The 57,671-nt window shown below is 42.3% G+C and carries 46 protein-coding genes, 1 tRNA gene and 1 pseudogene (1 of these 48 running past the window's edge); 23 read left to right on the forward strand and 25 right to left on the reverse strand.

From position 1 onward, the window contains the following. Positions 1-496: 496 nt before the first annotated feature. From HRT96_RS11345 to rpsU, 6 genes are all read right to left on the reverse strand, one after another. On the reverse strand, positions 497-877 hold the full coding sequence (locus HRT96_RS11345; protein WP_293156465.1) for a DUF6697 family protein: 381 nt from the start codon (positions 875-877) through the stop codon (positions 497-499). A gap of 316 nt (positions 878-1,193) precedes the next feature. Next, positions 1,194-2,435: an integrase domain-containing protein gene (locus tag HRT96_RS11350; protein ID WP_293156468.1), complete on the reverse strand. Its 1,242-nt coding sequence runs from the start codon at positions 2,433-2,435 to the stop codon at positions 1,194-1,196. Positions 2,436-2,608: 173 nt separating this feature from the next. Then, positions 2,609-2,685, reverse strand: a tRNA-Ile gene (locus HRT96_RS11355). Between the two features lie 113 nt (positions 2,686-2,798). Beyond that, entirely contained in the window at positions 2,799-4,628 is a 1,830-nt protein-coding gene (gene rpoD, locus HRT96_RS11360) for an RNA polymerase sigma factor RpoD (protein ID WP_293156471.1), read from the reverse strand. Positions 4,629-4,878: 250 nt separating this feature from the next. Beyond that, positions 4,879-6,615, reverse strand: coding sequence for a DNA primase (gene dnaG, locus HRT96_RS11365; protein ID WP_293156474.1), 1,737 nt, complete (start codon positions 6,613-6,615; stop codon positions 4,879-4,881). 271 nt (positions 6,616-6,886) lie between these two features. Next, positions 6,887-7,102, reverse strand: a complete 216-nt coding sequence (gene rpsU, locus HRT96_RS11370) for a 30S ribosomal protein S21 (protein WP_006032380.1) — start codon at positions 7,100-7,102, stop codon at positions 6,887-6,889. Between the two features lie 193 nt (positions 7,103-7,295). On the opposite strand from rpsU, the gene tsaD reads away from it, so the two are divergent. The 5 genes from tsaD to HRT96_RS11395 all read left to right on the forward strand — a co-directional run bounded on the left by tsaD (position 7,296) and on the right by HRT96_RS11395 (position 12,317). After that, a complete protein-coding gene (gene tsaD / locus HRT96_RS11375; RefSeq protein ID WP_293156477.1) occupies positions 7,296-8,339 on the forward strand; it encodes a tRNA (adenosine(37)-N6)-threonylcarbamoyltransferase complex transferase subunit TsaD in 1,044 nt (347 codons plus the stop codon). Positions 8,340-8,521: 182 nt separating this feature from the next. Next, on the forward strand, positions 8,522-9,013 hold the full coding sequence (locus HRT96_RS11380) for an LPP20 family lipoprotein (protein ID WP_293156480.1): 492 nt from the start codon (positions 8,522-8,524) through the stop codon (positions 9,011-9,013). A 57-nt stretch (positions 9,014-9,070) separates the two neighbouring features. Continuing rightward, positions 9,071-9,673 carry a penicillin-binding protein activator LpoB gene (locus HRT96_RS11385; protein ID WP_293156483.1) on the forward strand — a complete coding sequence of 201 codons (603 nt, stop codon included), beginning with the start codon at positions 9,071-9,073 and terminating at the stop codon, positions 9,671-9,673. A 9-nt stretch (positions 9,674-9,682) separates the two neighbouring features. Further along, positions 9,683-11,242: a hypothetical protein gene (locus HRT96_RS11390; protein ID WP_293156485.1), complete on the forward strand. Its 1,560-nt coding sequence runs from the start codon at positions 9,683-9,685 to the stop codon at positions 11,240-11,242. A gap of 76 nt (positions 11,243-11,318) precedes the next feature. After that, positions 11,319-12,317 (forward strand): LPP20 family lipoprotein, encoded by a 999-nt coding sequence (locus HRT96_RS11395; RefSeq protein WP_293156487.1) that lies wholly within the window; start codon positions 11,319-11,321, stop codon positions 12,315-12,317. A 144-nt stretch (positions 12,318-12,461) separates the two neighbouring features. Here HRT96_RS11395 and fis read toward each other — a convergent pair whose 3' ends face one another. The 3 genes from fis to prmA form a co-directional block, all read right to left on the reverse strand. After that, a complete protein-coding gene (fis, locus tag HRT96_RS11400; RefSeq protein WP_006032374.1) occupies positions 12,462-12,761 on the reverse strand; it encodes a DNA-binding transcriptional regulator Fis in 300 nt (99 codons plus the stop codon). A gap of 15 nt (positions 12,762-12,776) precedes the next feature. Then, entirely contained in the window at positions 12,777-13,742 is a 966-nt protein-coding gene (gene dusB, locus HRT96_RS11405; protein ID WP_293145542.1) for a tRNA dihydrouridine synthase DusB, read from the reverse strand. A gap of 325 nt (positions 13,743-14,067) precedes the next feature. Further along, positions 14,068-14,949, reverse strand: a complete 882-nt coding sequence (prmA, locus tag HRT96_RS11410) for a 50S ribosomal protein L11 methyltransferase (RefSeq protein WP_006032372.1) — start codon at positions 14,947-14,949, stop codon at positions 14,068-14,070. A gap of 406 nt (positions 14,950-15,355) precedes the next feature. Here prmA and HRT96_RS11415 point away from each other — a divergent pair, with 406 nt between their 5' ends. From HRT96_RS11415 to HRT96_RS11435, 5 genes are all read left to right on the forward strand, one after another. After that, complete coding sequence (locus HRT96_RS11415) at positions 15,356-16,702, forward strand: TolC family protein (protein ID WP_293156489.1); 1,347 nt, start codon at positions 15,356-15,358, stop codon at positions 16,700-16,702. Then, a complete protein-coding gene (locus HRT96_RS11420) occupies positions 16,703-17,701 on the forward strand; it encodes an efflux RND transporter periplasmic adaptor subunit (RefSeq protein WP_293156491.1) in 999 nt (332 codons plus the stop codon). 9 nt (positions 17,702-17,710) lie between these two features. After that, a complete protein-coding gene (locus tag HRT96_RS11425) occupies positions 17,711-18,919 on the forward strand; it encodes an ABC transporter permease (RefSeq protein WP_293156493.1) in 1,209 nt (402 codons plus the stop codon). Further along, positions 18,912-20,093, forward strand: a complete 1,182-nt coding sequence (locus tag HRT96_RS11430; RefSeq protein WP_293156495.1) for an ABC transporter permease — start codon at positions 18,912-18,914, stop codon at positions 20,091-20,093. Before HRT96_RS11425 ends, HRT96_RS11430 begins: the two co-directional genes overlap by 8 nt. Before the next feature lie 77 nt (positions 20,094-20,170). Beyond that, positions 20,171-20,680 (forward strand): aminoacyl-tRNA deacylase, encoded by a 510-nt coding sequence (locus HRT96_RS11435; RefSeq protein ID WP_293129801.1) that lies wholly within the window; start codon positions 20,171-20,173, stop codon positions 20,678-20,680. A 140-nt stretch (positions 20,681-20,820) separates the two neighbouring features. On the opposite strand, the gene HRT96_RS11440 is transcribed toward HRT96_RS11435, so the two are convergent. From HRT96_RS11440 to HRT96_RS11460, 5 genes are all read right to left on the reverse strand, one after another. Then, positions 20,821-21,654, reverse strand: a complete 834-nt coding sequence (locus HRT96_RS11440; protein ID WP_293156497.1) for a mechanosensitive ion channel domain-containing protein — start codon at positions 21,652-21,654, stop codon at positions 20,821-20,823. A 195-nt stretch (positions 21,655-21,849) separates the two neighbouring features. Beyond that, complete coding sequence (gene phnR, locus HRT96_RS11445; RefSeq protein ID WP_293156499.1) at positions 21,850-22,554, reverse strand: phosphonate utilization transcriptional regulator PhnR; 705 nt, start codon at positions 22,552-22,554, stop codon at positions 21,850-21,852. Positions 22,555-22,651: 97 nt separating this feature from the next. After that, positions 22,652-24,373: a putative 2-aminoethylphosphonate ABC transporter permease subunit gene (locus HRT96_RS11450; protein ID WP_293156501.1), complete on the reverse strand. Its 1,722-nt coding sequence runs from the start codon at positions 24,371-24,373 to the stop codon at positions 22,652-22,654. A 1-nt stretch (position 24,374) separates the two neighbouring features. Further along, entirely contained in the window at positions 24,375-25,478 is a 1,104-nt protein-coding gene (locus HRT96_RS11455; protein WP_293156503.1) for a putative 2-aminoethylphosphonate ABC transporter ATP-binding protein, read from the reverse strand. A gap of 241 nt (positions 25,479-25,719) precedes the next feature. Further along, the gene (locus HRT96_RS11460; RefSeq protein WP_293156505.1) at positions 25,720-26,727 is read right to left on the reverse strand and encodes a putative 2-aminoethylphosphonate ABC transporter substrate-binding protein; all 1,008 of its coding nucleotides are present in this window, start codon (positions 26,725-26,727) and stop codon (positions 25,720-25,722) included. Positions 26,728-26,997: 270 nt separating this feature from the next. Here HRT96_RS11460 and phnW point away from each other — a divergent pair, with 270 nt between their 5' ends. From phnW to HRT96_RS11475, 3 genes are all read left to right on the forward strand, one after another. Beyond that, on the forward strand, positions 26,998-28,104 hold the full coding sequence (gene phnW / locus HRT96_RS11465) for a 2-aminoethylphosphonate--pyruvate transaminase (protein WP_293156507.1): 1,107 nt from the start codon (positions 26,998-27,000) through the stop codon (positions 28,102-28,104). Positions 28,105-28,267: 163 nt separating this feature from the next. Continuing rightward, positions 28,268-29,110: a phosphonoacetaldehyde hydrolase gene (gene phnX / locus HRT96_RS11470; protein WP_293156509.1), complete on the forward strand. Its 843-nt coding sequence runs from the start codon at positions 28,268-28,270 to the stop codon at positions 29,108-29,110. Next, complete coding sequence (locus HRT96_RS11475) at positions 29,110-30,564, forward strand: FAD-dependent oxidoreductase (protein WP_293156511.1); 1,455 nt, start codon at positions 29,110-29,112, stop codon at positions 30,562-30,564. The genes phnX and HRT96_RS11475 overlap by 1 nt, the downstream gene beginning before the upstream one ends. Positions 30,565-30,673: 109 nt before the next feature. Here the strand turns inward: HRT96_RS11475 and accC are convergent, their stop codons facing one another. The 4 genes from accC to acs all read right to left on the reverse strand — a co-directional run bounded on the left by accC (position 30,674) and on the right by acs (position 35,367). Continuing rightward, positions 30,674-32,032 (reverse strand): acetyl-CoA carboxylase biotin carboxylase subunit, encoded by a 1,359-nt coding sequence (accC, locus tag HRT96_RS11480; protein ID WP_293129825.1) that lies wholly within the window; start codon positions 32,030-32,032, stop codon positions 30,674-30,676. A gap of 14 nt (positions 32,033-32,046) precedes the next feature. Continuing rightward, entirely contained in the window at positions 32,047-32,493 is a 447-nt protein-coding gene (gene accB / locus HRT96_RS11485; RefSeq protein ID WP_293156686.1) for an acetyl-CoA carboxylase biotin carboxyl carrier protein, read from the reverse strand. 13 nt (positions 32,494-32,506) lie between these two features. Next, positions 32,507-32,965, reverse strand: coding sequence for a type II 3-dehydroquinate dehydratase (gene aroQ, locus HRT96_RS11490; protein ID WP_293156513.1), 459 nt, complete (start codon positions 32,963-32,965; stop codon positions 32,507-32,509). A 455-nt stretch (positions 32,966-33,420) separates the two neighbouring features. Next, a complete protein-coding gene (gene acs / locus HRT96_RS11495) occupies positions 33,421-35,367 on the reverse strand; it encodes an acetate--CoA ligase (RefSeq protein ID WP_293156515.1) in 1,947 nt (648 codons plus the stop codon). A 294-nt stretch (positions 35,368-35,661) separates the two neighbouring features. Between acs and HRT96_RS11500 the strand changes: the two genes are divergently transcribed. Continuing rightward, the gene (locus HRT96_RS11500) at positions 35,662-36,816 is read left to right on the forward strand and encodes a 3-phenylpropionate MFS transporter (protein ID WP_293156517.1); all 1,155 of its coding nucleotides are present in this window, start codon (positions 35,662-35,664) and stop codon (positions 36,814-36,816) included. A gap of 68 nt (positions 36,817-36,884) precedes the next feature. Here the strand turns inward: HRT96_RS11500 and HRT96_RS11505 are convergent, their stop codons facing one another. Beyond that, on the reverse strand, positions 36,885-37,334 hold the full coding sequence (locus HRT96_RS11505; RefSeq protein WP_293156519.1) for a protein-disulfide reductase DsbD domain-containing protein: 450 nt from the start codon (positions 37,332-37,334) through the stop codon (positions 36,885-36,887). A 276-nt stretch (positions 37,335-37,610) separates the two neighbouring features. Here HRT96_RS11505 and HRT96_RS11510 point away from each other — a divergent pair, with 276 nt between their 5' ends. Further along, complete coding sequence (locus tag HRT96_RS11510) at positions 37,611-38,147, forward strand: FxsA family protein (RefSeq protein WP_293156521.1); 537 nt, start codon at positions 37,611-37,613, stop codon at positions 38,145-38,147. A gap of 212 nt (positions 38,148-38,359) precedes the next feature. Next, a complete protein-coding gene (gene cobA / locus HRT96_RS11515; RefSeq protein WP_293156523.1) occupies positions 38,360-39,163 on the forward strand; it encodes a uroporphyrinogen-III C-methyltransferase in 804 nt (267 codons plus the stop codon). Between the two features lie 73 nt (positions 39,164-39,236). On the opposite strand, the gene HRT96_RS11520 is transcribed toward cobA, so the two are convergent. Then, positions 39,237-39,851 carry a TetR/AcrR family transcriptional regulator gene (locus HRT96_RS11520; RefSeq protein WP_293156525.1) on the reverse strand — a complete coding sequence of 205 codons (615 nt, stop codon included), beginning with the start codon at positions 39,849-39,851 and terminating at the stop codon, positions 39,237-39,239. Positions 39,852-40,040: 189 nt separating this feature from the next. Here HRT96_RS11520 and HRT96_RS11525 point away from each other — a divergent pair, with 189 nt between their 5' ends. After that, positions 40,041-41,243, forward strand: a complete 1,203-nt coding sequence (locus HRT96_RS11525; RefSeq protein WP_293156527.1) for an efflux RND transporter periplasmic adaptor subunit — start codon at positions 40,041-40,043, stop codon at positions 41,241-41,243. Continuing rightward, a complete protein-coding gene (locus HRT96_RS11530) occupies positions 41,240-44,335 on the forward strand; it encodes an efflux RND transporter permease subunit (RefSeq protein ID WP_293156528.1) in 3,096 nt (1,031 codons plus the stop codon). The genes HRT96_RS11525 and HRT96_RS11530 overlap by 4 nt, the downstream gene beginning before the upstream one ends. A 124-nt stretch (positions 44,336-44,459) precedes the next feature. On the opposite strand, the gene aspA is transcribed toward HRT96_RS11530, so the two are convergent. Continuing rightward, positions 44,460-45,911: an aspartate ammonia-lyase gene (gene aspA / locus HRT96_RS11535; RefSeq protein WP_293156530.1), complete on the reverse strand. Its 1,452-nt coding sequence runs from the start codon at positions 45,909-45,911 to the stop codon at positions 44,460-44,462. Positions 45,912-46,193: 282 nt separating this feature from the next. Continuing rightward, positions 46,194-47,570 carry an MATE family efflux transporter gene (locus HRT96_RS11540; protein ID WP_293156532.1) on the reverse strand — a complete coding sequence of 459 codons (1,377 nt, stop codon included), beginning with the start codon at positions 47,568-47,570 and terminating at the stop codon, positions 46,194-46,196. Between the two features lie 301 nt (positions 47,571-47,871). Here HRT96_RS11540 and HRT96_RS11545 point away from each other — a divergent pair, with 301 nt between their 5' ends. The 3 genes from HRT96_RS11545 (at position 47,872) to HRT96_RS11555 (ending at position 50,417) form a co-directional block, all read left to right on the forward strand. After that, on the forward strand, positions 47,872-48,162 hold the full coding sequence (locus HRT96_RS11545) for a co-chaperone GroES (protein ID WP_067041845.1): 291 nt from the start codon (positions 47,872-47,874) through the stop codon (positions 48,160-48,162). Between the two features lie 65 nt (positions 48,163-48,227). Beyond that, positions 48,228-49,865 carry a chaperonin GroEL gene (groL, locus tag HRT96_RS11550; protein WP_293156537.1) on the forward strand — a complete coding sequence of 546 codons (1,638 nt, stop codon included), beginning with the start codon at positions 48,228-48,230 and terminating at the stop codon, positions 49,863-49,865. A 222-nt stretch (positions 49,866-50,087) separates the two neighbouring features. Then, the gene (locus tag HRT96_RS11555) at positions 50,088-50,417 is read left to right on the forward strand and encodes a VF530 family DNA-binding protein (protein WP_006032543.1); all 330 of its coding nucleotides are present in this window, start codon (positions 50,088-50,090) and stop codon (positions 50,415-50,417) included. 120 nt (positions 50,418-50,537) lie between these two features. Here HRT96_RS11555 and HRT96_RS11560 read toward each other — a convergent pair. The 3 genes and pseudogenes from HRT96_RS11560 to zigA form a co-directional block, all read right to left on the reverse strand. Beyond that, positions 50,538-50,660, reverse strand: a pseudogene (locus HRT96_RS11560) (IS30 family transposase); the annotation flags it as partial. A gap of 667 nt (positions 50,661-51,327) precedes the next feature. Next, entirely contained in the window at positions 51,328-52,038 is a 711-nt protein-coding gene (locus HRT96_RS11565) for a DUF1826 domain-containing protein (protein ID WP_293156540.1), read from the reverse strand. Further along, positions 52,035-53,240, reverse strand: coding sequence for a zinc metallochaperone GTPase ZigA (gene zigA / locus HRT96_RS11570; RefSeq protein ID WP_293156542.1), 1,206 nt, complete (start codon positions 53,238-53,240; stop codon positions 52,035-52,037). Before zigA ends, HRT96_RS11565 begins: the two co-directional genes overlap by 4 nt. Before the next feature lie 474 nt (positions 53,241-53,714). On the opposite strand from zigA, the gene HRT96_RS11575 reads away from it, so the two are divergent. Both HRT96_RS11575 and HRT96_RS11580 read left to right on the forward strand, forming a co-directional pair. After that, a complete protein-coding gene (locus HRT96_RS11575; protein WP_293156545.1) occupies positions 53,715-56,579 on the forward strand; it encodes a hypothetical protein in 2,865 nt (954 codons plus the stop codon). Between the two features lie 46 nt (positions 56,580-56,625). Next, a protein-coding gene (locus tag HRT96_RS11580) for a DUF637 domain-containing protein (RefSeq protein ID WP_293156548.1) crosses the window boundary here: on the forward strand, positions 56,626-57,671 show its 5' end (the start). The gene runs 2,941 nt beyond the window's last position; 1,046 of the gene's 3,987 nt are visible here — the first part of the coding sequence; the start codon lies at positions 56,626-56,628; its stop codon lies beyond the right edge, outside the window.

The raw sequence follows: 57,671 nt of genomic DNA on the forward strand, positions 1-57,671 counted from the left end.
CCTGAAAGAAACACAAGTATTTAGATTTTGATAAAAAGGGGATGATCAAACCTCTAGCTGATTTGATCAACAACGCCATGTGAAAGTATAATGCCATCATACGAAGAAAAACTAAATATCATCTTTAACTATTTGAATTAAATGCAACCTATACAACAACAGGAATCATAGAGGCTAAATTTTTTAACTTATGATTTTAAATCTAGCTTAGCTGCATAGTGGGGTACTTTGTGTTATTAGTCTAAGATCGTTTTGGTAATGAGATCAGATGCATAATAAAGGGGGAGTAAGGAAAATCTCAATGTTGACTTGCTAATGGTTCTTTGTACTACCCATAATACCAGTTTGGGTAGTTGCCAAGCCTTATGCCGTCTGGCGATAGATAAAATAACTCAGCTGAACTTCCCTTTTTACAGTTTTGATACGTAAAAGGTAGTTGGAAAAAGTAGCTTAGAGCTTATCCTTCAAAGGACTATGGTATTTTTAAAATACTTTCTTATTCAACTTCTTGTAAATCAAACACATAAGAAAGTTCGCCATATCGACCTGATTTTGATTCAGCTTGATCTAAAACGCTCTGTTCATTAGTACCACCTAAACAGCTATATTGACCAATGTATTTGTAAAGCCTTGATGATTCATTAGGTTTGATGAATACAGGGAATACGTTATCTGGTTGGGATATAAGTAACTCCGCTTTGGTTGTCACTTTACCGGCATTCCCTGCTTGAACTTGACTAGGACAATCAGGGTTAAGTTCACGATTAAAGCAACCAGCTAGAATGCGTTTATTTTTTTGAGGCAAATATGTTTGTATTTCACCTCCGACCAATTCTTGTATCTCTTTTCTAGCGTAGCTTTTAGTTTTATCAAACATATTATCTCCATAGTTACATAATGGCTTCTTTTTCAAGTCTTACAATCAAATGATCCGTTCTCGATTCTATGGGCACTTTACATGCATGAGAAAATATTAGTCAAATAACAAATTGAAGAAGTGAGAGTTCGTGATCGCTTGAATTAGTTTGGATTGTTATGATAGCCGTAAAGACGGCTTATTGTCGATTGGTTTTTTGCTAAGAAAAATACGAATTATCTATTTTAATTTTGTAGTTTTATTTAAAATATCAAGTGCAGCTAGTGTTAGATATATACTAGTGTAACTAGCTGACACTTTATTTTGATAACAGGCATCAACTTACCAACTGCAATCCTTTTTGCCCTGCCACTGATAAATTCCCTTTTGCTGCTTCAACAATATGGTTACTCCACCAGTTCATTAGTTTTTTTCTACGTTCTATGTATTCAGAGCGGTTATAAGCACGTCTTACTTCATTCTTGTCTATATGAGCTAATGCAGCTTCAATAACGTCAGGATCAAAGCCCTGTTCGTTTAGCGTTGTACTGGCTAATGCACGTAAACCATGTGAAACCAATTCCCCCGCAAAGCCCATACGCTTTAAAGCCATGTTAGCTGTTTGGCTATTTGAGTGCTTTCTTGGATCTCGGTGGCTAGGGAAAACGAATTCTCGATGCTGGCTAATCGGTTTCATTACTTCTAATATCGCATACGTTTCCTTAGTAAGAGGGATCGTGTGTGGTTTTTTCATTTTCATTCGTTCAGCAGGAATTATCCACGTACCTTTATCAAGGTCTATGTCATCCCATCTAGCCGTGGCAGACTCTATGGGGCGTGTCATGGTATGCAGTTGCCATTCAATGAGGCAACGTGTAGTTCGAGTTATGTTAGCGCTGTAAAGTCGTTGCATAAGCTCTGGTAAACGATCTGGCTCAATGGTTGCCATGTGTTGTTTTTTGGCTGCTGGGAATAGCTTAGTAATATCTGAAAGGTAATTAACTTCAATGTGACCGGACGCAACTGCAAGCCTCATGACCTCATTAATGATACGGCATAAACGTTTTACTGTTTCAAAATTACCTTTGGCTTTTACTGGTTCAAGAATACGAATTACAGGCATTGGTTTAATATGTTGAATCGGTGTATTGCCTAGAGAGGGGATGATATGTTTTTGTAATGACTGATAAGCTTTTTCGGCAGTTTCAGGCTCCACTGCTTGTTGTTTCAAAACAAACCATTTTAGAGCAAAGACTCCAAATGTATTTTCTAGGTCATCTCTATCTTTTTGTTGAGCTTCGTCTTTATGCGTTTTGGGATCAATATTATTTGCTAAGAGCTTTTTAGCATCTGCTCTTCGTTTTCTAGCATCGGCAAGAGATACATCCGGATATTTACCAAAACTAATATTTGTTCTTTTTTTGCTAATAGGATGGGAATATTTCAAGATCCACAGTTTTGAACCCGTAGTTTTAACCCTTAGTTGTAATCCGTCACCATCAGATAGGGTGTAATCTTTATCTCGAGGTTTAGACAGTTTAACTTCTGTATTCGTTAAAGGAGCAACTTTTTTAGCCATGATGTACCACCGGAATTTACACAGAATAGTGTTGGTACATGGAATGGTACATTAAAACGTGGATGTTAGAAAATGGCTATGGACGCTAATGGATTGAGCTGTGACGTAAATCATTGATTTCATTTTCTTCAGATGAAAAAAAAGACGTCCGAGGACGTCTTCAATCAAAAATTTGGTGGGCCCTCCCAGACTTGAACTGGGGACCTGCCGATTATGAGTCGGATGCTCTAACCAACTGAGCTAAGGGCCCTGATCTTTCAAACGTTCTTACGACGCTTTAAGATGCAGAAAGTATATAAGCATACTTTCTGCATGTCTAGGTTATATTCAATAACTTAGACAAGGAACCTGCTAACTGCTCAATTATTCGTCTAAGAAGCTACGTAGCTGTTCGCTGCGGCTAGGATGACGTAATTTACGTAATGCCTTCGCTTCAATTTGACGGATACGCTCACGCGTTACATCGAACTGTTTACCCACTTCTTCAAGTGTGTGGTCAGTATTCATATCGATACCAAAACGCATACGCAGCACTTTCGCTTCACGGGCGGTTAGGCCAGCTAGTACGTCGTCTGTCGCGCCTTTAAGGCTATCTTTTGTAGCAGCGTCAACGGGTAAAGAAAGCGTGGTATCTTCAATGAAATCGCCTAAGTGAGAATCTTCATCATCACCGATAGGTGTTTCCATTGAGATTGGCTCTTTAGCAATCTTCAATACTTTACGAATACGATCTTCTGGCATCATCATGCGCTCAGCCAATTCTTCTGGCGTTGCTTCACGGCCCATCTCTTGCAGCATTTGACGCGAAATACGATTCAGTTTATTGATTGTTTCAATCATATGCACTGGAATACGGATTGTACGTGCTTGGTCAGCAATAGAACGGGTGATCGCCTGACGGATCCACCATGTAGCGTAAGTCGAGAATTTGTAACCACGACGGTATTCAAACTTATCTACGGCTTTCATCAGACCGATGTTACCTTCCTGGATTAAATCAAGGAACTGTAGACCACGGTTGGTGTATTTTTTGGCAATCGAAATTACCAGACGTAAATTCGCTTCAACCATTTCTTTTTTCGCACGGCGGGCTTTCGCTTCACCAATACTCATACGACGGTTGATGTTTTTGATCTGTGAGATAGTCAGACCAGTGGTATTTTCGACTAACTTTAATTTGTTGATACAACGGCGTACGTCAAAGTCGATACGCTGTAATGCTTGCGCATAAGGTGCCGCAGATTGTTGTGCTTTTTCGAACCAAGTAAAGTCAGTCTCGTTGCCAGCAAATGCTTCGACGAAAGCGGCTTTTGGCATTTTGCATTGTTCAACACACATCTTGATCACAAGACGTTCTTGCACACGTACGTGATCCATCATGTGACGCATGCTATTAACGATGCGATCAAACTGTTTTGGGACCAGACGGAAAGTACGGAATACTTCACTTAACATTTCAACGTGTAGGCGTGTTTTCGGGTGTTCTAAGCCGTGGTCTTTAATGCCTTTGAGTAATGCTGCGTGATGTTTGCGTAGTTCGGCAAATTTTTCAGCTGCTTCTTCAGGATCCGGGCCTTTGTTGCCTTCTTCCTCTTCTTCGTCATCATCAGTATTACCAGCTTCATTTTGTTTCTTGGTAACTTCAGAACCGATATGTGTTGCTGTTGGTGCTACATCGTCTGCATTTGGATCGATGAAACCCGTGATGATGTCACTTAAGCGTGATTCTTCAGCCAGAAATTTGTCATATTCAGCTAATAACGAATTAATTGCTTCTGGGTATTCTGCTACGGCAGTTTGTACCGCATAGATACCTTCTTCAATACGTTTAGCAATGACGATCTCGCCTTCACGAGTCAATAGCTCAACGGTACCCATCTCACGCATGTACATGCGCACTGGATCGGTAGTTCGGCCGATCTCAGATTCTACTGAAGCAAGCGCTGCGGCTGCAGCTTCGGCGGCATCATCATCAGGTGCTGATGTATTTTCTGCCATCAACAGGTCATCTGCATCAGGTGCTGTTTCTAGCACTTGAATACCCATGTCATTGATCATTTGAATAATATCTTCAACCTGATCTGAATCCACGATATCTTGTGGTAAATGATCATTTACTTCTGCATAAGTTAGGTAACCTTGTTCTTTACCTTTAGCGACAAGAAGTTTTAATTGTGATTGAGGGGATTCCATAGAATACTTCCACTCCGGTGACGTGGTTCAAAGATACAGACGCAAAAGCACTGCGCAAACAAAGCAGTATAGTGCTAAACGGTGCTTTTTTCTACTTATTGGTGTAATTATTGTGGTTAAAATGCGCATTAATACAACGGTTATCTCGTTATACTAAGCGAAAGCTTTCAACTCAGTGTTCTGAGACGATTTAGTTCGGCTCTTTTTGTTAGTACTGTAAATGGGGTTTAATGGATCACATTTCAAGCCATTATGATGATTTTAATTCATCTAAAATACTTTTATACTCCAAAAGCTCAGATTTAGTTAAACCACCTTGGGCTGATTTTAATTGTAGTTCACCGAAACGTTGTTCGATGACTTGGGTTGAAAGAACAAATAAAGTATCGAAAAATTCGGCTTCAATGGCGTCATCTGCGCCATGATCCCAAACTGCCAGCTTTATCAGTGCTTTCTGCTCTGGTGTATCGCGCCAATATTCTAATAATTGTGCGGTACTTATTTGATCGCTACTATTTGTTTGTGCTAACAATTTTAATAAGATATTAATGCCAGGCAATTTTAATTGCGGCAAATCATCGAATATCGGTAGGTTAAAACCAATGTGCGGATTTTGCAATAATAATCCAATAGCACGACGTATTGGCGTTATTTGGATTGCTTTTTTGGTTGGTTTCGCTGTTGCAATGCTGGTAAACAGTTTATTTAGCTTAGCTTCATCCCAGCCTAAAAATCGAGCCAACTTCTTTAATACGATACCACGATAGAAACCGTCCGGCATTTTTTCAATCAGGGGTTTGACTTGGCTAGCCAATTTACTGCGTCCTGCGTCGGTCAGGGTGTCGATATTTTGGCTTAAGCGACTAAATAAAAAGTCCGGTAAGGTCTGGGCCTCTTTAAACAGTTGCTCCAGTGCATCTTTACCTTGGTGGCGGACTAATGAATCTGGGTCTTCGCCGTCAGGTAAAAATACAAAGTTGAGTTCTTTACCATCACGCAACTGCGGCAGGGCGTTTTCGAGTGCGCGCCATGCCGCATCACGCCCAGCTTTATCACCGTCGTAACAACAGATCACTTGACTGGTATTGCGGAATAAGGTCTGCATCTGATCGCCAGACGTTGAGGTACCCAATGACGCCACAGCATAATCAATGCCAAACTGCGCCAAGGCCACTACGTCCATATACCCTTCAACCACCACAATTTGTGGGATCTCTTTATACGCTTGGCGTACTTCGTATAATCCATAAAGCTCTTTGCCTTTATGGAAGATCGGCGTTTCGGGTGAGTTCAGGTATTTGGGTTTTTCATCACCCAGTACTCGACCACCATAACCAATGACGCGGCCACGTTTATCACGGATCGGGAACATCACCCGTTCACGAAAACGATCGTAACGACGTGATTGACCTTCATTCTCAATTAATACACCGGTGGTGAGCAATTGATCTTCGGTGTGTTTGTCACGGCCAAAACGTTTTAATACGTTGTCCCAACCGGGGGCAGCATAACCAATGGCGTATTTTTTAATGACCTCGGCAGACAATCCGCGCTGCTTTAAATAATCATTAACGACGCGTTTGTTTGGGTGTTCTTTTAGCTGGTACTGATAGAAGCGCGTGACACTTTCTAATAGCTCGTAATAATCTTTACGTTCAGGCGCCGTTGGCCCCTGTGTACCGCCTTCTTCTCTGGGTACTTCCATACCGTAAAAACTGGCCAGATCTTCAATGGCTTCGACAAACTCAAGGTTGTCGTATTCCATTAAGAAACCGATGGCGTTACCGTGCGCACCACAGCCAAAGCAGTGGTAGAACTGTTTATCTTGGCTGACTGTAAAAGAAGGGCTTTTCTCATTATGGAACGGGCAGCAAGCCTGGTAGTTTTTCCCTGCTTTTTTCAGCTTGACGCGTTTTTCGACGATATCCACGATATCAGCTCGACCTATCAAGCCATCGATAAAGTCGCGAGGTATTCTACCGGCCATATGTACCTAACTAATGAGTATGAAGATGATTGCTAATTGCAATGACAGTAACAATTACAGAAAATACGTGACTCATTATGGTGAATAAATCAGTTATGTACTGGTATCGTTATAAGACTAGGGTAATAAATTGTATGAGTTTTGAAAAGCAAACAAGCCGTGACTCTAGGAGTTCACGGCTTGTTAATAGGCGTTATCTTTAGCAGGTTAAGTCAAAGACTTGTTCTGAGGGATAAGCCTAAAATGCATACAGTAGTTATACTAATAGATCTTAGTATAGACGTACGCGACGTGCATTTTCACGAGACAATTTCTTAGCTAGACGCTTAGATGCTGCTGCTTTAGCACGTTTACGAACTGTAGTAGGTTTTTCGTAATGCTCACGACGACGTACTTCAGACAAGATACCTGCTTTTTCGCAAGAGCGTTTGAAACGACGTAGTGCAACGTCAAACGGTTCGTTTTCACGTACTTTAATTACTGGCATGTTTGCTTCCAACTTATAGGTTTAATGGTTCCAAGTTATCTGGAACCTAAAATATTTTTATAGAAATTCTACAAAAATGGTGCCGAATTGTACTCTAGAACACGATTAAATGTAAAGCGCAATAATTTGGCGCTGGAGAAATAAGTATAGCGCAGGTACTATTGGGCTGTCATACATAAGGTGAATGAATAAAATGCGCGTAATAGGAATAGAAACATCATGTGATGAGACCGGCATTGCAATTTATTGTGATGAACAAGGGCTAATGGCTCATCAACTTTATAGCCAAGTAAAACTGCATGCCGATTATGGCGGTGTAGTACCGGAATTAGCGTCACGTGACCATGTGCGTAAAATTATTCCACTGATTAAAGCGGCGCTGGCCGAAGCGGGCTGTACGAAAGATGATATCGACGGCATTGCCTATACCACAGGGCCGGGATTGGTTGGTGCACTTATGGTGGGAGCTACAGTTGGCCGTAGTATCGCTTATGCGTGGGATATTCCGGCATTAGGTATTAACCATATGGAAGGTCATATGTTAGCGCCAATGCTGGAAGAGCATACCCCTGACTTTCCGTTCTTAGCGATGCTGGTGTCGGGTGGTCATACGCAAATTGTCCGTGTTGACGGTATTGGTCAGTATGAATTGCTGGGCGAATCGGTCGATGACGCTGCGGGCGAAGCATTTGATAAAACCGCCAAATTATTGGGTTTAGATTATCCAGGTGGACCTCGTTTATCGGCATTGGCTGATAAAGGGGTCGCAGGGCGTTATCGGTTCCCGCGTCCCATGACGGACCGCCCCGGTTTAGATTTTAGTTTCTCAGGGCTAAAAACATTTGCGGCGAATACCATTGCCAAAGAAAAGAAATTAGCAGAAGAAGCGGGTGCCGATGGCGTTGATGAGCAAACCCGTGCAGATATTGCATTTGCATTCCAAGACGCTGTCGTTGATACCATTTCAATTAAGCTAAAACGAGCAATCAAAGCAACCGGCATTAAACGGCTGGTGGTTGCTGGTGGTGTCAGTGCTAATAAATACTTACGCATTAAATTAGCCGAGATGATGGAGCAGCAACACGGTGAAGTTTTCTATCCGCGTATTGAGTTTTGTACTGACAATGGCGCGATGATCGCGTATGCCGGTTTACAACGTTTACGTCACGGTGGTGATGACAGCTTAGAGATCATTGCACGTCCGCGTTGGCCATTAGATCAAATGGATGCGATATAAGTCATAACTATTTGATGTTTTAGTTGTCATAGTTACTTAAATGGGTAAATTTGATGAACATAAACCAGACTATCGGTAGTTAGTCTGGTTTTTTTATAACTGCGAATGGATGACGCGAGTTGATTTGGTTTTATACTATTTAAAATTATAATATCTAAACACTTTTTAGGGATAAGTTAATCATGAAAATAGCAGCGTTAAAAATGACCGTGGCCGCCGGCATAATGGCTTTATTATCAGCGTGTTCAAGTCAAACTAACATTGAAAGTAACCTTGATATTAGTGGTGCACCAGATTGGGTGAATATCGGTACGCAAACTGTCGATGATGATTCTGGGCGTTTATTACACGGTGTGGGCATGTCAAATGGCATTGCTGACCAATCCTTACAAAAATCTGTCGCTGATAACCGTGCACGTGCCGAAGTTGCGCGTATCCTAGCGATATCGGTTGATGTAATGCAGGCGGATTATACCGCGGCGGCCAATGGTGAGATCAGCGCCAATGTGGAACGTGAAATTAAAGCGAAAACAAAATTAGCACTCAATGGCGTAAAAATTATTGGTCGTTGGAAAAATCCAGATAATGGCGATATTTATGCCTTTGCTGAATTAGACCTGGCTGATCTGGACGCGGCAATCAAGCGTGCGACTGCATTAACGCCAAAGCAGTAATGCTATTATTTAGGCATTCATGAATTGAAGTAGTTAAATTTAGGAAGGAAACTGTCAATGAATAAGTTGTTTAAATTAGTATTGGGTTCGATCTTAGTATCGACGTTATTAGCTGGCTGTAGTACCTCGGTAGAGCGTATTGATGCGGGCCAAACTGTCGATTTAAGTGGTGCGTGGAACGACACTGATTCACAAATGGTGGCGCAGGAAATGATCAGTGATGTGTTAGCACGTCCTTGGTATAGCAATTTCACTGCCAAAACCGGTAAAGCACCGGCTGTTATTATCGGTACTGTACGTAACTTAAGTCATGAACACATTAATACCAAAACCTTTGTTAACGAAATGGAACGCGAACTGATTAATAGCGGTCGTGTCGAGTTTGTGGCATCCAGTGATGAACGTAACGAGATCCGTGAAGAACGTATTGATCAAGACTTAAATTCAACGGAATCAACGCGTAATGCGGCTGGTCAAGAGCAAGGCGCAGACTTTATTTTGAAAGGTCAGATCAATACCATTATTGATACTGCGGATAGCGAGCAAGTACGTTATTACCAAGTTGATTTAAGCCTCATCAGCCTAGCGGATAACCGCAAGGTATGGGTTGGCCAGAAGAAACTGAAGAAACTCGTGTCTAACGGTAAACTACGTTATTAATAGGTCGTGATGAAAGCTGTATTAACATTGTTACGTTCGCGTCGTTATCTCATCATTATTATTGGGTTTAGTTTATTGCAAGGTTGTTCATTGCAGCAGCATCAGCTTAATGATTTGGCTCAAACATTAGATAACGGTAATGCCAGTCAAGTATTGACCGAAGTTGCGCAACGGGACTACCCAGAGCGCGATCTGGCGCAATACAAACTGACACTCGGGTTATTACGTGCTGTGAATGGTGATTTTGCGGGTGGTATTAATGAATTGCAGGCGGCGAAAACGGAAATTAATCAACTGCAAGCGCTAAGTATTAGCGAAAACATTGGTGCGATCACGGTCAATGAAACCTTACGCAGTTATACCAGCACGGCCAGTGAACGGATGTTATTACAGCAATTATTGATCTTATCTTACTTGATGGAAGATGATCTGGATGGGGCGCGGGTTGAAGTATTGCAAATGCAAGAGTTAGCCAAAAGCTTACCGAATAGCGGACTGTCAGGATTAGTCGCAAGTAGTTATTATCTGGGGGGCTTGGTGTATGAATTCGGCGATGAAACAGATAATGCCATGATCAGTTATCGCCAAGCTTACCAAGTAATGCAAACCACTAAACTGTCGATCCCCCGTGTATTGCAAGACAGCTTATTGCTCGCGTCGAGACAGTTGGGACTCAGCTCGGAACATGATAAATATGTGACCGAATTTGATCATGACGTAACGGCGTTAGATAGCAATAAAAGTCAATTGGTTTTAGTTTATTGGGGCGGGGTGGTGTCAGCGAAGCAACAGCGTTACCTCAGTATTTATGAACCAAGTTTGGGTTATAATATTTCCTTAGCGTTACCCTATTATGCGCAAAACTATGTCAAACCGACGCCTTGGCGTTTTACTGTGTTAGGTAAAACCGCTGAAACTGAAATTTTTGACGATGTGAATGTATTGGCGCGTGCCGATCTCGATGCCGAATCAGCTGCGATCTATGCGGCGGCCTTAGCACGGGTTATTATCAAGCAAACCGCATTGCACGAAGTACAAAAAAAGGATGAGGGCGGATTAGCGACCTTGTTACTGAATATTACCACTATGCTCAGCGAAATGGCGGACGTGCGCAGTTGGAATATGTTACCGGCTAGTATTCAAGTGCAACGCTTAACACTTGACGCGGGTACTTATTATTTACTGCAGCCGAGTCTGACCCGAGGTTTATCGGTGACAGATATCGCGCCGATAACGTCTGTATTAGCCGCGCCAGAGTCAGTCGTACCAGCATTAGTGAATGCAACAGTAAGCCTCACCGATGAGCTCGCGAATAATGCGACTGAGTCTGATAACGGCTTGAGTTTACCGCAATCAAATGTCGCGATAGCGGATGCCGCATTGGCGAATGAACAATTAGATAATGCGGCCGATACGATGGGCACAGTGTCAATCGCGATGACCAATATTGGCAATGTGCCAACGGCGGTCACTGTGGATCCTAAACCCTTGTTATTAAAACCCGGGAAAACCGTGTTACTGTTTTATTCCAGTGCGGCTAAAAAAGCCTACCGCCCGTTATCACCTTAGTTATTCATGAGCGGCTTGCCCAATGATTTAATCTGGGCGAGTGCTTAAGTCACGGTTTGTTACAGGACACGACCATATGATCAAAAAATTATTTTCCACCAGTTTAATTTCTGTCGCAGCCATCTTGCTGAGTGCATGTAGCAGTATCCCAGAGCGTCCAACTTGGTTAGATGGCGCAGATGTTCACTATCCTGCCAATGTTTATTTGACCGCGTCTGGTCAAGCGAAAACCAGCAGTGTTGCCGATAATCGCGCATTGGCTAATTTAGCTAAAATTTTTGAAGTGTCGATTGCGGATGAAAGCATTGATTTTAGCGAAGCCAGTATCAGCCAAAGTAATGCCAGTGGCAGTACCATTCGTCAGGTTGAGAACAAACAAACCTTATCACGCTTTGTAAATACCCAAGCGCAGCAAGTACTGCAAGGCACCGGTATTGTCGAACGTTGGCAGGATCCGGTTTCGGGCCAGCAGTCGAGTCTGGCGGTGATGAAGAAAGCGCCTGCCGCGGCATTATTCATGCAATCAATACGCGCGGCAGATGAACAAACCAGCGCTGCAGTGAAGTATGCCGAGCAACAAGCGCCAAACCCACTGATTGCCCTTAGTGCATTAGAAAGTGCCCGTGAGCGTCAAATAACACGCTTAAATGATAATAATAACCTACGTGTGGTGACGGGGAATGATATCAATGTGGCATATTCGGTAGAAACCTTAACTCAGATGATCAAAACTCGCTTAGCGGCATTATCATTTGCGACGTCAGCAAGCGATGAGCAAGCGTTATTAGCTTTGCAAGGCGGAGCCGCTGAAGTGGGTGTACAGCTTAAAGATGATAGCCAATACAAATTAGTATTAACCTTAGAGAAAGGTGCTGTAGAACAACGTCAGGCGTGGTATTGGTTACGTGGCAACGTTGTGTTAACTGTGATGGATGGTCACAGTAGTATTGCCAATAAACGCTGGCCATTTAAGATCTCGGCGCAAAGCGAGCAATTATTAGAGCAGCGACTTGCGGTTAAGCTGAGCGCGGATCTGCCGGACTATGTCTACCAAGTATTAACCCCTAAAATGTAATTCAGTGCTTAGTGCTGAATCATTTTTGCGATAGGTACCCAAGTTACTTCAAAATGCTGCATCTTGAGGTAGCTTGGGTATAAAAAAAGCCAGTCCTGAAAAATCGGGACTGGCTTTTTATTACATTAGGTTTAGGCCAAACGCTTAGTTCATGCCGTAACGCTTTAGTTTCTTCCGAAGAGTACCACGGTTGATGCCCATCATCACAGCTGCACGGGTTTGGTTACCGCGAGTATACTGCATAATGATATCTAGCATTGGCGCTTCAACTTCTGCTAATACCAAGTCATAAAGATTTTCTACATCTTGGCCATTTAATTGTGCAAGATAATTTCGTAGTGCTTGTTGGACAGAATCACGTAATGGTTTCTGTACAATTTGCTCAGCTTGTTGCACGGTTGCAGAAGTTGTTAAGGCACTAGGAGCCAGATTTTGTTCAAACATATATTGCTCTTCTCGTTAGCTTAAATCATCAAAATATTTCATTAATGCAAAGTTTTGTTCCGCAGAACTGTCCAATGCATTAAAGCTTTTACGAAACTCAACACCATTAGTCTGGTGTTGTATGTACCAACCGACGTGTTTGCGCGCAAATCGAACGCCTTTAAACTCACCGTAAAACTGGTGTAGGTTTTCGACATGTTGCAAAATGACTCGGCGAACTTCATCAGCAGTTGGCACGGGTAATTTTTCACCTGTTTTAAGATAGTGATTTATTTCCCGAAAAATCCAAGGATTGCCTTGAGCTGGGCGTCCGATCATCAGACCGTCTACACCTGTGTACTCAAGTACCTGTTTAGCTTTTTCTGGGCTATCAATATCACCATTTGCGATCACAGGAATGCTAATGCTAGCTTTAATCGCTTTTATAGTGTCGTATTCTGCCGTGCCCTTGTACAGGCAAGCGCGAGTACGACCATGAACCGCGAGGGCTTGAATTCCAGCTTGCTCGGCGATTTCAGCTATCTGTATACCGTTGCGATTTTCAAGATCCCAACCGGTACGTATCTTTAGTGTTACTGGTACATCGACAGCGCTTATCACGGCATCTAAGATCAGCTTCACTTGAGCCGGATGTTGCATCAATGCAGAACCCGCCATTTTTTTATTTACTTTTTTCGCCGGGCAACCCATGTTGATATCAATGATCTGCGCACCATTTTTTACATTGTGCTGCGCGGCTGCTGCCATCAACGCTGGATCTGCGCCTGCTATCTGCACAGAACGGATCCCGGTTTCGCCAGCATGATCCATGCGCTGTTGCGATTTTTCTGAAGACCAAACTCGAGGGTTACTCGATAACATCTCTGACACGGCCATACCTACACCCAAATCACGACAAAGTTGACGGAAAGGACGGTCAGTAACACCAGCCATAGGAGCCAAGAATAATTGGTTATCCAGAAGATAAGGACCTATTTTCATCTGTGGTGGCTCATTTGCTCTAAGGCGGCGTATGTTACGCAGTTTTCACCCGAGTTAAAAGGTTAATAATTAGACTATTGAATATTTTTTTAGTTGAAATCATTAAATAATAAAAAAAACACCTCTAAATCAAATTATAACAACAGATAATCCAGCTAAATGGCTTATTATTCAATTTTCACTCAGGTTGAATTAAAATTTAAGATAGCTTGCATTTTAGCCTGATTAATTACTGATCGCACGTTTTTTACGTAATTACTGGTTAGTTTTTCTACACAAGCCTAGTTTTACATTTGCTTATGTAGATCACCCTGTATGGCAAATATTATTTAATTTGGCCGTTTAAGCGTGCCCATTCGTCACTCAGTGTTGGTTCATCCATGATGCAGTGTTGACGATAGATTTCGTTCAATTCTGCTGCTTGGTGATCCAAAATACCGGATAATGCTAGTTTACCACCTGGTTTTAAGAAGCTGATGATAAGCCCTGAGAGTTCACGCAATGGTGCCGCAAGAATATTGGCAACCACGATATCTGCTTTGATACCGTCGGGTTGATCGGCTGGTAAGTACAATTCGATTTGGTCAGCAACGCCATTACGCTCGGCGTTATCACGACTTGCTAAGATAGCTTGTGGGTCGATATCCACACCGATCACCCGCTTAGCTCCTAATTTAAGTGCCGCGATGGCGAGGATGCCAGAACCACAACCAAAGTCGACTACTGTTTTGCCGGTTAGGTCTTGGCCATCTAACCATTCTAGGCATAACGCGGTCGTCGGGTGGGTACCAGTACCAAATGCTAAACCGGGATCAAGCATCACGTTAACCGCATTTTCATCCGGTACTGGACGCCAGCTTGGGCAGATCCATAAACGTTCGCCAAATTGCATTGGGTGGAAGTTTTCCATCCATTCGCGTTCCCAGTCTTTATCTTCGAGTATTTCTAATTTGTAGCGAAAATCTGAACCTAGTACCTTGGTTTTGGCTAAGAAAGCTAAGATCGGCTGCATGTCTTTATCTGCATCAAACAGACCGGTTACATCAGTATCACCCCATAGCAGCGTTTCACCAGGCAGTGGTTCAAAGATAGGCGAATCTTGTGAGTCCATGAATGTGACAGCACTTGCTCCTGCGCCAGATAGCATGTTACCTATCTTCTCAGCTGTTTCTTCGTTAGCATTAATTTTTAATTGGATCCAAGGCATCGATTTTCTCTCCGTTATTTCGTGGGCGTAATTGTACGCATCTAAGCCATAAGACACCATCGCTATATGGTAATTAAATGAAAATATCCGCGTTTAATTGTGCGGAGCAGGGCCGAGGCACAGCATTAATCGGGGGTATTGCTGAGGACTGACTTAAATTAGGCTGATGCTGGCATAGTACTCGACAAATTTATGCGTTAGTATGCGTTTTTGGTTAACATTGTCGTCTTCTGCACGCTATTTGTAGAGTATATGCTCTATTCTTGACTGTTATAGTATCAACGTGATTATGTTTACAGTAATTTTAAAATATGCCCTTCGTGGTTTAATTACTTGATATTAATAGTTTAGTTGCTGAATTGATGTTAATCGGCTATGCCACAACAGCGTGATTTTAGGAATAAATATGAAAACAGTCTTTTATGGCATTATTACCGCCATTACATTGAGTTGTAATGTGCAAGCTGCGGCTATCGATTTTTCTGAAGCTTGGTATCAAGTGGCACAGAAAAATGATGCGCTACAGGCAAAGAAAGAACAAGTGAAATATGCACAAGCATTGCAGGATGCGGCGAAGTCGCTGTATTTACCCAATGTCGATATTACTGGTTCATATACCCATTTTGATAAGCCAATAGTAGCAGAACTGCCTGCAGTTGAACTTTTTGGTCAGTCATTTCAACTTCCAAATCTTCCATTAACCAATCAGAACTTTGCTCATTCTTCATTGAATGCGGTATTACCGATTTATACTGGTGGTCGCATTACCGCGGCGCAAGACATTCGCCAAGCACAAGTGGATGAAGCCCAAAGCAATTATAATTTAGCCACTCGGGCGACCTTTACTCAGTTAGTGCAGTACTATTTTGGGGTGGTGTTATCCGAACAAGTCTACCAAGTACGTCTTGGCGCTGTGGATGCATTAGCCACTCACCTTAATCATGCGGTGAAGTTTGAGCAACAAGGCCAGATAGCCAAAGTCGAGCGCCTGATGGCGCAAGTGTCGTTAGATAAAGCCCAAATAGAAGCACAGAAATCATTTCGTGATTTCGAGATTGCCAAGCTGGCGTTAACCAAGATGCTCAAGCAGCAAGAATCGGTATTACCGACTACGCCGTTGTTTGTGAATAACAGTGTCAACTCGGTTACGCCGTATCTAACTAAAACGTTAGCCGACCACCCCGGTATAGCCATCTTAAATGCCAAGCGAGAACAAGCGAAAGGCATGGTGGACATGGCCTCGGCCAAGCATTTACCCGAAGTGATGCTGTACGGTAATTATAACTTATATGCCGATGATTCTGCGACCGGTGAATTGCTACCAGAATGGATGGTTGGCGTCGGTATCCGTATTCCGCTCATGGATCGTTCTGGTACGTCACAAGAAGTGGTTGCCGCCAAAAGTTCGGTACGTCAGGTGAACTTATTGCAAATGCAAATGCAGCAAGATCTATCCATCTTGGTCGAAAAAACCTATGCGGAAATGGCCCAAGCATTAGAGGAATATAACTCGCTGGCATCGAGCCAAGCGTTATCAGCAGAAACCGTGGTACTGCGCCAAAAGGCGTTTAGCCAAGGCTTATCAACATCACTGGAAGTGGCAGATGCCCAATTGTATGCCACCAGTATTCGTGTTCAGCGTCTGTCTGCGAGCTATAACTATGTGAAATCACTTGCACAATTATTATCTGTTAGTGGCGATATCGATCGCTTTATGGACTATCTACAAATCAATGGTATCGAGGTTAAATAAATGAGTAATGTTAAAACAGGCATCATTGCAGTAGTCGCGTTGACGGTGATCGGCTGGCTGGCCGTTGAATTCAATCGTGCTTATGAGCCGAAGAATATATTGTTACAAGGTCAGATTGAAGCCGAGCAATATAATGTGTCTTCTAAGATCCCGGGACGTATTGCTTCGGTAGACGTGAAAAAAGGTGAACTAGTGAGCAAAGGACAATTAATTTTCTCACTGGCAAGCCCTGAATTAGACGCTAAATTAGCGCAGGCCAAAGCCGCTCGTGCCGCGGCCGGTGCAATGCGTGCACAAGCCGAAATCGGTGCCCGTGAACAGCAAATTATTGCGGCTAACGACCAATGGAAAAAAGCCCAAGCAGCGACGCAGTTGATGGAGATAACCTATCAGCGAGTGGATAACCTTTATAAAGACGGGGTATTGCCAGAGCAGAAGCGCGATGAAGTGTATACCAAGTGGCAAGCCGCTAGATATACGCAAAATTCGGCATACCAAGTTTATCAAATGGCGAAAGAGGGTGCGCGTAAAGAAACTAAACAAGCTGCTATTGAGCAAGAACGCATGGCGGAAGGTGTGGTGGCTGAAATGGAGTCTTATACCAAAGACACCAAGCAATATGCATTGCGCGATGGTGAAGTGGTACAGATCTTATTGAAAGAAGGTGAACTTGCACCGACCGGTTTTCCTGTGGTTAGTGTTGTTGATATTAACGATAGCTGGGCGGTATTTAATATTCGTGAAGACTTATTACCACGCTTGAAAAAAGGCACGTTATTAACGGCGCGTATTCCGGCATTGGGTGATGGGACGTATCAATATAAAGTGTCACATCTTGCGGTGATGGGAGACTATGCGACTTGGCGTTCGACCGACAATGCGAAAGGGTTTGATTTACGTACCTTTGAAATTGAAGCAAGACCCGTCAACCCGATTGCCGATCTACGAGTGGGTATGAGCGTATTAGTTGAGCTGGCGCCGTCAGCGACAACGCAGTAAGTTGGTTTGATGATGCGTTTATTCATTACCCAGATCAAGGCGGTTTGGCTGCGAGAAATCCAGCTAATATTGGCGTCAAAATGGCAATTATCACTGGTGACTTGGTTACCAATTATCTGCATGTTGCTGGTGTACGCTATTTTTTCGCAGGGGATCCCGCGTGATCTGGCGGTCGCTGTTGTTGATCAAGACCACAGCCGTTTATCACGTAGTTTGGTGCGTTATATTGATGCCAATCCAGCGTTAGCGGTGACCACGCAATTGACTAACCTTAGCGAAGGTAAAGCGTTAATGCAACGTGGTGAGGTGTATGGCGTGGTGTATATTCCGCGTGACTTTGAAAAGCACACTTACTTAGCGATGACGCCAGAAGTCACTACCTTCTACAATGCCCAGTATGTATTAATTGGTAAGCTGGTATCGTCGAATATGGTAAAAACTTTTGCCACGTTTACGGCGAAAATAGATGCGGTTAAAACCTTGGCCAGTGGGGGTAATTTGGCGGTTATTAAAGGTGCTGTTGCGCCAATTTCAACCCAGATTAACCCGTTATACAATGTTTCGACTAATTACATACCATTTTTAGTGACCGCCGCTGTCGCAGCGTTATGGCAAATTTTTATCCTCGTATCGGTGTTGTTAGCATTTGGGTTGGAATACAAAAATAATACTCAAAATAGCTGGTTTCAACGCGCAGATGGTGCTGTCGTCAGTGCTGTAATTGGTAAATTGCTGCCGTATACCTTGCTTTCTGTGGTGCATGGTTTGCTATTCTTGAGTTTCTTTTACGGTTACTTAAGTATGCCGATGCATGGTAACTGGGGTTATTTATTGTTAATTCTGGTCACCGGGGTATTAGCTGGTCAAGCGGTAGCATTATTTATTTTTACGTTGACGATGAATCTTACCCAGGCCATTAGCATGGGCGCCGCTTATTCCGCCCCTGCTTTTGCGTTTATGGGGGTGACATTTCCCGCCGAAAGTATGCCGCAATTAGCGTTAATATGGCGTTCGTTATTACCGATTACACATTATATGCAGTTGCAAATTGGCCAAGTTAATTATGGGCAAGACTTTATGACCTTGTTACCACAATTAACGTCACTAGGGTTATTTATATTGATGTTAGTGGTGGCGATATATCGAATCAAAAGCCATCGCGATAACGCGCTTGTGACTGACAACAACACGATATCAACGGGGCATGACGATGAATAAATTCTTGGCGCTAGTCGTACTCGAAATTAAAAGTATTTTTGCTGACCGTAGTATTTTATTGACCATGTTTGGTGGCATTATTATGTACTCGATCTTGTATCCACTGCCGTATTCTCAACAGGTAGCAAGAAACGTTGAAATTGTGGTGATTGATTATGATCGCAGTTCGATGAGCCGTGAGTTAATACGCATGGTCAATGCTACTCCTGATACCCATATTACTGGCCAAGTTAATTCGGTAAAGGAAGCTGAAGCGTTAATTGAGACAGGGGCGACTAAGGGTTTTTTGATTATTCCTGAACATTTCCGCCGTGATCTGTATATGGAGAAGGCCGTAACTTTATCGTTGGGCGGTGATGCCAGTTATTTTATGACTTATTCGACCATTGCATCGGGGATCCTTAAAGCGGGTGGCACTTTATCTGCGAAGATTAAAGTGGTGAGATTAACGGTTGATAAAGAGAATATGTTGTTAGCCAAGCAGCAGTGGCAACCGGCATCGTTAAACCTACAACCTGTGTTTAATCAACGGAACGGTTATTTGGATTATGTGGTCCCCGCGGTGTTTATTTTGATCTTGCAGCAAACATTATTAATTGTAAGCGGCATTTTATCCGGTGGCCAAAACGAACGTTCACGGGCGAAAGAGCAAGGTTATTGGTTAACCGCATCACCGACATTATTGTTACTGGCGCGTTGCTTTGTGTTCCTCAGTTTGTATCTGGTGTTTAGTTTGTATTACTTTGGCTTTGCATTGGATATGTACGGGGTTAATCGACTGGCGGCGGCGTGGGATATTATCAAACTATTAGTGCCGTTCTTACTGGCGGTTGTCTGCCTTGGCGTGGCGCTGGGGCAATTGTATAACCAAGCTGAAACCGCAACTCAGGTGATTTTATTTAGCTCAATGCCGGTATTGTTTAGCAGTGGTTTTATTTGGCCGATAAGTGAGATACCCGCTTGGCTGGTGACGGTATCGCAATTATTCCCAAGCACTGCCGCGATCCAAGGTTTGTTGCAATTAAACCAGATGGGCGCGGATTTTGAGATGGTCAGACATTTTCAAACGCAGTTGTTAATCCAATGTTTTGCTTATGCGCTATTGGCGATTATGTTGCTGGCTTACAAACAGCGTAAATACCGCATAAACGCAGGTGCGCGCCTGCCTAAATAATTACCTGATTAACTCGCGTTGTGGCGATTTAGCTTCCATACTTTGCTTGTAGATAAAAGTATTTTATGGAGGTTGAAATGAGTATGGCAACCAAAGTTGGCCAGTTCTTGGCAAGTCACAATATCGATTTTAGTTTAGTTAAACATCGTCACACGGCAAGTTCATTTAATTCGGCACTATCGGCACATGTGTCCAGTTCACAAGTCGCCAAAGCGGTGATTTTACGCGACATTGGTGGTGATTATTTAATGGCGGTGGTGCCGTCAAATAAGCATGTCTTGATTGGTGAAATTAATCGGCAAACGGGTAAACAATATTATCTATTGGCAGAGCATGAATTATCAACCTTGTTTCAGGATTGTGAACCGGGGGCAATACCATCATTAGGGCAGATCTATGGTATGGATATGCTGGTGGACGACTTATTGTTCGAACAGGAGCAATTATTCATTGAATCGGGCGATCACATGAATCTCATTAATTTAGATAAACGTCAGTTTGGCAAAGCCATGGGCAGTTTACCGCACAGTCATATTAGCGGGTATAGCTTTAAAGAAGGGCCATTATTTGAACGTCGTGACCTTTGAATATTATAGCGCGTAGCAAAGGTGGACTGTAATAAAGATGAACAGGAATAAAAATGGGAGCTATATTTGGCTCCCATTTTTTGTTTATAGTAAATAATCAATAAAAAATTATTTATCACTACATTATTTATCAGTAAAACTTAGCTTGCTGGTGGTGTTGGATTACCTTGTACATGCAAGTCTAACTGTGGATAAGGGATCGCAATACCAGCCGCGTCAAGTGCAAGTTTAAGCTCTTCTTGCATGCTGAAGTAAGCACCCCAGTAATCGCTAGTTTTAACCCAAGGGCGTACCGCGAAGTTTACTGATGAATCCGCTAATTCTAGGATACCAACTGTGTACTCTGGATCTTGTAGGGTAAATTCGTTGTTTTTTATAACGTCAATTAAGATCGCTTTCGTTTGCTTAATGTCTGCGTCATACGATACGCCAACCACAAGGTCTAAACGACGTTGACCTAATGCAGAATAGTTAGTAATTGTACCATCCATGATTGCGGCATTCGGTGCGATCACCACTTTGTTATCCGGTGTGATTAAACGTGTAGAGAAAATAGTAATTTCATCAACTGTACCTGCTACACCCGCAGCTTCAATGTAATCACCAATGCGACAAGGACGGAAGATAACGATAAGTACACCCGCGGCAAAGTTGGAAAGTGAACCTTGCAAAGCTAAACCGATGGCTAAACCAGCGGCACCGACAATCGCTACCAGAGAGGCTGTTTGCACCCCAAACTGGCTAAGGGTGGCAATGACGGTAAATACAAATACTACACCCCATGCCATGTTACTTATAAAAGAGGCTACTGTTTTATCCATATCACGTTTTAGCAGTAATTTTGAGGTCATTTTTTTCATTACGCCAGCAAGGTATTTACCGACGATGAAAATGACTAACGCTAACAATATTTTTGTGCCGTAAATGGCGGCAATCTCAGGGGCTTGCTGGAGTAATTTTTCAAGATATTCCATGGATAAAGTTCCTATCATTTAGAGTGTTAAATATGCATATACGCATAGGCTATTCTACGACTATATTAGTCGACCTTTATTGATATGTTACATTATTTCTAATCATTGACAAAGTACAGCCTATTTCACTTTTTAAATTGTTATTTCTGATACTTGCATATACGGCTAATCATTGTCATGGTTTATTATTAATATTTATTTTTGGCGAATGGCTTGTGCTTCAATCGTTACCGCATCATGGCGCCAATACTCCAGATCACAATCGAGTAATTGGTCATGTTGATCATAGTTAACTCGTTCTATATACATGGCAGCGCAACCTGACGTCGCACGTAAAGGGGTGGCGGTATCTGCGACCAATGATGATGAACGGATTCGGTAATGGGTGCGCTGATAAAGCGTATCGTAGTGTTGTTGATAAATATCGGTTAATGACGCTGACAGATCATGACTGAGTAAATGAGGGAATCGGTCAGGTAATACATAATTAGTCACGAGTACGACCGGGCGTTCATCTAAATAACGCACCCGATGAATACGGATCACTTCAGTCTGTGGTGCTATTTGTAATAGCTGGGCGATATGTTTATCGGCGGGCACCATACTGGCACTGATTAATTCTGTTTTTGGTATACGTTGCTGACTTAGCGCTAGGTTGTGAAAATTGGTGGTATTGGTCGGATCATAACGTAATGGTGCTGGGGAAATAAACCAGCCGCGACGGTCTTCACGGTATACTCGACCTTCAGATTCCAATAAAAACAATGCTTCGCGTAGTGTTACGCGAGTGGTATTGAATGCCTCTGCAAGTTTGCGTTCTGACGTTAGCTTTTGTCCTGAGGTTAATAATCCCGATTCGATTTGCTGTAGGATGTCTTCTTTAATTTTTAGGTATTGCACAAAAGCCTCTGATGCTAGTTTATTTATTTAATGTCGAACAAATTGCGACTAGGCTGCCTAGCGATGTTTGTTGCCGGGCAGTATAAATGGCCTGTTATTAATGTTGTTGACGCCAAGCTTGAGTTCGTTTATTGATAAACGATGCCGCAATTAAATGAATCACTTTAGCAATAGCCGCGGTGATTAAGATCATCACCGCCATCGCTGCCGCAGAACCCGTTTGTCCGGCATCATCCATGTTTAATACTGACACTGATGCTGGAATGGTATCGGTCGCATACAAAAATACCACGGCTGATGTGGTGGTCAACGCATTGATAAACAAATAGGCGGCAATATCCATAATCGCAGGCGTACAAATTGGCAGGGTAATAACAAAGAATGATTTGTACTGTGGCATTTTTATCGATGCTGAAATCGCTTCTATCTCTGCCGGTAATTGTTTTAACGCCGTTAATGCGGTCATGTGACCGACGGTGTAGTAATGCACCACGGTATTAATCACCAGTAATGTCATGGTGGCATACAAACCATTAAGTGGATTATTTATATCATTGAAAAAGAAGATATAACCCAAACCTAATACGATCCCCGGTACTGCCATTGGAATAATAGTGATCATTTGCAGTAGCTGACGAATAGGACCAAAACCACGGCCTTTTTCGATAACGTAAGCACCAATAAAGATGATCACTGTACCGAACACCGCCACCCAGATCGCCAATGTCAGTGAGTTAAAGTAAGGCGTCCAACCATAGGTACTCACTTCGCTAAAGTTATAATTGTTAAAACTTAAGGTTAAGTTCCATGGCCAAAATGTCACGAATGACGCGTATATGGCCATGCCAATAATAGCGATGATCGCCAAGGCAATCGTGCTACAGAACAACAAGCAGACACCATCACGTAATTTATCTGGTTTGGGTATGTAAGCCACAGAGCGGGAATTAAATAAATTTTGCTGTTTGCGTTGCACTCGGCGATCGACCACAAACGCCAGTACCGCAGGCAATAATAGTAATACACTGGTTACGGCACCCATGGCGAAGTTTTGCTGACCAACCACTTGTTTGAAAATATCCGTTGCTAATACGTTATAACTGCCGCCAATCACTTTCGGCACCCCAAAATCACACACCACCAAGGTAAACACTAAAATTAAAGTACTGATCACGCCATATTTTGCTGCTGGTAGCGTCACCATGAAAAATGTTTTTACCGGATGGTTCTTTAATACGGTCGCGGCTTCATATAAGCGGGCATCGGACGTACGTAATGCTGTGGTTAAGATCATTAATGCATGGGGAAAGGTCCAAAATGTCAGCCCGATAGTGATACCAACAATACCGTAAATCGATGCGCCACCGAGTAGCTCCTTGGCAATGCCTTGATTACCGAATAAATAAATTAAACTCAGTGCCGGCAGTAATGATGGCGCTAAGATCGGTGCCGAACCAATGATCTGAAATAAGGTTTTAAATGGCATGCAACTGCGGGTTAATGCATACGCATAACTAAATGCCATCACCCCAACAATAACGGTGGTGATCAAGCCCACTGTCACGGTATTGGCAATCGAGGCGAGCATGGCACTGGAGGCAAAATAGGCGGTGAAATTGGCTAATCCAATAAAGTCACCATCAACATCCTGGACACTTTTGGCAAACATTGTGAGCATAGGCGCCACAATAAAAAAGCCCATTAACAAGGTTAAGATAATTAAAATACTGGCCAGTAGCGCGCTATCTCGGCTAAACGACAGGGTGAATCGTTGCAGATAACTCGGTCTAGTCAGCTTTTTATTGATGGTCGACGCCATGTTATGCCTCTACCGCTGGTGCGCTTGTTGTTGATGATTGCTTTAATTTACGTGGGAAGACATGGGTGAACGCATCGCTATAACGGATCCGACGGAACTCACCATTGTTGAGCCCCAGTGAGCGGACTTCACGAATTGGCACATCGACCTTGATCATCGACGCATTCATACTGCCGGTTAGCTGGCAGTCTGCTCGCACATAGGTACCTTGAAATTCCATGGCTTTGATTTGCACCGGTAAATCTTGCGGGTTCTCACTAAATTGGATGTCTTCAGGGCGTACGGCTAAATCAAACATGTCACCACGACTTAATGTGTCTTTGGGTTTTGGTAATAGGGTTTCAGCAATACGGATCTGTTGATCGCTGATCACGGAACTGGCAATGAAATTCATGTTTCCGACAAATTCAGCCACAAAGCGGGATGCCGGTTTATCGTAAATTTCTTGTGGGGTGCCGACTTGTTCAATAACACCATGATTCATCACCACAATACGGTCGGCCATTGCTAAGGCTTCTTCCTGGTCATGGGTCACCATGATAGTGGTAATGCCGAGTTTACGTTGCAGGGAGCGGATCTCGTCACGTAAATGAGCACGTACTTGTGCATCCAATGCCGAAAGTGGTTCATCTAATAGTAATAATCCCGGTGATAACGCTAATGCGCGAGCCAGTGCCACACGTTGCTGTTGGCCGCCGGATAGCTGATTCGGGTATTTCGGCGCCGAGTCAGATAAGCCAATAATACCCAGCCAGTGATTAACAATATCCACCGTTTCAACGACTGATTTACCTTGGTTGTGTAAACCGACACTGATATTTTCGGCAACTGTTAAATTGGGGAACAGCGCGTAAGATTGAAATACAATGCCAAAATCCCGTTGTTCTGGCGGCAAGAAAGTGGTGTCTTTACCGTCTTGTAAAATAGATCCTGATGTCGCTAAATCGAGTCCGGCAATCGCACGAAGCAATGTGGTTTTTCCGCAACCAGATGGTCCTAAAAAACAGATGAACTCGCCTTGATTGATCTGCAAAGAAATATCATTTAATGCGGTGAAATCACCAAACTTTTTAACAAGATTATTGATGTTGAGGTACGTGTTCATCTGACTGCTCATAAGTTATTTGGACTATACCAGTATGGTAGGCAGGGTAAGTGACAGTTTGATGACAAGGGGTTATTTTTACGCCGAATTTACACTTGTTATTGGAATCTAAGGGGTTAAAGAATCGGCATGGTTAGCGGTTGTTTTAATGGACAATTATTTGTTAGCAATGACTAAACTAGGCGTGTTAAATAACCCCTGGTTTAGTCAAGGTTGACCTCTTAAATTAGATCATTAATGACTATCTTGCTTCAGATTTTGAATCAAATTTTTCTGACCAGGTACGCAGTACATCTTTACGCGCATTGGCCATTTTACTAAAGTCCATATCTACCATCGCGTCTTGTACATTGGGATAGTTCGCCACGGCTTTACTGACGTCTTTGTGGCCGACTAATGCATAAGATTCATTATATAATTGATTGGCTTGTTTTGAGATTGACCAATCGACCACCCGCTTAGCTGCTGTTGATGGTTGAACGAGGCCAACGGCTTCTGATTCCCAACCAATGCCGCCGGCAGGTAAGATCACGTCAAGTGGCGCGCCTTGGGTTTTTAATTTCGCGCCACGTAATGCCATCGATATGCCGATCGCCACTTCCCCCATACCTGCTTGTACACAAGGCTTCGAGCCTGAATGGGTGTAATGGGCAATATTGTCATTCAGCTTGGTCATGTAACTCCAACCTTTATCTTCACCCATGGTTTGTAACCAGGCTGATACCTGCATATAACCTGTGCCCGATGATGCTGGGTTGGGCATGGCGATATGACCTTTGTAAACCGGTTTAAGTAGGTCATCCCAGGATGTCGGTTTTGGTAGGTTGTGCTGTTTTGCTACGAATTCGTTAAAGCAGATGGCATTAAACCAAGCGTCATTACCGTACCACGCTTTGTTTTTTTCTGGATCAATCATGCTCGTCCGTAGGTTTTCAACGCCTTGTGGTGAGTAAGGTTTTAGGATCCCTGCTTTCTTAAGCAGTGCCATTGATGAGCCCGCTAGTCCCCAAATCACTTCTGCACGCGGGTTATTTTTTTCGGCAAGTAATTTTGCGGTCATGATACCGGTTGAATCGCGCACCCATTTGATCTCGATATCTGGATTGGCTTGTTCAAAGGCGACTTTGTATTTTGCTAATACATCCGTTTCAAAGGCGGTGTACACCACCACTGCTTCTGCGGCAAATACTGGTGCAGTGAATAAGGCGCTTAAGGCTGCGATAGAACCTATCATCCAACGTTGTTTCATTCGTGTCACTCCAAAAATTATTAACGGTTGATTCTGGTCTGTACCAGATTTGTTGAGAACGATAATAGAGTGCTTTTATGACAAAAATATGACCGATTGATGGCAGTTAGGTTAATTAAGATATTTTATTTATTTTTATGGCGCGGGGTTTTTATTGCGGTTGGCGATGAATATGAAGCTTTTATGAATTCTGCTGTTGGGCTATTTACCAAGTGAGCGTTCCACTGCTAGAGTTCTAATCAAACTGGTATAGTCCAAATGGAAACAGAGATGAAAAACGCATATTTATTACTAACACCGGGTCCACTTTCTACCACAGCAAGTGTACGAGAAGCCATGCTAAAAGATTGGTGTACTTGGGATGATGAATATAACAAAGACATTGTTGACGTTATCCGCGCTAAGTTAGTGCAACTAGCAACCCCGCAAACGGGTTATACCAGTGTATTGATGCAAGGCAGTGGCACGGCATCGGTAGAAGCAACAATTGGTAGTGTTATTCCTGTTGATGGCAAGCTACTGGTGATTGATAACGGTGCTTACGGAGCCCGCATGGCGCAAATTGCAGATTATTTAAATATTGCCTGTGAGGTGATAGCACCGGGTGAAACGGCGCAACCAAGTTTGGCCGAAGTTGAAGCCAAATTAGCGGGCGATGACAGCATTACCCATGTCGCGATCGTGCACTGCGAAACGACCACAGGCATGTTGAATCCGATTGATGCGGTGATTAAATTAGCTAAACAACACGGTAAGATCGTGATCTTGGATGCGATGTCGAGCTTTGGTGGCATTCCAATGGATGTGGCTGAATTAGGCGTTGATTTCCTGATCAGTTCTGCCAATAAATGTATTCAAGGCGTACCGGGTTTTGGCTTTGTGATTGCACGCAAAAGTGAACTGGAAAAATGCCAAGGGCGAGCACGTTCGTTGTCATTAGATCTGTATGAGCAATGGCATTGTATGGAAACCAATGGTGGCAAGTGGCGCTTTACCTCACCAACCCACACTGTGCGTGCATTTTACCAAGCGTTATTAGAGCTTGAAGAAGAAGGCGGTATTGCGGCACGTCATCAACGTTATCAACAAAACCAAACTACCTTAGTCGCGGGGATGGCAAAACTGGGTTTTGAGACCTTGTTAGATGCGTCATTACATTCGCCAATTATTACCTCGTTTTATTCACCTGTGCACGGTGATTATCAATTCAAAGCATTTTATAACCGGCTTAAACAACAAGGTTTTGTGATTTATCCAGGTAAGGTATCCAACGCTGATTGTTTCCGTATTGGTAACATTGGTGATGTCCATCCCAGTGATATCCAGCGTTTATTAGTGGCGATGGAAACCGCCAAATATTGGGAATTAAGTGCATAGTTGAAGTGAACACTAACTTAGTGGTTACTACGCCGGTAGTAGCCGCATACATCACTGTGTTGTAGTGCTTGTCTGCATTTTACCAGTCCAATTTCAATCAAATTAATTTGCATTAAATCATCAACACGATTATTAACACAAGCTTACTTTGGAAAATATTATTATGTCTAACATCGTACAAGATCAGTCAGTAAAACTTAATCATGTTCAGTCTGTTATTTTTGATTGGGCGGGTACTATCGTGGATTTCGGTTCATTTGCCCCGACCACGATTTTTATTGCCGCCTTTAAAGCGCAGTATGATTTTACTATTAGTTTAGCGGAAGCACGTGTGCCGATGGGGCTAGGTAAATGGGATCACATTAAAGCGGTATCGGCATTACCCGACGTTGCCGCACGTTGGCAAGCCCAGTTCGGCACCGTTATTAGCACCGCTGATATTGATGCGATTTACCAAACATTTATGCCGCTACAGATCGCAAAAGTAGGTGAGCATGCCGATCCTATCCCACATGCACTCGATGTCGTTAATGGCTTAAAACAGCAAGGGATTAAAATTGGTTCATGCTCTGGTTATCCCCGTGTGGTCATGGATAAGCTCATTCCTATCGCGGCAGCAAAAGGCTATGTGCCAGATTGTGTTGTTGCTACTGATGATGTACCAGCAGGCGGTCGTCCAGCACCTTACATGGTGCTTAAAAACGTGATTGATATGGCGGTGACCGATGTGGGCGCGTGCATTAAAGTGGATGATTCAGTACCGGGTATTGAAGAAGGTCACAATGCTGGCATGTGGACGGTGGGTTTATTGTTATCGGGTAACGAAGCTGGTCTAACGCTAGCGGAATACCTTGCTGCAGACGCCGCAACATTACACCAAGCGCGTGAGAAAGCCCGTGAGCGTTTCACGCCATTTCATGCCCATTACCTGATTGATACTATTGCTGACCTGCCGCAAGTGGTTGCCGATATTGACGCACGTTTAGCCGCTGGTGAACGTCCGTAATGACTAAGCAGCCTGAGTTTCAACCTTTTTGGTTCCAACAAGCGATGGATCTTGAAGAGGACTACCGTAATGGTGTGCAGCCACAAGCGCTCACTGCCGATACCGTCGCCGATGTGTGTATTGTCGGTGGTGGTTACACCGGATTGTGGACCGCGATCCAACTCAAACAGCAACAACCAACACTGGATGTGATGATCATAGAGAAAAGCCTCTGTGGTAGTGGCGCATCGGGTCGTAATGGTGGTTGCATGTTAACGTGGTCGACTAAGTATTTGTCGATGCAACGTTTGTATGGCGAAGCGCAGGCGGTTGAATTAGTCAAAGCATCAGAGCAAGCGGTAGATGAAATTGCAGCCTTTTGTTTGCAGTACAATATTGATGCGGAACTGCGTCGTGACGGCACCTTATTTACCGCCACGAATACCGCGCAAACCGGTGGGCTAGAGGCGACATTAGCGGCGTTAGATAAACATCAATTAAACAGCTGGCAGGCGTGGGAAGCGAAGAAAGTACAACAGCATGCCGGCTCTGAATTACATCAAGCAGGACATTTCTCTCCGGTAGCCGCCAGTGTGCAACCCGGGAAATTAGTCCGTGGTTTAAAACGCGTGGCAGAGCAACTTGGGGTGCGTATTTATGAAAACACCCCGATGTTAGCCATTAATGATAATGCGGTTAAACCAACCAACAGTAATAAAGATGCTCAACATAAAGTGGTGATTAATACCCCGCAAGGGACTGTTTATGCGGCGAAAGTGGTGATGGCATTGAATGCTTGGATGTTAGAACAATTTCCACAGTTTAAAAATAAAATTGTGGTGGTCTCGTCAGATATGGCGATCACCAAGCCGATACCAGAAAAGTTAACGAAAATGGGGATAACGGATGGTAAAACCGTGCTCGATTCACGTACCTTTGTGCATTATTACCGGACAACACCTGATGGTCGGTTAATGTTAGGCAAGGGCGGTAATCACTTCTCTTATGGTAATGCAGTAAGGCCCTTATTCGATCAGCCTACACGGTATGGCAAACTACTACGTGAGTCGTTTGATAAGTTATTCCCGACGCTGGTGGATGAAGAGTTTGTCGTGACCTGGACTGGCCCATCCGATCGTTCGGCGACGGGCCTGCCGTTTTTCGGTAAAATTGCAGACACAGGTAATATTTATTATGGCTTTGGATATTCCGGCAGTGGCGTTGCTCAGACCTGGATCGGCGGTAAAATATTAGCATCTATGCTGCTGGGTAATAATGATAAATGGAGTCATAACGGCTTAACCACGGGGCCGAAAGGCGGCTTTCCTCCTGAGCCAGTACGTTGGTTAGGCACTATGATGGTACGTAATGCTATTCGCCGTAAAGAACGTTGCGAAGATAATGACAGCACGCCTTTCTGGTTCGACAAGCAGTTGGCTAAGCTTGCTAACGCGGCGGGTAAAGCAGATAAGTGATCTCGCTGTTTTTCTAAATAGCGCATAATAAAAAACCCAAGACGAGTAAATCGCTTGGGTTTTTTTGATCTGTAATGAGCTTAACGCTTATCTAGAACTGATTTAGTTTCTATTTCGCGTCTAGCGCTTTTTGAGCTAATTTCTTCTCTAGATAATGGATGTTAGTGCCACCATTCTGGAAGTTTTCATCACTTAAGATCTCTAAATGCAGTGGGATATTAGTCTTAATACCATCAATCACCATTTCACTTAAGGCATTACGCATTCTGGCTATTGCCACGTCACGGTTTTCACCGTAAGTGATTAATTTGCCGATCATGGAATCATAATGCGGTGGTACTTTATAACCGGCATAAATGTGTGATTCCCAACGTACGCCAAAACCGCCAGCAGCATGGAAACGTTTGATCAGACCTGGACTCGGTGCAAATGTTACCGGATCTTCGGCATTGATACGACATTCAAGCGAATGACCGGTCAGACGCACTTCATCCTGAGATACCGACAGTGGCATGCCCGCGGCGATACGTAATTGCGCTTTGATCAAATCAATACCAGTGACCATTTCGGTCACAGTATGTTCAACCTGAATTCGGGTATTCATTTCGATGAAATAGAACTCACCGTTTTCATACAAGAATTCAAAGGTACCAGCGCCACGGTAGTTGATATCAACACAGGCACGACTACAGCGTTCACCGATATGACGACGAATGTCAGCGGTGATACCGGGTGCTGGTGCTTCTTCAACTACTTTTTGATGACGACGTTGTAGTGAACAATCACGTTCACCAAGGTAGATTGCATTACCTTGGCCATCAGCCAGTATTTGGACCTCAACATGGCGAGGATTCTCTAAGAATTTCTCCATGTACACCATGTCGTTACCAAAAAATGTTCCGGCTTCGTTACGGGTTAATGCGATCGAGTCGAGTAATTTAGATTCTTCATGCACGACACGCATACCACGACCGCCACCGCCACCGGCAGCTTTAATAATGATCGGGTAACCAATACGTTTAGCAATATTTTTATTACGTTGCGCGTCTGTATCGAGCGGGCCATCAGAACCTGGTACGCAAGGTACACCGGCTTTTTTCATTGCCGCAATCGCAGATACTTTATCGCCCATAAGACGGATTGTTTCAGCTTTTGGACCAATAAAAATAAAACCTGACTGCTCTACCTGTTCAGCAAAGTCCGCGTTTTCAGCTAAAAAGCCATAACCCGGGTGAATAGCAACTGCGCCGGTGATCTCAGCTGCGCTTAAGATCGCAGGTACATTTAAGTAACTGTCTGCGGCGGCAGGCTTACCGATACAAACTGTTTCATCAGCCAGTAATACATGCTTTAGTTCACGATCGGCTGTTGAGTGTACGGCTACCGTTTTAATACCCATTTCTTTACAAGCGCGAAGAATACGTAATGCAATTTCGCCGCGATTGGCGATAACAACTTTATCCAACATTGGAAACCTCGTAGTTATTCAATGATGAAAAGTGGTTCATCAAACTCAATAGCTTGACCGTCTGTCGCTAGGATAGCTTTAACTACGCCAGCTTTATCGGATTCGATTTGATTCATCATCTTCATCGCTTCTAAGATACATAGCGTATCGCCAACATTGACAGTTTGGCCAATCGTTACAAAAGGTGCTGCGCCGGGCGATGCGGCATCATAGAAAGTGCCAACCATAGGCGCGAGCACCTGATGGCCTGCTACTTCTGCTGGCGCGGCTTCAACTGCTGCTGGTGCGATAGGTGCTGCTACTACTGGTGCCGCAATCGGTGCTGGTGCATATTGTACTTGTGGTGCTACGCTGCTAAAGCGATTGATGCGTACCGATTCTTCGCCTTCAGAAATCTCTAATTCTGCAATGCCAGACTCTTCAACAAGTTCAATCAGTTTTTTAATTTTACGGATATCCATCATAATCTCTTTATTATTTGTTGTTAGTTTGCTTTAGCTGTTTGGCAGCAGAAAGCAACGCAAATTCATAACCATCAGCACCTAATCCACAAATAACGCCTTTGGCGATATCTGACAGATAAGAATGATGACGAAATTGTTCTCGTGCGTGGACATTAGAGAGGTGTACTTCGATAAATGGGATTGAAACCCCTAATAATGCATCTCTAATGGCGACACTGGTATGCGTGTATGCCGCAGGGTTGATAATGATAAAATCAGTATTGCCCATCGCCGCATGAATATGATCTATAAGCTCGTGCTCTGCGTTAGATTGTTCGTGGCGCAGATCAATATCGTGCTCAGTTGCAACATCGGTTAAATGTTCTACAATGTCACCAAGTGTTTGATAGCCGTAAGTCTCAGGTTCTCTTTTACCTAAAAGATTTAGATTCGGTCCGTTGAGTAACAATATTCTGGGTTTGTTCGACATATTGCTTCCATTGTCTGGTAAAATCATACTAACTTCGTCAATAATGCTCACATTGTTAGTATTTCTGAAAACTCCAATTATAAATGTATATATAGTATAATTGTTGCTAATTTTCTACACACTATATGATTTTCGAAGAATATAACAGCATTTAACTGGTCTTATCTGATCTTTTATTAAAGTTTACACTCTAATTTAAACCTGGCGCACATTATAAATAAGGCTGTTATCGCTTGGCGTGTTGGTGGCTTTATCGATGGTGTTGTTGATAGACTTGTCAATTAATTGAAATGGTCATTACCGCTCGCTGATACAGCAATAAAAAACCGGTGTGACCAAGGCTAGGGATGACACCGATGAAAGGTAATATACCCAAGTTTGTCTCTGATATCGCATCTTGAAGTAACTTGGGTATAAAGCGATAACAGGTTATCGCCCTACTATCGTGTGATGGTTTAGGCTCCTTGTTTTTCAGCAATTAAAGTATCAACCACGCTTGGGTCTGCTAGCGTGGATGTATCCCCTAACGAATCCGTGTCATTGGTTGCTACTTTACGCAGGATACGACGCATGATCTTACCTGAGCGGGTTTTTGGTAGTGCCTGTGTCCAATGTAAGGTATCCGGTGTGGCAATCGCTCCAATTTCATTGCGAACCCATTGTTTGACTTCGGCTATTAATGCGTCATCGGCTTTTTCTCCGGCATTCAATGTTACGTACGCATAAATACCTTGGCCTTTAATCTCGTGCGGTACACCGACGACCGCGGCTTCGGCAATTTTGCGGTGTGACACTAATGCACTTTCAATTTCTGCGGTACCCATACGGTGACCCGATACATTAAGCACATCATCGACACGACCGGTGATCCAGTAATAACCGTCGGCATCACGTTTAGCACCATCGCCAGTGCAGTACATGTTCGGGAATGTGGAGAAATAAGCTTCTTCAAAGCGGCTTTCATCGCCATAAATACCACGCATTTGTCCAGGCCAAGAATCTAGAATAACCAAGTTACCTTCATTTTCGCCTTCTAATAAGTTACCTTCATTATCGACCAAGGCAGGGCTGATACCAAAGAATGGACGGGTTGCAGAGCCCGGTTTCAGTGCCGTTGCGCCTGGCAGAGGGGTAATTAAGATCCCGCCAGTTTCGGTTTGCCACCAGGTATCGACAATCGGTGTAGATGAATTGCCGATAGTGTTGTAATACCATTGCCATGCTTCAGGGTTGATTGGTTCGCCTACCGAACCCATTAAGCGCAGTGAAGTACGTTTAGTGCCAGTGATCGCATCATTGCCTTTGGCCATTAATGCACGGATGGCTGTTGGTGCCGTATAAAGGGTGGTGACCTGGTGCTTATCAACCACTTGGCTCATACGTGCGGTGTCTGGATAATTTGGTACCCCTTCAAATAATACCGTGGTTGCGGCGTTCGCCAGTGGTCCATAGACTAAATAAGTGTGGCCGGTGATCCAACCTACATCGGCAGTACACCAAAATACGTCGCTGTCTTGATGATCAAAGACATATTTAAAGGTCATCGTGGCATACACGAGATAACCGCCTGTGGTATGTAATACGCCTTTGGGTTTACCGGTTGAGCCGGAAGTATAAAGAATGAATAATGGATCTTCGGCATTCATCGCTTCTGGAACGCATTCACTTGGCTGGTCTTTGACGATATCATGCCACCACAGATCACGGCCTTCATGCCATGCGATGTCGGCTTTAGTGCGGGCAAATACAATGACGTTGTTAACACTGGTCACTTGGGGTTTAGCGAGTGCGTTATCAACAGAATCTTTGAGGCGAATGATACGGCCTGCACGCACGCCTTCATCGGCGGTGATCACTAATTTAGCGCCACAGTTATCAATACGATCGGCTAGTGCTTCTGCTGAGAAACCAGCGAATACAATAGTATGCACGGCACCAATACGAGTACAAGCCAGCATCGCGATAGCGGCTTCTGGCACCATTGGCATATACAGACAAACGACGTCGCCTTTTTTAATGCCTTGGGCTTTTAATGCATTTGAAAATTGGCAAACTTGTTCATAAACGTCTTGATAAGTGAGTTTTTCAGAATCTTCAGGATCATCACCTTCCCAAATAATCGCGGTTTTGTTGGCATTATCTTTTAAGTGACGATCAAGACAGTTGGCTGATACATTAAGTTTACCGTCTTGGAACCATTTAATGTCGACACTGCCAGGTTGGAAACTGGTGTTTTTAACTTGGCTATAAGGCTTGATCCAGTCAACTATTTGCCCCTGTTCACGCCAAAAGGCTTCTGGGTCGTTAATTGAATGCTTGTACATGGCTTGATAAGCACTGTCATTTAATAAACTGTTTTTCGCAAATTCTGCAGGTACCGGATATAGTTTAGTGTCGCTCATTGTGCTTCCTTAATCGTATTTAATTCCTTGTCCACATCTGGATGTAAGCATGTTTTATTGTGGTTTTGTTTACATCTGCGGTGAATAAAAATGCCATGGCCGCTAATATCTAGCAATACGACTTTAGTATTAATGATAGTTTTTTGTGATGACTTTGCTTTAATCATTAATTTATATAGAAGAAATAGTGCCTAGGTCATCATAATATTTATGGAAAAATAGGGCGTCTCTATTACTAAGGGCGTAGAATATCGATAATTATTGGACTGATATGTCATTATTTAGGGATTAAACATGCGCTTTGCACTGCCATCATCAATATGGATGGGATTTTATTACGCTTTTTTCTTCGGTGTGTTTGGTATTCTGCTGCCATTCTGGGCGTTATGGTTAAAAGGCGAAGGTATCTCCACGGAAATGATCGGTAGCATGCTGGCATTTGCACTGGTTGCCCGTTCTGCTGGGGCGTTATTATTGACCCGCAACTTGGTTTCCACTACCTCGCTATTGACCCGCGTTCAGCGATTAACGCTCACTGCGATGGTCGCGTTTTCTGGTTTTTATCTGATTGAAAATGTTTATGCGATCTTTTTATTAGTCATTTTAACTAACTTTATATTTTCGCCGTTGATGGCCTTAGGCGAGACGATAGGTGCGAAGTTAGTGCGTTACAATAATATGGATTATGGCCGAGTGCGGTTGTGGGGCTCGATTGGTTTTATGTTGTCGAGTGCGTTAACCGGTTTTTTGGTCGAAGAGTTTGATCATAGAATCATTTTATTGTCGATTATTGTTGGACTCGGGATCTTATTTCTACTCACTATCACACCTGCGAAAAATATGCCTGAAGGTAGAACGGCAACCAGCAAACCGAGTTCGGGTATTTTGACGATATTAAAGCGTCCGGCATTTTGGCCATTTTTAGCCATCACCTCATTATTACAAGGTGCTCATGCGGCTTATTATGGTTTTGGCGCTGTGTACTGGCAAGATATTGGTATTAGTGAAATTTATATCGGTTATTTCTGGAGTGTGGGGGTTGCTGGTGAGATCTTATTTTTAGCGTTTGGTAAACGCATCTTTGGCAATGTCAGTATTGCTATGATGTTTGTCATTGCTGCGGCTGGTAGTGTGTTACGTTGGACAACATTAGGCTATGCCGTTGATGTTACGCCAATCATGTTGTCACAGTTATTACATGGGGTGACGTTTGGTGTCGCGCACCTGGCATCAATGCGTTATATGGCGGAACGTGTCAGTGAAGAAGATGCGGTAGCGACACAAGCTATTTATGCCGCGCTGCCGTTTAGTTTAGCCATCGCGCTGCTGACGTTTGTATCTGGGCTATTTTATCCGCTCGTCAAAGCAGACATCTTTATTTATATGGCACTCGCTGTGTTGCCGGTATTTTTAATTGCCCGCAGTAAACATATTTCTGTCATTAAATAAAATAGATAACGACGATGCCAGCAATAAAACCACAAGTGCTGTTTTGTGGTTTTATTGCTGGCGTTATTCTATTGGCTAATAAATGTTTTTGTCATCGGTGGATAACACAAGCCTGCGACTGCGCAACCTTGATAATGGATGGTGACCTCACTCGCCGGTGCAAGATCAGCAACGGGGACTGACAGCATCAATTCGTACTGAAATATTTCGACATCGCCAAAATATTCATCATGATAGTCTTTACCTGCAGGCAAGCCGTCGATAGTGTAGTCATTACCATTAATGGTGACACGCAGTTTATTCTTATATAAATAATAACCCTCGGTAATTTGCCAGAACACATTGAGATTTTCGCCTTGCTGCAGTTGCGAAAACACAAAGGCGTCTTCGACAGGCAAGAATGCTGGTGCGCTTTGTTGTTTATTTGCAAATAGACTAAAATTAGTATTGGCTAATACTGGCATGGTGCTTTGCAGAACGAGGCCGCTGGCTAATAATAGCATCGATTTTAGGTTCATTTTTTCCAACTTTATACGGTATTAGTTGTCTTAGTTATGATGTCTGTCACTGAGTATTATGGGCTATCTACTCGTTGATAACTTGAAAATGGGGCTAATGCCCTTATGTTTCTTTATATCATAACCGTTTTGTGCGGATTTTTTAGATATTATTTTTAGGTACTATTTTTAGGTACTATTTTAACATATTATAACTAGATACTATTTTTAGATAAGCGAGTGATAAGGGTATTCCTTGTTAGGCTGTCTACTATAACTAAATTTTGAGAGGTTAATGTGTTAGGTCGTTTATTTTTTCTGTTTACTGCGATGACATTAATTGAAGTGTATGTACTAATGTCGATAGGTTCGTTATTAGGTGCTGAGCTGACTATTGGTATTATTATTTTAACTGCGTTTGCCGGTTCATATTTGGTTCGTAACCAAGGTCTACAAACGGTGCAAAAATTACAAGCGCGTTTAGCGGCGGGTGAAACACCGGGACAAGAAATTGTTGAAGCTATTATGCTGCTGGTATGTGGTGTGTTACTGGTTACACCTGGTTTTGTGACTGATGCGTTAGGTTTGTTAGTATTAACCCCACAAATTCGTGGCCGTTTAGCTAAAGCGATTATCGCCCAGTACAAAGATCGTATTATTCCACAATCAACGTTTACTGGTAATGCGCAGGGTTTCCACTATTCGTCAACCCAGTCATCAACCCAGTCGTCACCATTTCAACAACAGCCAGGGTCAGATAACAAGGCTAAAAATGAGGGTGTTATCGAAGGCGATTTTGTTGAAGTAAACCGAGATGACAATAAGCTTAATTAATAATCTATGCACAAATAAATACCCAAAGGCGCGGTCGAAAGATCGCGCCTTTTTTGATCTTGCTGCGCTTGGTATAACTTATACTACTCCGCTATTGGTAAGCCTCGCACAGCTATGGTATTTATTAGATATTAAAGACATACAGTGATGATTAAGTTACTGTGAATCGTAGTTAGTCACGATAACGCTGACGCAGTAGCTAAGGATATAGAATGACAGAACAAGGGTTACCAATAACAGAGGGTGAACAGCATACTGTTCGCAATGCAGGGAAGGTTATTTTGGTCGGTTCTGGCCCGGGTGATCCGGATTTATTAACGGTAAAAGCGTTACGTTTACTGCAACACGCTGAAGTAGTTGTGCATGACCGTTTAGTCTCTGCAGAGATTATCGCCTTGATTAACCCACAAGCTGAATGTTTTTTTGTTGGCAAGCAAGCGGGGTATCACTGTGTACCGCAAAGCGGTATAAACCAACTGCTGGTGGATCTGTCATTGCAAGGCAAGCAAGTGATCCGCCTTAAAGGTGGTGATCCGTTTATCTTTGGCCGTGGTGGTGAAGAACTAGAAGCCTTATTACCGTTTAACATCCCGTTTGAAGTTGTACCGGGTATTACCGCAGCATCAGGCTGTGCGGCATACGCCGGGATCCCGCTGACACACCGAGATTATACCCAAGGTGTGCAATTTATTACCGGACATTTAAAAAATGATGCGCATCAGCTAGATTGGCCGTTACTCGGTAAAGCCACGCATACCTTGGTGTTTTACATGGGCTTGACCCAGAGTAGTGGCATTGCGAGTAATCTGATCGAACACGGGATGGATGCAGCTATGCCGGTGGCGATTATAGAAAAAGGCACCAGCAAACAGCAACGTACATTGCAAGGATCGTTAAAAGATCTGGGTGCTCTGGCTGCGCAAGCTGAAAGTCCGTCACTGATTATTATTGGTAAAGTGACGCAGTTAGCCAGCAAACTGAATTGGTTCAGCACTACGCTTGATACTACCGAGTAGCGGCATTGAAAAGGGTATAAACAGGGTTATGCTCATCTATATCTATCTTCAATATCAGCATAACCCTGATTACTTAACTTAAACTTTGATATCCTCGTACAAATAAACGCACAGAACTTTGTAAGTAGTGCTTAATTTCCTGCTCTGATAACGATTCTTCAATATTAAATTCTAACCGTGTCCACTGCTCGCCTTTAATCATGGCCAAAAATTGTATGGCCGCCTGGCGACAGTCTTCAATATCAAGTTCGCCACGGCGATGATATTCAGCTAAACAATTAGCTAATTTGTCGATCACAAACAGCGGTCCCGCTTCAAAAAACAACCGTGATAAATGCGGATGGGCAAGGCTCTCTGCAGCACAAGTTCGGTGTACCGCCATGGAATCAGCTGAAGTGATCATGGTAAAAAAGCCTTGTGCAAATAACGTTAAGGTCGGTTCAACCGGACCTAGATTCTCGGGTAATAATTCTCCTACGCCCAATAATTCGCATTTGTAGCTGATAGCAGTAATAAATAATTCGTCTTTGTTGCCAAAATGACTATACACAGTTTGTTTGGATACCCCGGCTAATTTAGCGATGAGATCCATGCTGGTGGCCGCATAGCCATGCTGGGTAAATTGCACTGTTGCTGCATCAAGTATCTGATTTCGCTTTAATTCACTCTTTGTTCTAGGTTTACTCATCTATTCATACCGCTAATAATTTGAATGTGTACGCCATTATAAATGTTGCAAATACGTTAATAAATGTAAAATGGACTGTACGGTCTAGTTTGGTTTTGCTATCTTTGTAACTGGACTTGTAAGTCTAGTTTAGAAAAGGCTGAAACAAAAGTGTTGCGTTGCATAGAGCGTAAAAAAAGGATATTGATTATGTTTAGAAAGAGTTCCCTGTCTTTGTTGAATACAAAAACAGCACAATGGATGAGTATATTGCTAATTCCGCTCACACTGCAAGCGTGTAGTGAGGTTGTCGCTGACGAAACGCAGGCTGTGTCACAGTATTTACAAGCCAGTAGTGAGTATTTGACTCAGCAAGACAGTTACCAAGTTGAAAATAAATTTGTCGGTAAGGTAATTGCTAAGCAAGATGCAAATTTAGGTTTTGAATTTGCGGGCATTATTAAAACCCTACATGCGATTGAAGGGCAGCAAGTGGTGAAAGGTCAATTGCTGGCAGAGCTCAATACGCAACTGTTGTTAATCGAACGTAACCAGTTAGAAGCACAGCTGCAGCAAGCGGAAGCTGAATTTGATTTGATCGAAGCCAATCTATCGCGATTAAATTCGCTGAGTAAGCGTGGTTTTATCTCTGAGCAGAATATTGATGAGTTGTCGTCGCAAAAACGCGTCGTTGCCGCCAATATTCGCAGTACCTTATCAGGGCTAGAGGCAAGTCAGTATCGTATTGATAAATCTAAATTATTAGCGCCTTTTGATGGCATTGTCAGTAGTCGTCAGATTGCCCAAGGTGAAGTGATTGCGGCCGGCTCTACGGCATTTAGATTGTTACAAACCGGAGCTTCGGAAGTGACGATAGGTGTACCTGCGAGTTTTATCACCCAACTGCAAGGCAAGGAACATCAACTCGAGATCGCAGGTGTTAACTACGCTGCCAATCTATTAAGTGTCGGTAATGAAGTTGATACGGTAACGCGAACAATTAGTCTGCGTTTTGCATTAGCCGATAACAGCCCGGTTTATAATGGCCAATTGGCTTACCTTGCTTTGTCTCAAGTATATCAGCAACCGGGTTATTGGGTGCCATTAAGCGCTATTACTGATGGTGTGCGTGGTATGTGGAATATTTATACCTTAGAGCAGGATGTCATGCAGCAAGATCGTGATGATCATTCAGCGGCGACACCGGTGCTGTTTCAGTTAAAAAGCGCCACAGTAACGGTATTACATGCCACTGAAACTGCCGCGTATGTGCAAGGTGATCTGAAAGATACTCAAGCGTATGTCAATGTCGGGATCCACCGTTTTGTACCGGGACAACGGGTAACGGTTCGCCATCAGCAAGCTTTTGCTCAGCAACCGTCGGCTGAAAATACCTCGGAGCATAAGATATGATCAAGGCGTTTACTGAAAATAATCGCCTGATGGCACTGCTGATTATTTTACTCATCGTGGCAGGGCTGGGGTCGTTATCAACGCTACCGCGCACCGAAGATCCTAGGATCACCAATCGGATCGCCAGTGTGCTGACCTTGTTACCGGGAGCCAGTGCTGAGCGTGTCGAAGCCTTAGTGACAGAGAAGATAGAGCAAAAATTACGAAAACTGGCGGATATTAATCGGATTACGTCGACCTCTCGACCTGGTATATCCATTGTGCAGTTGAAATTACACGATACCGTTACTGATCCGGTGCCGATTTGGTCGCGGGTGCGAGATCTGCTTAATGACGTAACCAGTGAGTTACCGGCAGCGACTGTCGCGCCACGATTAGAAGATGATCGTGGTTATGCCTACACGCAATTGATCGCCGTTAAATGGCAGGGCGACAGTGCGGTTGATTTAACAACATTAGGCCGTTACGGTAAAGAACTACAAAATCAGTTAAAGGTGGTCTCAGGTACTGACATTGTCAGTTTGTTTGGCCGCGGTAAAGAACAAATATTGGTGGAAATAGATAAACATTTAGCGGCGAATTTGTCGTTATCGACACAAGCTATTTCCAACATTATTTTAGCGGCTGATGCCAAAGTATCTGCCGGTAATATCATTAATGATTATAACCAAATGCAGATTGAAGTCGCGGGATCGTTTGATTCTGTTGCTCGGATCCGTAAGATCCCCTTACTCAATGACAGTAAAGGTGGGGTGGTTCGGTTAGGTGATATTGCTCAGGTTAGTAAAAAATTGCAATGGCCTGCACAAGAGATAGCGATTGTTGATGATCAATATGCGGTGGTGGTATCAACCCGTATGTTGCCTAATTTACGTATTGATAAATGGAGTGCGCAGGTTGATGATGTCGTTGCCGCTTTTAATCTGCAATTACCGTCGTCTTTAACCACTGAAGTATTGTTTGATCAATCCCAATACACCGAAGACAGACTGCAAGGTCTGGTGGAAAACATCCTGATTGGTTTCTCGATAATCGCCCTGGTGCTGCTTGTGACGTTAGGCTGGCGCGCGGCATTAATCGTCACGTTATCCTTACCGTTAACAGTACTGTTTACCTTGACTGTGATGAATTATTACGGCTTGCCGATCCATCAAATGTCGGTAACGGGTTTGGTTGTGGCTCTGGGTATTATGGTGGATAACGCGATTGTGATGGCGGATACCATTCAGAAGCGTCGCCAACAGGGCTTCAGTGCCAGTGCAGCCGTGCAAGGTGCGGTTAAGCATTTATGGTTACCGTTATTAGGCTCAACCTTAACCACGATATTGGCGTTTATGCCGATTGTGATGATGCCGGGACCATCGGGTGAATTTGTCAGTGGTATTGCGTTAAGCGTTATCTTTGCATTAATCGGGTCGTATCTTGTCTCACATACTATCGTTGCTGGTTTATCGGGGCGTTTTCTGGTTGGTCGTTCGTCAGACGGATCGGCACGGACAACGACTTGGTATAATAATGGCATTGAGTTAGTTAGCTTAGCGGGTGCTTTCCGCCAATCTTTGGTATGGGTATTAGCCAGACCTAAACTCAGCATAGGGTTAGTGTTTATCTTACCTTTGAGCGGCTTTATCTTGGCTAAACATCTGGATGAACAGTTCTTTCCAGCGTCGGATCGTGACATGTTTCATATCGAATTATTTATGCCAGTGCAAACCAGTATTATTGCCACTGAAGCCATGACCAACACCATCAGTGACTTGCTAGCTCAGCAACAAGGGATCAGTAAGGTACGCTGGTTTATTGGTAATAATGCCCCGTCTTTCTATTATAATTTAATGCCAAATAAAGACGGTGCCCAGTATTATGCCCAAGCGATGGTGACTGGTGATAGTTTTAAGCGGGTGAATGAATTAGTACCGTCATTACAAATATTGCTTGATGATGCGATCCCTGCAGCGCAGATATTAGTACGTAAGTTAGAACAGGGTCCTCCGTTTATAGCGCCAATCGAGTTACGCTTGTTTGGGCCTAATTTAGATACGTTAAAGACTTTGGGTGATGAAGCCAGACGGATCTTAATCGGTACCAAGAACGTGATCCATACCCGCGCGACTATCCAACCTGGGTTACCGAAAATATGGCTGAAAATTAATGAAGATGTCAGTCAATTAGCTGGGTTAACCCTGACCGATGTAGCGTCACAGTTACAATCAACATTACACGGTACCGTCAACGGCTCGATTATCGAGGCCACTGAATCTATACCAGTACGGGTTCAGATTGCCAATGAGCAACGTCGTAGCTTATCTGATTTAGCTAATATCAGTCTGAGCTCGCCACTATCGCAAAGCAGTATTCCGCTGATGGCATTAACGACATTAGCATTAACGCCGAGTCGTGGTGCGATCCCACATTGGAATGGGGTACGGGTTAATACTGTTGAAGGTTACTTAGTCGCTGGGGTATTACCCTCAACGGTGCTTAATGAGTTTTCGGCGCGGTTAGCCAGTGAAAACTTTGTATTGCCGCCGGGTTATCGGATGGAGTTTGGTGGCGAGTCAGCCAAACGTAATGATGCGGTCGGTAATTTGTTAGCCAGTGTTGGTGTGATCATGATGTTGCTGATTATTATTGTGGTGCTGTCATTTAATTCGTTCCGTTTAGGTGGGGTGATTGTATTATCCGCTATCCAATCGGTGGGGTTAGGGCTACTCAGTATTTACGTGTTTAATTACCCGTTTGGTTTTACTGTGATCATTGGTCTACTTGGTTTAATGGGGTTAGCAATTAATGCCGCAATTGTGATCTTGGCGGAATTAAAATCAGATCCAAAAGCCGTCGCCGGTGATCGCGAGGCGATTATTAAGGCTATCACCAGTTGTACTCGCCATATTACCTCTACGACGATCACCACCGTGGGTGGTTTCTTACCGCTGATCTTAGCGGGTGGTGGTTTCTGGCCGCCGTTTGCGATTGCGATCGCTGGTGGTACGGTATTAACCACTTTGTTATCGTTTTACTTTGTACCAGCTATCTTCGTATTAATGAGTCGTAAAAGAGCCTTTGAAGTGACGGCTGTAGCAGTGTTGTGATAAACAGCTGTAGTACGTTGTTTAAGGCATGAAAAATCCCCGTTACTGTTACTGTTACTGTCGTTGGCAGTAATAGTAACGGAGATTTTATAGTTAAACGGTTTATTCAGGTCGTTAACTTTAATTAAACCGCTTTAGAGAAACGTTGCGCGGTGTATTTTGGATTCATCAAGTTTTCGATAGAGAATATGTCATCTAATTCAGCTTCTGACAATAACCCTCGTTCTAGTACTACTTCACGTACGCTCTTACCTGTTTCTGCACATATCTTACCGATAATATCGCCTTCATTATGACCAATTAATGGGTTTAAGTAAGTGATGATACCAATTGAATTTAAGACGAAATCTTGACATACCTTGCGGTTAGCTGTGATGCCTTTGATGCACTTATTTTGCAGTGTAAAACAGGCATTTTCTAATAAGGATAATGATTCAAACAGACATTGACCAATCACCGGTTCCATGACGTTTAACTGTAATTGACCGGCTTCTGCAGCCATGGTGATGGTTAAGTCGTTACCACATACTTTAAACGCAACTTGGTTAACCACTTCTGGAATGACCGGGTTTACTTTTGCTGGCATGATGGATGAACCGGCCTGCATTTCGGGTAGGTTAATTTCATTTAAACCGGTGCGTGGACCAGAAGACAGTAAACGTAGATCGTTACAGATCTTCGATAATTTCACAGCGAAACGTTTTAATGCACTTGATAGCATGACGTATGCGCCACAGTCAGATGTCGCTTCCACCAAGTCTTCTGCAGGTACAAATGGATGACCAGTGATCTCAGCCAATTTTGCGATCGCCAGTTCTGAATAACCTACCGGGGTATTTAAGCCAGTACCAATTGCCGTCGCGCCTAAGTTGATTTCAAGCAGTAATTCTTGGCAACGTTTGATGCTTTTTATTTCTTCTTTGAGGGTAATGCCAAAGGCTCGAAATTCTTGACCTAGTGTCATCGGTACCGCGTCTTGTAACTGGGTACGGCCCATTTTCAATATGTCATTAAATTCTTCTGCTTTGGTTAAGAAGGTTTCGCTTAATGCGGTTAGCGCCACTAATACCGCATTAGAACGTTCGAACAAAGCAACGCGGAAACCAGTCGGGTAGGCATCGTTGGTACTTTGACTTTTATTAACGTGATCATTGGGGTTGATGTGGCTGTAAGCGCCTTTAGCATGGCCCATTTGTTCGAGTGCGATATTGGCTAATACTTCATTGGTATTCATGTTTACCGATGTACCAGCCCCCCCTTGAAACGCATCAACCGGGAATTGTGCGTAAAACGTATCCGTAGCCAATAAAATGTCACAGGCATTCACGATCGCGTCGCTAATGTGTACTGGGATCGTGCCTAAAATCCCATTGGCGAGTGCTGCCGCTTTCTTGGTTTTTACCATGCCGCGTACAAATTCAGGACAGTCACCGATCTTCTCACGACTGATATGGAAGTTCTCCATCGCTCTTAATGTGTGAATACCATAATAAGCGTGAACGGGTATTTTTTTAACCCCTAATAAGTCAGTTTCTAGACGGGTTTCTTGAGTAAAATCGGTTGCTAATACAGTCATGGTTACACTCTGCTATGTGATCAAAACGTAGGAAGGAAAATAAAATTTATGTGCGGATAATACGTTGTATTTTGGTGAATAAAATGGGCTCTGATCACCTTTTTATACAAAAGTTGAACAGTGCTAAATATATTTTTATTTGGCCTAAGAAACAGCAAGTTTGAAGGAGTATTAGTGCATATTCGAGCTGTAAATTTATGCTTTACTCATTGATCCATTAACACGGGGTAATTGATGTAAATGTATGCTGTTAGCTGGGTTTTAATTGCCTCATTCACGGGGTCACTTTAGCTGTAATTCATTCTCTAATTGAGCGCCCAATTCATTACGCAGCTCGGTCTGTAATTGCTGGGCGTAATAGAGGGCCAATAAACCGACTAAAATATTGGCACTGGCAATACCCAAGAAGATCCCTTTGACACCATAATAATAACCGCCAATACTGGATAGACTAATGATTAGCAGAGAGCGCAGCATGCTAAGGCTCAATGCTGATATTGGTCGATTAAAGCCATTTAGGCTAGACGCGACCGCCATCATAATGCCCTGCATAGCAAAAGAGGCAGGGATAATATAAAGGTATAATGATAAATGACCGATCACCACGGCATCATCACTGAATAAAGTAGCGATATAAGGCGCCGTGATGGCAATAACCAGATAAATAGTCAGCTGTGATATTAATGAATAACGGAGCGCCAGTTTGATGGCTGTTAAACAGCGTTGGGGATTATTGGCGGACGAATTCTGGGCAATAAAAGGCGATAGCATCGAGCTAACTGCGATCATACCGATCAATAAAATCGCTTCTAACCGTGTACCGGCACCATAAGCTGCAACCGCTGTGGTGCTAAACGTGGCCAGTTGCCACATCACAAACGCATTGTTGACGGGGCTAAGCATATTGGTTAAAGACGCGGGCAACCCGATTGCGGCAATCTTACGCCAATTCTTAAGCATATTAGCCAGATTTGGTTTAGTTAATAACAATAACTGCTGACGATAACGTAATAAATATAGCGCCACTACAAAGGTAATTAACCAGGATAAACCAGACGCAATCGCAGCGCCTTTGACCCCTAACTCAGGGAAAGGGCCGATGCCAAAAATTAATAACGGGTCGAGCAGACCATTCATAAAGCCGGCAATGATCATCACTCTGCTTGGAGTTTTGGTATCACCGGTGGCGCGGATAGCCGCGTTGCCGACCATAGGGATCACTAAAAAGGGAATTGCGATATACCAATAGAACATATAATCGTCGATGTAGACCATCAAGGTATCCGTCGCACCCAATAGTCTAAATAGTGGCTGTATGTTATTAATGCCGATAATCGCAACGACTAACACCGTAGTCAGTGCTAACAATAATCCGTCAGACGTTAATCGCGCCGCATCTTGGTGCTGGCCTTGCCCCAATAAACGCGCTAAACAAGCCGATAAACCGGTACCTAAGCCCATGGCTAATGCCGAGACAAAAAAGGTCACCGGGAACGTAAAACTGATCGCGGCTAGTGCTTGCGTACCCAATAAGCTGACAAAGTAAGTATCGACTAAGCTAAAGCCGAGCACGGCTAATAAACCGTAGCCCATTGGCACCGCCATTTTTGTCATTACCTGAGAGACGGGAGCAGAGAGCAGGCCGTGTTTATCTTTCAATACGATTACCTAAATTGCGTTTTGTACTTTAAATTTTCTCGGGGTATTTTACCCTTTTCTGCGTCAACCAACAGCCTTGAGTTGTACTTTACCCGACATTTACACTTGTGTTGCATAGATACAAGTCTAAAACTGGTTCTAAACATCTGCAAAACGGTGCACAAAGCGTGAATTTATTAACTATTTTTCGCTTGTCCCTTGAGTTGGAACGAGTTGCCCCGATATATTAATCCATAGTCATGGTATCGGTAAATAATCGACCCTTGATATTTGTAACATGTATTCTTTAGGAGATCTTCAAATGACAATTCGTCCACTACACGATCGCGTGATCGTTCGTCGCCAAGAACAAGAAACTAAATCAGCAGGCGGTATCGTACTTACTGGTGCATCTGCGACATTATCGACACGCGGTGAAGTTATTGCTGTTGGTAACGGTCGTTTAATCGATAGCGGTGAAGTACGTCCTTTAGCTGTTAGCGTAGGCGATATCGTTATTTTTAGTGAAGGTTATAGCGTTAAAACTGAAAAGATTGATGGCAAAGAAGTTTTAATCATGAGCGAAGCCGATATTTTAGCTGTAGTTGAATAAATCTTAGTATTTATAACTTATAGAGCTAACCAACAAATTAATAGATTTTAAAAGGATTATTTAAGATGGCTAAAGACGTAAAATTCGGCTTAGACGCACGTGATAAAATGCTTAACGGCGTAAACATCCTAGCGAATGCAGTTAAAGTAACATTGGGCCCTAAAGGTCGTAACGTTGTTATTGATAAAAGCTTCGGCGCGCCACTTATTACTAAAGATGGTGTAACGGTAGCAAAAGAAATTGAATTAGCAGACAAATTCGAAAACATGGGCGCGCAAATGCTCAAAGAAGTTGCTTCACAAGCAAATGATGCAGCTGGTGACGGTACTACGACGGCAACCGTACTTGCACAAGCAATTGTGAACGAAGGTCTAAAAGCTGTTGCTGCGGGCATGAACCCAATGGATCTGAAACGCGGTATTGACCAAGCGGTTAAAGCAGCAGTTTTAGAACTAAAAGAATTATCTGTACCTTGTGCAGATACTAAAGCGATTGAGCAAGTAGGTACTATTTCTGCAAACACTGATTCAAGTGTTGGTAAGATCATTGCAGAAGCAATGGAACGTGTTGGTAAAGAAGGTGTGATTACGGTTGAAGACGGCCAAGCACTAGAAGACGAACTAGACGTTGTTGAAGGTATGCAGTTCGACCGTGGTTACCTATCTCCTTACTTCGTTACTAACCAAGAAACGGGTAGTGTTGAATTAGAATCACCATATATCTTATTGGTAGATAAAAAAATAGCTAATATCCGTGAACTACTGCCGGTACTTGAAGGCGTAGCAAAAGCATCTAAACCACTACTTATCATTGCTGAAGACCTTGAAGGTGAAGCACTGGCGACATTAGTAGTGAACAACATGCGTGGTATCGTTAAAGTTGCTGCTGTTAAGGCTCCTGGTTTCGGTGACCGTCGTAAAGCGATGTTACAAGATATCGCAGTACTTACTGCCGGTACTGTTATCTCTGAAGAGATTGGTATGGAGCTAGAAAAAGCAACCGTTGCTGAACTAGGCCAAGCTAAACGTATCATCATCACCAAAGATGAAACAACTATCATTGACGGTATCGGTGACGAAGTGACGATCAAAGGTCGTGTAACACAGATCCGTAAGCAAATTGAAGATTCATCTTCTGATTACGATAAAGAAAAACTACAAGAACGTGTAGCTAAACTTTCTGGTGGTGTTGCGGTAATTAAAGTTGGCGCAGCAACTGAAATGGAAATGAAAGAGAAAAAAGCCCGCGTTGAAGATGCACTGCACGCGACTCGTGCTGCTGTTGAAGAAGGCGTTGTTGCTGGTGGCGGTGTTGCACTTGTTCGTGCCGCTGCTGCAATTCAAGATCTTGAAGGCGCAAACCAAGATCAAACTGTGGGTATTAAAGTTGCGTTAAAAGCAATGGAAGCACCACTACGTCAAATCGTTGAAAACTCAGGTGACGAAGCATCTGTTGTTGCGAACAATGTTCGTGCAGGCGAAGGTAGCTACGGTTACAACGCAGCTACAGGCGAATATGGCGACATGATTGCGATGGGTATCCTAGATCCAACCAAAGTAACACGTTCTGCACTACAGTTTGCAGCATCTGTTGCGGGTCTTATGATCACTACTGAAGCGATGATCACTGATGCACCTGCTGAAGGCGGCTCATCAGCTATGCCTGATATGGGCGGTATGGGTGGCATGGGCGGCATGATGTAAAAATCGCAAATTTGCGATTACATCTCTGCTGTTAGCTATTAAACGCTAAGCCTCAGAAATTAAAAAAGCCTTAATCTGATATATCGTGATTAAGGCTTTTTTTATAGGTGCAAATTAGCTTTTCCATAAAGTTATTGGTGCACTTTTACCTGAGTTAAACGCATAAGTCTGTCAATATTTAGGAAACTTGTTACAATGCTATTTTTTGATTTTAGGTAGACTATGAATAATAGTAATGATCCGCTACACGGCGTTAAACTTGAACAGATTCTAACCGAGCTAGAGAAGAAAATTGGTTGGGATAAGATGGGTGAGTTACTTAATATTCGTTGTTTTACCAATAAAGCGCGTCTTAAATCAAGCTTGAAATTTCTGCGTACAACCCCTTGGGCACGCAGTAGAGTTGAAATTTTATACCTAAAAACATTTTGTAGTAAGCATAAAGAAACGGGGAAAATAATCAGGGCGATACTCGCTCAGAATACAGCAGTAGCAGAAACGACTTCCACCAAGCCTGCTCCCTTTGTTTGGCCAACATTGAAAGAAAAATAGACTTATGTCGCACTGAAGACATAAGTATTTGAAAATCTTGTATGCTTTTATCTATGGCCGATTCAACCTCGAAGTGCATAACTCAATTACGCCGCGATAGCGGCCATGTGTATCTTCGTCAACTTCATTGTTCGAGATTAATTTGAAGTCAGTTTTCTTCGGCCAATATTGTCGCAATAATCCGTTAGTATTTTCATTTAACCCTCGTTACCATGAGCAATATGGGTCCGCAAAATATACCGGTGCACTGAGTGATTTTTGTCACCTGTTCATGGTAAGCAAACTCTTTACCGTTGACAGCTGTAATCGTCAATACCGCGTCTTTATAGGGCATTAGCAACGATATCGTTGCAGCTGTCACTGTTGCCGCCTGTTTATCAAAGATCCGAGTTGATACCGTAAAACTCGTTTGTCGTTCATCTATACTGACCCGATTTTTTATATGCCCTCTACCTACTTGACTCTCGGCTCCATTTTTCTTCTAACTTGTCTTCTATGAGCAATATCAATTGGGGGGTCATCTTATTTGCTTTCGTCGCAGCTAACCGTCTTTTCTACTGAAACAAGTTATGCACTTATTATGTGAATCTAAGAGAGGTTTTAGAAGACTAACGCAATTTAATATTGCAATGCCTAAACCGTAGACGACAAGAATCCCCTTGCTTCAGCTAGGGGGACTTCAATTCACTGCATGATATAGCGATGTGGTGCCTTCTTATTTTGTCTTCGTTTTGATATAAGTCGGCTTTATTTCCAATGACAATATCCGCAATCGCATTTGCTGATTAAAAATGTCGTGAGTGGTGTAACGTTTGTCTTTTAAGTTTCGAGCATCAACTAAGGTTAATGTTTTTTGTAGTAATAGCACTTCCTGGTAATGCCCTGAAAAACGTACTTTTAATATCTATTTTTAATCATTAATAAAATCGAGTGTTAGAAACAATCTACGTTCGCCTTGAGAAACGTCAGGTGAACGATGAACCAGGCCTGCACCTTCGTGTTCATCCCAATTTTCGCCTTTAAGTAATGCAATATCACCTTGTGTTAGTTGATTAATATCATCGATATCTTGTATTAGCCCCGATTGCTCATCGGTTTCTCCTTGGTATTCTGGGCCTAGTTTCGTGCGATCAATGATATTATTATCAAGCCATTGTGTGGCCATGCCTTTGTATGTTGTCACTAAACGGCAAGGTATACGGTCAACATGAAAACGGGGGCACATAGCTCGGTCGAGTATTGTTAATCTTAATCCCGCTTGTTTTAGGTTAAACAGGCAACAAAACATATCAACTAATAAGGTGATATCATTAATTAATGCTGTTATAGCGTCTGATTTTTCAAATTTTTCACTCAGTACTTCAAAACAATCTTCTGGCGTTACAATCAATAATAACGTTAATGTTGGGTTATGTTCTAACAAATGGTTAACCGCAATAGTTAATTTATTGTCAAGGTTACGCTGCCAAATCACAATGTTTGTATTATCTTGGTATATATCAGTTAATACGGTAGGAGTACGTCCTTCAACTAAACCCTGTGAAAGCAAGCTGGGACCGTCGTGGTTAGTGTGGCTTTGTGTATTAGCGTTGATGTCATTATTAATAGCTAAGGTGCTCATGAGTTTTCCTCCCATTGAGGGAAAGGGTCATTTAATGTTGTCCAGAAACGCTTACCCTTTAGTAATTCATCCTCAGTTAATAAACATTCATCCAGCGCGATCGTCATTCTTTTTTGATCTAAATTTTGGCCGATAAATACGAGCTCTTGACGCATATCACCAAAGGGTTCAACCCACTGTTTTTTTATCGCATCGAGTGATTCTTGATCTGTAGGCCAGTCTTTTTCAGGGATTGATTTCCAAAACATACCTGCAAAACCATAGTGTGCGATTCCGCCTGCTTGGCTCCATTGGCCGCAAAATTGCGGACGAGAAGCTAACCAAAAGTAACCTTTGGAACGAATAAGTTTGCCAAACTGTTCTGTGTTGTGCAGAAACTGATAAAACTTTTCAGGATTAAATGGCTTTCGGGCAATATAGTTAAAACTGCTAATACCGTATTCTTCTGTTTCAGGTATTTTTTCACCACGTATTTCTTTGAGCCAACCCGGTGCTTTTTTTGCTTGTTCAAAATCAAACAAACCAGTATTTAGCACGTCATCGATATCAACTTTCCCCAAAGATATGGGAATAATCTTAGCGCGTGTATTAAGAACTTTGAGGATGGCGTGAAGTCGTTTTACATCAGCCGGTTTAGCTAAATCTGTTTTGCTAATAAGAATAACATCTGCAAATTCGACTTGATCAACCAATAAATCTGTTACGCTTCGCTCATCTTCATCGCCAAGAGATTCACCAGCATCTCGTAGATATTTTGCTTCATCATAATCTTTCAAAAAATTAACAGCATCTACTACCGTCACCATGGTATCTAACGTCGCTATATCTGATAACGAAATGCCATCTTCATCGGCAAAAGTAAACGTTTCAGCGACGGGGAGTGGCTCCGAAATCCCCGTAGATTCTATAATGAGGTAATCAAATCGACCGTCTTTTGCTAATTTATCAACTTCTAATAGAAGGTCTTCACGTAGTGTACAACATATACAGCCGTTGCTCATTTCTACAAGCTTTTCGTCACTACGATTGAGTGAAACTTCATTTTTCACAAAGGCTGCGTCAATGTTTATTTCACTCATGTCATTAACAATTACAGCAACCTTTTTTCCTTCGCGATTATGAAGAATATGACTGAGTACTGTTGTTTTTCCTGCGCCAAGAAAGCCAGAGAGTACAGTGACAGGTAATTTTTTTTTAATCATGATTATATCTACGTTTTCAATATTTAAGTGTTATGTTATAACATAACACTTGGGTGTGAAAGTAAATATTCAAAAATAGTATTATTTTATAAAAAAAAATTGGTTACCTTTGATGTCTGGCTTGAAGGGGATGAAGTGGGGGTATTAAAATTATTCCCATGTAACTAATTTAATCAAAACATATGGTTAACTTATGCACTTCCAGATGTTTAAGCGTTTTTAGCTTAACTTAATAATTTTTATAATGAATAAGTGATTACCAGTTTTACACCCTGTAACCAAGCTCAATTCAATCCATCATAAACCACTAATTTAAGCTGTTAAATTAGTGGTTTAACCTTTATTTTATGTGTTCTTTTTAATATGGTTGAAAATCACAGACTACCTAGTTATGGTTGCACCCCAAAATATTCAAGTGATAATGTTAATAGTAATTATTATCATACGTATATGTAATCATTAGAAGGGTTCGTAATGACAAATAATATGGCTGGAAGTAAATCGGCCTTTATTAACATTCATCTCATGAATATTAATATCCTCAGGAATATATGCCTATATTTTGCTATTTTTTTTTCGTGTTCAGTTTTGGCGTTTAAAAGTAATATCACTAATGTGGATCAAAATTCATTAGCTGCACAGTTTAAAGTAGGTGTCGATTTCGACAACTTGTATATTCGAGCTGCCAATAATCAAGGCATTTCTTATAATGAATTTACATCATTTGAACAATACAATAAACCTCTCAATATAATTAATAATCCTGTTATTAATCCGCTATTAAAAGGCACTACGCAAGCACCCAAAGTAATCATCTTGCATTCAAAAAGCAAAAGTCCACTCGTATTAGGTGAAATAAATATTATCGGTAAGGGTGCTGAGCTTATCATCATTAGTGAATCAGGGATTCAATGTAAAAGCTGTGAAATAAATAATAGTTCTCGTATTGTATTGACGACTGGTCGGCCTATTTTTGATGATGGTCAACTGACATCATTTGTAGTAACGAAAGGTTCAATAGACATCAATAGTGTTCAAAATGGGAGAGGTCTAAAAGAAGGTTTAATCACGAACGGAGCCAGTATTATTGATTTAATCGCTGATGATATACGCATTAATGGCGAAATAAATACGCAGCTGTCAGCAACAAAGACCCCACAAGGAAAACTAACTGTTGATGACAGCGGAACTCTCAGCATTGCTACTGGTAATTTACAATTAATCGCTGGACATAATACCTTTGATTTTATAAATGGTGGTATAGCAATAAATCCGACTAACAGCTCTCGTCAACTAAGTGGTGAAATCACTATATCAGCACCAATATACACCGGAGGTTTATATATTGAATCAACGGGTAATAATAGTTCTGTCAATGTGAGTGAAGCGATAGTTACAACCGCTGACTTAACACTTGCAAGTATATATAAAAGTTACACTATCCTACCAAGTGACATTATCACGATAAAATCATTTGGTAACATTACACTTTTCGATAAGTTGCTTTCTGGTAATGCTGTAAATCTTGAAAGTGGTAACGATATTCTTATTCATCAAAAAAGAGAACGAACGATCCCTCGTTCTTCTGAATATAACGGTGCTACAGGATACATTGATACATCTACAATCAATATAGCTAGCAAAGCTATCTTTTTTAGCGAGGGTAGCCTCAATGCTCAAAATATAAAAATAGCTGCTGGTAGGATCAATAATGAGGGCGATATATTTGGTAGAACATCTATTTATCTTTCATCAGAAACTGATATCAATAATGTATTTGGAGGGATGATAGTTGGAGATGATATCGCTTTAAATGCACAAGGAAAAGTAACGAATGGTTCTTCAAGGCCTTATCGGTTGGTACCTAAATTACAAAGAAGTATGGAGCGATACTCAATAATAATTGGCACAGAACCTGAGTTACCGAATGATCCTAGCTATATGATGCGGGAGTCTGTTGATAGTTTAGCTGCAATTATTTTAGGTGACAAGATTGTAATTAAAGCCACTAAGTTTAGTAATTTTAATCCTTATGAAGTTAAACGAAAACGCTATGAAGATAATCCAGCTGTTTTAGATGATGTATTAAGTGATCAAGTCATTGTTTCTGCTGAAACAATGATGATTATTGATGCAAAAGAAGCTGTGCTAAATTCTTCCGGCATTATTGAAGTATTAAATGGTCCGCTCACAGTAAAAACCACCTTACTTGAACAAGAACGCTATCACATTGAAACCGCTGAACATATTTCCACCTCTGGTAGTACAAGATTAGTTACAAATTTTGTAACCGTTCTTTCGCCACTTTCTCGTATGCGCTTAGCTGGTGAGTTAAATATAACTGCGGATCGGATAGAAAATAAAAATAGTGGCATAGAAGTTCTGGGTAATGTTAAAGGCGCATCAAAAGATGTGCGTATGACAGGCCACCTTCTGAAAGATTTTCAAATTGAAACAACAACGACATATCACAGTAAAAGGTATTGTGCTAGGCGCGTTATAAGAAAATGTATTAAGCGTAGAACAAGAAATTGGATAACGTCAACTGAGCAAGTTATTGAAGTCGAAGGCAACATTAATTTCCCATTTTTATTTTATGTTGATGGCACATTAAGTGCCGATTTTGGTACTGAAGTTCAGATTTATCAGGAAATTGTTTACGGACCTAATGGTAAAGGCCCATCGCAATTACCAAGTAAACCGGGCGCTAACAGTATTACTGCTAATTTTGCTGGCTACGAAGATCGAAAAGCTGATTTAACTCCATTCTTTAGCGAGAATAGAAATCATAAAAAGACCATCGTTTTATCAGATCATAATGCTAAGTGGAAGACAATTAAATTTAAGGTACTTGGGGACATTTTCGGGGACCCATGGTTTTACAAGCAATCTACTATTTTACAAAAAATCCCAGACTTAATTATTACCTACGGAAAAAGTTTGAGTTCAACTTATCAAGAGTTAGGTATGACTCTGCTCGATTCTAAACATATATTGCCTTTATGGGTCAATGATATAAGGGTTGTAAGCAATGTTATAGGAGATGCTTGGGAACTTGAATCGAACTATTCTTCTAGTTTTGTTAATGCGGTTAATAAAGAAACCAATAATAGTTTAATTTATTTAAACCAAGTGGCATCAAAAGAAGTTCGTGTTGCGGCAGGGCAAACAGCGACTCTTACTGCTACCTATACATTCAAGATGGATTGGGGGTGGGGCGCTAGCAGTCGATCATTTGCAGATAAAACTCAAAGCAACATATACGAATTAGTAATAACAGACTTAAGCGGTAAGAAAAAATACCTAAATGTTGTGCTTGGTCATAATAATAAAAAATGAGTCTAAAAACTGAAACTAATTTAAATCGATATCAATGGAGTCGAAAATGCCTCGGATAGGAAGCCCGATCGCAGAACTGCGAGACAGCAAAATATATAAAGTTGTAGCCAATATTTTAACATTAGTCATGTTTTTAAATATTTCAATACCGGCTTATGCAATTACGAATGTGAATGAAGTTGAAGATTACCTAGCAGGTTCTGGACGTTATGAGCTATCAGCTCAAGAGCTAGATCCCGTATTTAAAAGCATATTTAAAAGTAATGCTTCTTTTATTTTCGATGGTTTTGATTATTTCTATAATCAAGCCAAAGAACATAATGCACATGCATTTGAGAATGCTAGCTATAAAGAAACTAAAATAAATAATATCATTAAATTCGTCCCTGTTGCACCTGATAAACCTCTCTATATTGGTACTCCATATGTAGAAAGAGGAATATTGAAAAAGCAGTTATATCAATTATTAAATAAGTCTTGGATCTCTGTCGATAATGGCGGATACAGTGATTTTAATGAACTGACTAAAGACTTATATGATAATGCCCAAAAACTGTTAGCTAATAAGCAATTTAAATTTGGTCAAAACTTAACTCAAGTTCAGATAGATAATTTAAGTGAAGATGTCATTTGGCCTGAAAAGCGTACGCTAAAATCGGGTAAATCGGTTTACATACCGCTGGTCTATTTATCTAAAGCAACGATTGTAAGTAACAAACTGGTTGGCTCTACATTTAGTTTTAACAATGCAGATATTAATACCAAAAACTTTATTGTAAATGGTACTTCTATTGAAGCTAGGCGTAATTTAATTATTAATACACTTAATAATTTCACCGCGATGGCAAATGGCAATGTAAGCGCTGGTGGAGATTTAACCATTAATTCTGGTAATGAGTTAAGTAATCTATCTAGTAAAATCAGTGGCCAGACCGTTACATTAACAGCTCATAAGCTAACGAATAATACACTTGTTAGTCGTTATGATTATGGTCATGGTTTCTCTGAATCATTTGATACTTTAGGTGTAATTGAAAGTATTGGTGATTTAAATATTAAAACGAGCGGTGACTTAATTAGTCATGGCGGCCA

It is taken from the genome of Moritella sp. (assembly GCF_013215705.1).
In the GTDB taxonomy this organism is placed as follows: Bacteria; Pseudomonadota; Gammaproteobacteria; order Enterobacterales; family Moritellaceae; genus Moritella.

Bases quoted from the DNA above. Each gene is read 5' to 3' on its own strand.
- HRT96_RS11345 (WP_293156465.1), bottom strand. From the start codon at position 877: ATGTTTGATAAAACTAAAAGCTACGCTAGAAAAGAGATACAAGAATTG.
- HRT96_RS11350 (WP_293156468.1), bottom strand. From the start codon at position 2,435: ATGGCTAAAAAAGTTGCTCCTTTAACGAATACAGAAGTTAAACTGTCT.
- rpoD (WP_293156471.1), bottom strand. From the start codon at position 4,628: ATGGAATCCCCTCAATCACAATTAAAACTTCTTGTCGCTAAAGGTAAA.
- dnaG (WP_293156474.1), bottom strand. From the start codon at position 6,615: ATGGCCGGTAGAATACCTCGCGACTTTATCGATGGCTTGATAGGTCGA.
- rpsU (WP_006032380.1), bottom strand. From the start codon at position 7,102: ATGCCAGTAATTAAAGTACGTGAAAACGAACCGTTTGACGTTGCACTA.
- tsaD (WP_293156477.1), top strand. From the start codon at position 7,296: ATGCGCGTAATAGGAATAGAAACATCATGTGATGAGACCGGCATTGCA.
- HRT96_RS11380 (WP_293156480.1), top strand. From the start codon at position 8,522: ATGAAAATAGCAGCGTTAAAAATGACCGTGGCCGCCGGCATAATGGCT.
- HRT96_RS11385 (WP_293156483.1), top strand. From the start codon at position 9,071: ATGAATAAGTTGTTTAAATTAGTATTGGGTTCGATCTTAGTATCGACG.
- HRT96_RS11390 (WP_293156485.1), top strand. From the start codon at position 9,683: ATGAAAGCTGTATTAACATTGTTACGTTCGCGTCGTTATCTCATCATT.
- HRT96_RS11395 (WP_293156487.1), top strand. From the start codon at position 11,319: ATGATCAAAAAATTATTTTCCACCAGTTTAATTTCTGTCGCAGCCATC.
- fis (WP_006032374.1), bottom strand. From the start codon at position 12,761: ATGTTTGAACAAAATCTGGCTCCTAGTGCCTTAACAACTTCTGCAACC.
- dusB (WP_293145542.1), bottom strand. From the start codon at position 13,742: ATGAAAATAGGTCCTTATCTTCTGGATAACCAATTATTCTTGGCTCCT.
- prmA (WP_006032372.1), bottom strand. From the start codon at position 14,949: ATGCCTTGGATCCAATTAAAAATTAATGCTAACGAAGAAACAGCTGAG.
- HRT96_RS11415 (WP_293156489.1), top strand. From the start codon at position 15,356: ATGAAAACAGTCTTTTATGGCATTATTACCGCCATTACATTGAGTTGT.
- HRT96_RS11420 (WP_293156491.1), top strand. From the start codon at position 16,703: ATGAGTAATGTTAAAACAGGCATCATTGCAGTAGTCGCGTTGACGGTG.
- HRT96_RS11425 (WP_293156493.1), top strand. From the start codon at position 17,711: ATGATGCGTTTATTCATTACCCAGATCAAGGCGGTTTGGCTGCGAGAA.
- HRT96_RS11430 (WP_293156495.1), top strand. From the start codon at position 18,912: ATGAATAAATTCTTGGCGCTAGTCGTACTCGAAATTAAAAGTATTTTT.
- HRT96_RS11435 (WP_293129801.1), top strand. From the start codon at position 20,171: ATGAGTATGGCAACCAAAGTTGGCCAGTTCTTGGCAAGTCACAATATC.
- HRT96_RS11440 (WP_293156497.1), bottom strand. From the start codon at position 21,654: ATGGAATATCTTGAAAAATTACTCCAGCAAGCCCCTGAGATTGCCGCC.
- HRT96_RS11450 (WP_293156501.1), bottom strand. From the start codon at position 24,373: ATGGCGTCGACCATCAATAAAAAGCTGACTAGACCGAGTTATCTGCAA.
- HRT96_RS11455 (WP_293156503.1), bottom strand. From the start codon at position 25,478: ATGAACACGTACCTCAACATCAATAATCTTGTTAAAAAGTTTGGTGAT.
- HRT96_RS11460 (WP_293156505.1), bottom strand. From the start codon at position 26,727: ATGAAACAACGTTGGATGATAGGTTCTATCGCAGCCTTAAGCGCCTTA.
- phnW (WP_293156507.1), top strand. From the start codon at position 26,998: ATGAAAAACGCATATTTATTACTAACACCGGGTCCACTTTCTACCACA.
- phnX (WP_293156509.1), top strand. From the start codon at position 28,268: ATGTCTAACATCGTACAAGATCAGTCAGTAAAACTTAATCATGTTCAG.
- HRT96_RS11475 (WP_293156511.1), top strand. From the start codon at position 29,110: ATGACTAAGCAGCCTGAGTTTCAACCTTTTTGGTTCCAACAAGCGATG.
- accC (WP_293129825.1), bottom strand. From the start codon at position 32,032: ATGTTGGATAAAGTTGTTATCGCCAATCGCGGCGAAATTGCATTACGT.
- accB (WP_293156686.1), bottom strand. From the start codon at position 32,493: ATGGATATCCGTAAAATTAAAAAACTGATTGAACTTGTTGAAGAGTCT.
- aroQ (WP_293156513.1), bottom strand. From the start codon at position 32,965: ATGTCGAACAAACCCAGAATATTGTTACTCAACGGACCGAATCTAAAT.
- acs (WP_293156515.1), bottom strand. From the start codon at position 35,367: ATGAGCGACACTAAACTATATCCGGTACCTGCAGAATTTGCGAAAAAC.
- HRT96_RS11500 (WP_293156517.1), top strand. From the start codon at position 35,662: ATGCGCTTTGCACTGCCATCATCAATATGGATGGGATTTTATTACGCT.
- HRT96_RS11505 (WP_293156519.1), bottom strand. From the start codon at position 37,334: ATGAACCTAAAATCGATGCTATTATTAGCCAGCGGCCTCGTTCTGCAA.
- cobA (WP_293156523.1), top strand. From the start codon at position 38,360: ATGACAGAACAAGGGTTACCAATAACAGAGGGTGAACAGCATACTGTT.
- HRT96_RS11520 (WP_293156525.1), bottom strand. From the start codon at position 39,851: ATGAGTAAACCTAGAACAAAGAGTGAATTAAAGCGAAATCAGATACTT.
- HRT96_RS11525 (WP_293156527.1), top strand. From the start codon at position 40,041: ATGTTTAGAAAGAGTTCCCTGTCTTTGTTGAATACAAAAACAGCACAA.
- HRT96_RS11530 (WP_293156528.1), top strand. From the start codon at position 41,240: ATGATCAAGGCGTTTACTGAAAATAATCGCCTGATGGCACTGCTGATT.
- aspA (WP_293156530.1), bottom strand. From the start codon at position 45,911: ATGACTGTATTAGCAACCGATTTTACTCAAGAAACCCGTCTAGAAACT.
- HRT96_RS11545 (WP_067041845.1), top strand. From the start codon at position 47,872: ATGACAATTCGTCCACTACACGATCGCGTGATCGTTCGTCGCCAAGAA.
- groL (WP_293156537.1), top strand. From the start codon at position 48,228: ATGGCTAAAGACGTAAAATTCGGCTTAGACGCACGTGATAAAATGCTT.
- HRT96_RS11555 (WP_006032543.1), top strand. From the start codon at position 50,088: ATGAATAATAGTAATGATCCGCTACACGGCGTTAAACTTGAACAGATT.
- HRT96_RS11565 (WP_293156540.1), bottom strand. From the start codon at position 52,038: ATGAGCACCTTAGCTATTAATAATGACATCAACGCTAATACACAAAGC.
- zigA (WP_293156542.1), bottom strand. From the start codon at position 53,240: ATGATTAAAAAAAAATTACCTGTCACTGTACTCTCTGGCTTTCTTGGC.
- HRT96_RS11575 (WP_293156545.1), top strand. From the start codon at position 53,715: ATGACAAATAATATGGCTGGAAGTAAATCGGCCTTTATTAACATTCAT.